The 57,671-nt window shown below is 61.6% G+C and carries 44 protein-coding genes and 1 pseudogene (2 of these 45 running past the window's edge); 19 read left to right on the plus strand and 26 right to left on the minus strand.

What is annotated here, in order from left to right:
- Nucleotides 1-702, plus strand: partial view of a LysR substrate-binding domain-containing protein gene (locus tag BI364_RS03045; RefSeq protein WP_070077501.1) — the 3' portion only. The gene continues 189 nt to the left of window position 1, outside the view; 702 of the gene's 891 nt are visible here — the last part of the coding sequence; its start codon lies off the left edge, out of view; the stop codon is at nt 700-702.
- Between the two features lie 27 nt (nt 703-729).
- Here the strand turns inward: BI364_RS03045 and BI364_RS03050 are convergent, their stop codons facing one another.
- Complete coding sequence (locus BI364_RS03050; protein ID WP_156782603.1) at nt 730-2,157, minus strand: SLC13 family permease; 1,428 nt, start codon at nt 2,155-2,157, stop codon at nt 730-732.
- A 147-nt stretch (nt 2,158-2,304) separates the two neighbouring features.
- Here BI364_RS03050 and BI364_RS03055 point away from each other — a divergent pair, with 147 nt between their 5' ends.
- The gene (locus BI364_RS03055) at nt 2,305-4,128 is read left to right on the plus strand and encodes a putative bifunctional diguanylate cyclase/phosphodiesterase (protein WP_197495819.1); all 1,824 of its coding nucleotides are present in this window, start codon (nt 2,305-2,307) and stop codon (nt 4,126-4,128) included.
- Between the two features lie 51 nt (nt 4,129-4,179).
- Here the strand turns inward: BI364_RS03055 and fghA are convergent, their stop codons facing one another.
- The 4 genes from fghA to BI364_RS03075 all read right to left on the minus strand — a co-directional run bounded on the left by fghA (nt 4,180) and on the right by BI364_RS03075 (nt 7,904).
- Nucleotides 4,180-5,022 (minus strand): S-formylglutathione hydrolase, encoded by an 843-nt coding sequence (gene fghA / locus BI364_RS03060; RefSeq protein ID WP_070077503.1) that lies wholly within the window; start codon nt 5,020-5,022, stop codon nt 4,180-4,182.
- An 8-nt stretch (nt 5,023-5,030) separates the two neighbouring features.
- Nucleotides 5,031-6,140 carry an S-(hydroxymethyl)glutathione dehydrogenase/class III alcohol dehydrogenase gene (locus BI364_RS03065; RefSeq protein WP_070077504.1) on the minus strand — a complete coding sequence of 370 codons (1,110 nt, stop codon included), beginning with the start codon at nt 6,138-6,140 and terminating at the stop codon, nt 5,031-5,033.
- A 351-nt stretch (nt 6,141-6,491) separates the two neighbouring features.
- A complete protein-coding gene (gene mscL / locus BI364_RS03070) occupies nt 6,492-6,962 on the minus strand; it encodes a large-conductance mechanosensitive channel protein MscL (protein WP_211098101.1) in 471 nt (156 codons plus the stop codon).
- Nucleotides 6,963-7,082: 120 nt separating this feature from the next.
- A complete protein-coding gene (locus BI364_RS03075; protein ID WP_070077506.1) occupies nt 7,083-7,904 on the minus strand; it encodes an ATP-grasp domain-containing protein in 822 nt (273 codons plus the stop codon).
- A 178-nt stretch (nt 7,905-8,082) separates the two neighbouring features.
- On the opposite strand from BI364_RS03075, the gene BI364_RS03080 reads away from it, so the two are divergent.
- The 5 genes from BI364_RS03080 (at nt 8,083) to BI364_RS03100 (ending at nt 15,879) form a co-directional block, all read left to right on the plus strand.
- A complete protein-coding gene (locus BI364_RS03080; RefSeq protein ID WP_070077507.1) occupies nt 8,083-9,180 on the plus strand; it encodes a GGDEF domain-containing protein in 1,098 nt (365 codons plus the stop codon).
- Nucleotides 9,181-9,310: 130 nt separating this feature from the next.
- Entirely contained in the window at nt 9,311-10,396 is a 1,086-nt protein-coding gene (locus tag BI364_RS03085) for a GGDEF domain-containing protein (RefSeq protein WP_197495827.1), read from the plus strand.
- 98 nt (nt 10,397-10,494) lie between these two features.
- The gene (locus tag BI364_RS03090) at nt 10,495-13,938 is read left to right on the plus strand and encodes a bifunctional diguanylate cyclase/phosphodiesterase (protein WP_070077509.1); all 3,444 of its coding nucleotides are present in this window, start codon (nt 10,495-10,497) and stop codon (nt 13,936-13,938) included.
- A gap of 71 nt (nt 13,939-14,009) precedes the next feature.
- Nucleotides 14,010-15,209, plus strand: coding sequence for an MFS transporter (locus BI364_RS03095; protein ID WP_197495829.1), 1,200 nt, complete (start codon nt 14,010-14,012; stop codon nt 15,207-15,209).
- 37 nt (nt 15,210-15,246) lie between these two features.
- Nucleotides 15,247-15,879, plus strand: a complete 633-nt coding sequence (locus tag BI364_RS03100) for a LysE family translocator (protein ID WP_070077511.1) — start codon at nt 15,247-15,249, stop codon at nt 15,877-15,879.
- Between the two features lie 37 nt (nt 15,880-15,916).
- Here the strand turns inward: BI364_RS03100 and BI364_RS03105 are convergent, their stop codons facing one another.
- From BI364_RS03105 to BI364_RS03135, 7 genes are all read right to left on the minus strand, one after another.
- A complete protein-coding gene (locus BI364_RS03105) occupies nt 15,917-17,293 on the minus strand; it encodes an NAD-dependent succinate-semialdehyde dehydrogenase (RefSeq protein ID WP_070077512.1) in 1,377 nt (458 codons plus the stop codon).
- Between the two features lie 26 nt (nt 17,294-17,319).
- Nucleotides 17,320-18,981, minus strand: coding sequence for an acetolactate synthase large subunit (locus BI364_RS03110; RefSeq protein WP_070077513.1), 1,662 nt, complete (start codon nt 18,979-18,981; stop codon nt 17,320-17,322).
- Between the two features lie 56 nt (nt 18,982-19,037).
- The gene (locus BI364_RS03115) at nt 19,038-20,540 is read right to left on the minus strand and encodes an FMN-binding glutamate synthase family protein (RefSeq protein ID WP_233279572.1); all 1,503 of its coding nucleotides are present in this window, start codon (nt 20,538-20,540) and stop codon (nt 19,038-19,040) included.
- A gap of 79 nt (nt 20,541-20,619) precedes the next feature.
- Nucleotides 20,620-23,322, minus strand: coding sequence for a putative bifunctional diguanylate cyclase/phosphodiesterase (locus tag BI364_RS03120; RefSeq protein WP_070077514.1), 2,703 nt, complete (start codon nt 23,320-23,322; stop codon nt 20,620-20,622).
- A gap of 107 nt (nt 23,323-23,429) precedes the next feature.
- Nucleotides 23,430-24,272 carry a pirin family protein gene (locus BI364_RS03125; protein WP_070077515.1) on the minus strand — a complete coding sequence of 281 codons (843 nt, stop codon included), beginning with the start codon at nt 24,270-24,272 and terminating at the stop codon, nt 23,430-23,432.
- Nucleotides 24,273-24,331: 59 nt separating this feature from the next.
- Nucleotides 24,332-25,426, minus strand: coding sequence for an alkene reductase (locus tag BI364_RS03130; RefSeq protein WP_070079850.1), 1,095 nt, complete (start codon nt 25,424-25,426; stop codon nt 24,332-24,334).
- 126 nt (nt 25,427-25,552) lie between these two features.
- Complete coding sequence (locus tag BI364_RS03135) at nt 25,553-25,858, minus strand: ArsR/SmtB family transcription factor (RefSeq protein ID WP_070077516.1); 306 nt, start codon at nt 25,856-25,858, stop codon at nt 25,553-25,555.
- A 123-nt stretch (nt 25,859-25,981) separates the two neighbouring features.
- Between BI364_RS03135 and BI364_RS03140 the strand changes: the two genes are divergently transcribed.
- Nucleotides 25,982-26,632, plus strand: a complete 651-nt coding sequence (locus tag BI364_RS03140; protein ID WP_070077517.1) for a hypothetical protein — start codon at nt 25,982-25,984, stop codon at nt 26,630-26,632.
- Between the two features lie 4 nt (nt 26,633-26,636).
- On the opposite strand, the gene BI364_RS03145 is transcribed toward BI364_RS03140, so the two are convergent.
- Complete coding sequence (locus BI364_RS03145) at nt 26,637-27,437, minus strand: 2OG-Fe(II) oxygenase (protein ID WP_070077518.1); 801 nt, start codon at nt 27,435-27,437, stop codon at nt 26,637-26,639.
- A gap of 98 nt (nt 27,438-27,535) precedes the next feature.
- On the opposite strand from BI364_RS03145, the gene BI364_RS03150 reads away from it, so the two are divergent.
- The gene (locus BI364_RS03150) at nt 27,536-28,741 is read left to right on the plus strand and encodes a BaiN/RdsA family NAD(P)/FAD-dependent oxidoreductase (RefSeq protein WP_070077519.1); all 1,206 of its coding nucleotides are present in this window, start codon (nt 27,536-27,538) and stop codon (nt 28,739-28,741) included.
- 104 nt (nt 28,742-28,845) lie between these two features.
- A complete protein-coding gene (locus BI364_RS03155; protein ID WP_070077520.1) occupies nt 28,846-30,795 on the plus strand; it encodes a DEAD/DEAH box helicase in 1,950 nt (649 codons plus the stop codon).
- Nucleotides 30,796-30,935: 140 nt separating this feature from the next.
- Here BI364_RS03155 and cspE read toward each other — a convergent pair whose 3' ends face one another.
- On the minus strand, nt 30,936-31,139 hold the full coding sequence (gene cspE, locus BI364_RS03160; protein ID WP_070077521.1) for a transcription antiterminator/RNA stability regulator CspE: 204 nt from the start codon (nt 31,137-31,139) through the stop codon (nt 30,936-30,938).
- Between the two features lie 324 nt (nt 31,140-31,463).
- Between cspE and BI364_RS03165 the strand changes: the two genes are divergently transcribed.
- The 3 genes from BI364_RS03165 (at nt 31,464) to BI364_RS03175 (ending at nt 34,904) form a co-directional block, all read left to right on the plus strand.
- On the plus strand, nt 31,464-32,111 hold the full coding sequence (locus BI364_RS03165; RefSeq protein ID WP_197495831.1) for a DedA family protein: 648 nt from the start codon (nt 31,464-31,466) through the stop codon (nt 32,109-32,111).
- A complete protein-coding gene (recQ, locus tag BI364_RS03170) occupies nt 32,104-34,245 on the plus strand; it encodes a DNA helicase RecQ (protein WP_070077522.1) in 2,142 nt (713 codons plus the stop codon). Before BI364_RS03165 ends, recQ begins: the two co-directional genes overlap by 8 nt.
- Before the next feature lie 80 nt (nt 34,246-34,325).
- The gene (locus BI364_RS03175; RefSeq protein WP_070077523.1) at nt 34,326-34,904 is read left to right on the plus strand and encodes a cytochrome b/b6 domain-containing protein; all 579 of its coding nucleotides are present in this window, start codon (nt 34,326-34,328) and stop codon (nt 34,902-34,904) included.
- A gap of 9 nt (nt 34,905-34,913) precedes the next feature.
- Here BI364_RS03175 and pelG read toward each other — a convergent pair whose 3' ends face one another.
- The 10 genes and pseudogenes from pelG to BI364_RS03220 form a co-directional block, all read right to left on the minus strand.
- Nucleotides 34,914-36,284, minus strand: coding sequence for an exopolysaccharide Pel transporter PelG (gene pelG, locus BI364_RS03180; protein WP_070077524.1), 1,371 nt, complete (start codon nt 36,282-36,284; stop codon nt 34,914-34,916).
- The gene (gene pelF, locus BI364_RS03185) at nt 36,284-37,780 is read right to left on the minus strand and encodes a GT4 family glycosyltransferase PelF (protein ID WP_070077525.1); all 1,497 of its coding nucleotides are present in this window, start codon (nt 37,778-37,780) and stop codon (nt 36,284-36,286) included. The genes pelG and pelF overlap by 1 nt, the downstream gene beginning before the upstream one ends.
- Entirely contained in the window at nt 37,777-38,748 is a 972-nt protein-coding gene (locus tag BI364_RS03190; protein ID WP_070077526.1) for a tetratricopeptide repeat protein, read from the minus strand. The genes pelF and BI364_RS03190 overlap by 4 nt, the downstream gene beginning before the upstream one ends.
- The gene (locus BI364_RS03195) at nt 38,745-40,064 is read right to left on the minus strand and encodes a PelD GGDEF domain-containing protein (protein ID WP_070077527.1); all 1,320 of its coding nucleotides are present in this window, start codon (nt 40,062-40,064) and stop codon (nt 38,745-38,747) included. Before BI364_RS03195 ends, BI364_RS03190 begins: the two co-directional genes overlap by 4 nt.
- Nucleotides 40,064-40,594 (minus strand): hypothetical protein, encoded by a 531-nt coding sequence (locus BI364_RS03200; protein WP_070077528.1) that lies wholly within the window; start codon nt 40,592-40,594, stop codon nt 40,064-40,066. The genes BI364_RS03195 and BI364_RS03200 overlap by 1 nt, the downstream gene beginning before the upstream one ends.
- Nucleotides 40,595-40,612: 18 nt before the next feature.
- Nucleotides 40,613-41,104: a hypothetical protein gene (locus BI364_RS03205; protein ID WP_456049114.1), complete on the minus strand. Its 492-nt coding sequence runs from the start codon at nt 41,102-41,104 to the stop codon at nt 40,613-40,615.
- Nucleotides 41,038-41,373, minus strand: coding sequence for a hypothetical protein (locus tag BI364_RS19285; protein ID WP_456049115.1), 336 nt, complete (start codon nt 41,371-41,373; stop codon nt 41,038-41,040). Before BI364_RS19285 ends, BI364_RS03205 begins: the two co-directional genes overlap by 67 nt.
- 632 nt (nt 41,374-42,005) lie before the next feature.
- Nucleotides 42,006-43,406 (minus strand): annotated as a pseudogene (locus BI364_RS19290) (tetratricopeptide repeat protein); the annotation flags it as partial.
- The gene (locus BI364_RS18200; protein ID WP_070077531.1) at nt 43,403-44,311 is read right to left on the minus strand and encodes a hypothetical protein; all 909 of its coding nucleotides are present in this window, start codon (nt 44,309-44,311) and stop codon (nt 43,403-43,405) included. The pseudogene BI364_RS19290 and the gene BI364_RS18200, both read right to left, overlap by 4 nt.
- 36 nt (nt 44,312-44,347) lie before the next feature.
- The gene (locus BI364_RS03220; RefSeq protein ID WP_070077532.1) at nt 44,348-47,248 is read right to left on the minus strand and encodes a bifunctional glycoside hydrolase 114/ polysaccharide deacetylase family protein; all 2,901 of its coding nucleotides are present in this window, start codon (nt 47,246-47,248) and stop codon (nt 44,348-44,350) included.
- Between the two features lie 336 nt (nt 47,249-47,584).
- Here BI364_RS03220 and BI364_RS03225 point away from each other — a divergent pair, with 336 nt between their 5' ends.
- Together BI364_RS03225 and BI364_RS03230 are read left to right on the plus strand one after the other, a co-directional pair.
- Nucleotides 47,585-48,895, plus strand: coding sequence for a DEAD/DEAH box helicase (locus tag BI364_RS03225; protein WP_070079852.1), 1,311 nt, complete (start codon nt 47,585-47,587; stop codon nt 48,893-48,895).
- A gap of 136 nt (nt 48,896-49,031) precedes the next feature.
- Nucleotides 49,032-50,105, plus strand: a complete 1,074-nt coding sequence (locus tag BI364_RS03230) for a zinc-binding metallopeptidase family protein (RefSeq protein WP_070077533.1) — start codon at nt 49,032-49,034, stop codon at nt 50,103-50,105.
- Here the strand turns inward: BI364_RS03230 and BI364_RS03235 are convergent.
- Nucleotides 50,094-50,849, minus strand: a complete 756-nt coding sequence (locus BI364_RS03235; protein ID WP_070077534.1) for a peptidase — start codon at nt 50,847-50,849, stop codon at nt 50,094-50,096. The two genes, BI364_RS03230 and BI364_RS03235, sit on opposite strands and share 12 nt — an antisense overlap.
- Nucleotides 50,850-51,068: 219 nt before the next feature.
- On the opposite strand from BI364_RS03235, the gene BI364_RS03240 reads away from it, so the two are divergent.
- Genes BI364_RS03240 through BI364_RS03250 form a run of 3 tightly spaced genes read left to right on the plus strand, consistent with a single transcriptional unit; the run spans nt 51,069 to nt 56,878 of the window.
- Nucleotides 51,069-52,523: a circularly permuted type 2 ATP-grasp protein gene (locus BI364_RS03240; protein ID WP_070077535.1), complete on the plus strand. Its 1,455-nt coding sequence runs from the start codon at nt 51,069-51,071 to the stop codon at nt 52,521-52,523.
- A gap of 2 nt (nt 52,524-52,525) precedes the next feature.
- On the plus strand, nt 52,526-53,524 hold the full coding sequence (locus tag BI364_RS03245; RefSeq protein ID WP_070077536.1) for an alpha-E domain-containing protein: 999 nt from the start codon (nt 52,526-52,528) through the stop codon (nt 53,522-53,524).
- Between the two features lie 51 nt (nt 53,525-53,575).
- Nucleotides 53,576-56,878, plus strand: coding sequence for a transglutaminase family protein (locus tag BI364_RS03250; protein ID WP_070077537.1), 3,303 nt, complete (start codon nt 53,576-53,578; stop codon nt 56,876-56,878).
- A gap of 14 nt (nt 56,879-56,892) precedes the next feature.
- On the opposite strand, the gene BI364_RS03255 is transcribed toward BI364_RS03250, so the two are convergent.
- The gene (locus BI364_RS03255) at nt 56,893-57,321 is read right to left on the minus strand and encodes a hypothetical protein (RefSeq protein ID WP_070077538.1); all 429 of its coding nucleotides are present in this window, start codon (nt 57,319-57,321) and stop codon (nt 56,893-56,895) included.
- A gap of 343 nt (nt 57,322-57,664) precedes the next feature.
- Here BI364_RS03255 and BI364_RS03260 point away from each other — a divergent pair, with 343 nt between their 5' ends.
- A protein-coding gene (locus tag BI364_RS03260; RefSeq protein WP_070077539.1) for a GGDEF domain-containing protein crosses the window boundary here: on the plus strand, nt 57,665-57,671 show its 5' portion. 1,607 nt of this gene lie beyond the right edge of the window; the window shows 7 of its 1,614 coding nt (coding positions 1-7); it begins with the start codon at nt 57,665-57,667; its stop codon lies off the right edge, out of view.

The following is a 57,671-nucleotide window of genomic DNA, read 5'->3' on the forward strand; positions in this document are numbered from 1 at the left end:
GCTGCGCTGGCTGCGCTGCCGTTACTGTCTGAGGGTTTTGATCGCCTGGCGGAAGGTATCGGGCGCCTGCATGGCTCCGATGTCGGCAGGCCTCTGGTGGTGTCCTGCCCACCTGTTTTTGCCGCGCGTTGGTTGGTGCCGCGACTAGACGATTTTCAGGCCAGCCACCCTGAAATTGAGTTGAGGTTGTTACCGACGCGCCGTCGGGTCGATTTCCGGGTTGAGGACGTCGACGCTGCCGTCCGCTTCGGCGCAGGGTCCTTTGCCGGCCTGCAGGCCGAGCGGCTGATGCCCGAATCCATCGTCCCGGTCGCCGCGCCGGCACTCGCCGCCGGCCTGCGCGTGCCGGCTGACTTGTTGCGCGTGACCTTGCTGCAGGACGATCAGCAGGGAATCGAATTCGGCATGCCGGACTGGGAGACCTGGCTCGCCTCGCTGGCGGTGAGCGTGGATGGCGCCCTGCGCACGCGCTACGTCGGTGATCTGAACCTCTCGATACAGGCTGCTGTGTCCGGCATCGGTGTTGCCCTGAGCTGGCACAGCCTGGTGGCGGATGAACTCAAGGCTGGACGTTTGGTGCGCCTGTTCGACGGTGCGGTGCCGACCGATCACGTGTACCACTTCGTGGCACCGCCGGCGCGCCTGGAACGGCCCGAGGTCGTGGCCTTCCGGAACTGGCTGCTGGCACAGGCGGGCGTCTAAGTTACTGCCAATATTTCTGGCGACGGCTCATAACCAGCCGAGCGCGCGCCACCACAGATAATCGAGTGGCAACAGTAGGACCGCGCTCAGAACGGCCAGCGCCAGCAGCAGGCGCAGCGCGGGTAGCAGTGACTCGCCGGCGAGCTGCATGGCGACCACTAGCGGCGCCGACTGGTAGGGAAACAGTGCGGTGGAAAATCCCAGGACTTGGGTCATCAACACGGTTTTTACCGAGAGGCCTGAGGCGGCCGCCATCTTGCCGGCCAGTGGGGTCAGCACCGCCGGTACGCCGGGCAGGGTGGTAAAGATGCCGGTGACCAGCGATACCAGCGTTAGTGAGGCGAAATCGCGGAGTGGGTGTCCCGGTGCGAGCGGGAGTATTTGGGCGAGCAGATGCGCGAAACGTGCACCGAGGCCGGTATAGCTGACGACTGCGCCGAAACCGATGACACCGGCGACGAAGAACAGCGAATTGAAGTTGATGCCCTGGCGGAATTGCTGCGGACTGATGATGCCGAAGCGCGGCAGCATCAGGATGAGTGCTGCGGCCAGCGCGACCCAGGCGGGCGAGAGGTGGTTCATTGAGTCGGTCATCCACAAGGTGAGGGCTACCGCCAGTACAACGGCGAGCAGGCGTTCGTCGCGGCTCAGCACTTGTCTCGCGACTGGTGGGCGAGTGGCGGTCGGTCGCGTGCGGTCGGGGTAAAGCCAGGCGATCAGCAAAACCAGTGCGACGGCCTTGAGCGCACCGAGCACGGGAAAGTGGAGCAGCAGATATTCGCCGTAGCTCGGAGAGACGTGCAGCAGCGTTTCTGCGCTGCCGACCAGCACCATGTTCGGTACGTTGGCGGTGAGGATAGCGAAGGCGGGAATTTGACAGCCGAAGGCGGCGGCGAGTACGACGCCGGTGCGTCCGCGAGATCCTGGTTCGAAGCCAGCATGCCCAGCCACGGATAGGGCAATGGGGATCAACAGTGCAACGCGGCCGAGCGATGAAGGCATCAGAAAGCTCAGTACGATACCCACGCCGACCAGCCCGCCGAGCAGGGCGAAGTAGTGGTGGGTGATGCGCTTGGCCATTTGCCGGGCGATGCGTGCGCCCAGGCCGGTGCGGTCGATCGCGAGCCCGAGTATCAGCCCGGAAAACACCAGCCACAGCGCCGGCGAACTGAAGCCGGAGAAGACCTCGGGAGCCGGGGCGACTGCCAGCAGCATGGCCAGCAACATGAACCACAGGGAGGTGAGATGTTCGGGCAAGATGCCGGTCGCCCAGAATCCGATCGTCAGGACTAACAGGGCTGCGGCGCGTGCTTCGTCGACGTTTAGCCCGAATAGCGGATGGGCGAACAGTGCAGTCGCCAGCAGGACAGTCAGTCCAACCGCGAACCGGCGTAGCTTTTGCGACCAGTGTGACAGGCGAGTATCGATTTGGTGGGTGGCGAGGGATTCAGGCATGAAATTGCTTGGTCTGGTGTAGAGGCGGGCATTTTTGACGGGCGCTTGCCGCGATGCAATCACAATCACGAATCCAATGACGCTTGCGGTATGCTCCTTGATAAGGCGAAGCGATCACCGTCGATGCGGGTAAACAAGGTTAAGGTGATGAAGACGACGGACAGATTGAATTTGGCGGCGGTACTCAAGGCATTGTCGCGTGAGTCGCGCTTTGAGGATTACTTTCGCAAGGCGGCGGGTGCCGCCGCCAGTTGCTGCGGTGCCGACGGCGCGGCGCTGATTATGCGTGATGGCGACTCCATGCAATATCGTTTCTTTCTGGGGGTGCCGCAGGCTTTCCGTCAACGTTTCATGGGCTACCGCTATCCGGCCGATCAAGGTGTATCCGGCGAGGTGCTGCGTACCGGGCGTTATCGCTTCGTGGGTGATTATGCGCACTCGTCAATGGCCATGGAGACCTTCGTTTCTGCCGGATTGCGGGCCAATCTAGCGGTGCCGGTGCATTGGCCGGATGGCGAGATGGCTGCCGTGCTGGCGGTATCCTGGTTCGGTAGCCGAACCAATCTTCCTGACCCCGAGGCCCTTGAAACCGTCGAGGCGTTGGCCGGATTGGTCGGGGCGGCACTGCTGCGCGAGGAGATGGAGACTCGCCTACGCGCGCAGGCCCTGAGCGATTCCCTGACCGGCCTGCCCAATCGCCACGCGTTACCCGAGGTGTTGGAGGGTGCGATGAGCCGGGCGCGGCGCCAAGAGCGCATGCTCAGTGTGATCGTGATCGATCTCGATGGCTTCAAGGCGGTGAACGACCGCCTTGGACACCACTTCGGCGATCTCTTGCTCAAGAGCTGCGCTGACCGACTGCGTGAGATCGTGCGCCGTGGCGATACCGTGGTGCGGATGGGCGGCGATGAGTTTCTGGTTTTGTCCGAAGGCATTCAGCGCGTCTCGGAGGTTGAAGTATTATGCCGCCGCATCGATCTGGTCCTGCGCCTGCGTATGACCGTCGATGGGCGGCGCGTGAGCGTGCGTCCGAGTATCGGGGTGGCCATGCTCATGGATGATGAAGGTGACGTGAATGCATTGATCCACCAAGCCGACATGGCGATGTACAGCGCGAAGAGCGAGGGTGGTGGCTATCGCTTTTACGGCCATGAGATCGACCGTCATCAGCAGGCACGGCGCGCGATCCGTGAGGCGCTGGAGTCGGCACTGCAGGAAAATGGGCTCGCACTTTACCTACAGCCGATTGTCGATTTGGCGGATGGCCGTCCAGTGGGCGCTGAGGCTCTGCTGCGTTGGCCGCAGGCGAGCGGTGAGGTGCTTGCTCCCGACAGTTTTCTATGGGCGGTTCACGACGACCCATTGATGGAGCGTATCGGTCGATGGGTGATTGCGACCGGCGTATCGATATTGCGTGCCTGGCAGAGTGAGTCGGCGCTGGCAGAGATGACGCTTGCGCTGAACGTATCGGACTGGGAGCTGCGCAAAAAAGGTTTTTGCGAATCGCTCGATCAGTTGGCCGGAGGCGAACATCCAGTCAATTATGCCCGGCTGCACTTCGAAATCGTCGAAACCGCATCGCTTAGCGATCGGAAGGAAATCGTCGAGGTACTCACGCAGTGCGCGGCACGCGGGATTTCGGTCTATCTAGACGACTTCGGTACGGGCTATGCCAGTCTGTCGCATTTGAGCGAAATGCCGGTGAATGGCGTCAAGATCGATCGCCGTTTCGTCGATCAGATTGATCGTGCGAGCCAGAGCCGGAGTCTGGTTCAGGCCATCATCGGTATGGCCGAGCCCTTCGGGCATGCGGTGGTAGCCGAGGGCATCGAGCGTCCGGAGCAGACCGCATGGCTGCGCCAGCTGGGCTGCCGATACGGGCAAGGTTACTTATTCGGTCGACCGATGCCGGCGGATGAATTCAGGGCGTGGGTGACCGCCTGGCAAGGTCAGGACGAACTGCCCGCGTGAGGTCGTGTCGAGGGCTCCGTGTATAGAGGCGCCCTCGACACGAAGGCTTTGCTACTTCAGCGCGGCGGCGTGGTAGGCCATGTGTTCGCCGATAAAACTGGCGATGAAGTGGTAGCTGTGGTCGTAGCCCGTTTGCATGCGTAGCGTGAGCGGGAAGCCGCGTGCGCGGCAGGCAGCCTCCAGATCCTGTGGATGGAGCTGGTCGGGCAGGAATTCGTCGTCGGTGCCGTGGTCGATCAGCATCGGGATCGGTTCGGCGCCGGCGGCGACCAGTTCGGTAGCGTCGTAGGCCTTCCAGGCTTCGCGGTCGTCGCCCAGATAAGCGCCGAAGCAGCCCTCGCCCCAGCCGCAAACCGTCGGGTGACAGATCGGCGCGAAGGCAGAGACCGAGCGATAGGCACCCGAATTCTTCAGCGCGCAGATCAGCGCACCGTGCCCGCCCATGGAGTGCCCCGAAATCGACTTCAGGCCGGGCACCAGCGGGAAGTTCGCCTCGACCAGTGCGGGTAGCTCGTGGGTGACGTAGTCGTACATATGGTAGTGCTCGGACCACGGCGTGCGGGTGGCGTCCACGTAAAAACCCGCGCCCTGGCCGAGGTCGTAGCGTTCCGGCACGTCGGCCACACCCTCGCCGCGCGGGCTGGTGTCGGGGATGACCAGCGCGAGGCCGAGCTCGGCCGCGTAGCGCTGGGCGCCAGCCTTGGTGCGGAAGTTGTCGTCCGTGCAGGTCAGGCCGGAAAGCCAGTAGACCGTGGGCACCGGCCCCCGCTCGGCTTGCGGCGGCAGATAGATCGAGAAGGTCATGGGGCAGTGACAGCTCACCGAGTCGTGCCGGTAGCGCTCCAGCCAGCCGCCGCTTTCCTTGATGCGTTCGATGCGTTCGAGTGTGCTCATGACCGTTCCTAGAAGATGATGACGGACCGGATGCTCTTACCCTCGTGCATCAGGTCGAAGGCGCGGTTGATGTCCTCCAGTGGCATGGTGTGGGTGACCATTTCGTCGATTTTGATTTCGCCGCTCATGTAGCGCTCGACGTAGCCGGGCAGCTGGCTGCGGCCCTTGACGCCACCGAAGGCAGTCCCCTTCCAGGTGCGGCCGGTGACGAGCTGGAACGGGCGGGTATGGATTTCCTGGCCGGCGCCGGCGACGCCGATGATGGTGGAGACGCCCCAACCCATGTGGCAACACTCCAGCGCGTCGCGCATGATTTCAACGTTGCCGATGCACTCGAAGGAGTAGTCGACACCGCCGTTGGTCATTTCCTTGATCGCCTCGGTCACGCCGACGCTCAGCTCCTTGGGGTTGACGCAGTCGGTGGCGCCGAGTGCGCGGGCCATCTCGAATTTCTCGGGGTTGATGTCGACGGCGATGATGCGCCCAGCCTTGGCCATCACCGCGCCCTGGATGGCTGATAGGCCGATGCCGCCGAGGCCGAATACGGCCACCGTCGAGCCCGGCTCAACCTTGGCCGTGTTGAGTACGGCGCCGATGCCAGTGGTGATGCCACAACCCAGCAGGCAGACCTTGTCCAGCGGCGCGGCCTTATTGATCTTGGCCAGCGCGATCTCGGGCACCACGGTGTACTCGGAGAATGTCGAGCAACCCATGTAATGGAAGATGTCCTGGCCACGCGCTTTGAAACGACGGGTGTGGTCTGGCATGTAGCCACTCCACAGCGTGCCGGCGATGGTCTGGCACAGGTTGGTCTTGTCCGACCGGCAGTATTCGCAGTGGCCGCATTCGGGGATGTACAGCGGGATTACGTGGTCGCCGACGGACAGGTTCTTCACGCCGGGGCCGACCTCGACCACCTCGCATCCGCCCTCGTGGCCGAGAATGCAGGGGAAGGCCCCTTCCGGGTCGTCGCCGGACAGGGTGAAGGCGTCGGTGTGACAGACGCCGCTGGCGTGGACCTTGAGGAGCACTTCGCCCTCTCGGGGACCTTCGACTTCGACTTCCTCGATGACGAGGGGTTTGCGGGCTTCCCAGGCGACGGCGGCTTTGGCTTTCATGACGTATCGGTTCCTTGTCGATATGCGGGGCGTCGGCAGCGGCGATCGCGATCTGCTGGCTCGGCTTCAAATCTGCCGACGGAGCGGGTGATGGGTGTATGGCGAGAATCCCCGTGACGGGGCGGGGTTGGTGCTCGGTCCCCGGTTTTTAATGGCCGGGTAGATGCAATCAAGTGCCGTATTTTAAGCGGGTTTGTTGAAAATCACCATGTTGGGTATACAGGCGAGGCCTGGTGTCCGTACATGGGGGTGCCGCTAACAATTTGTAATTTATAGCGTTATCTTGTTAGCGGCATTGCCAATATCGTTATCGTCAAAAGTGATAATCAAATGTATACGAAAAATTCGATATCACGATATTTCAGACGTGCAGTGTGGACAGCGGCTGGCCTTGAGGGGAATGTCTGACAGACAGTAGGGGCAGGTTTTGGTGTTGGGCGTCGGTGCGGCCACCTCTTCTTGTCGCTTGAGCCGGTTGATCGAGCGCACTAGCAGAAAGACGGCAAAGGCGACGATCAGAAAATTGATCACGGTGTTGGCGAACAGGCCAAGATTCAGGGTAACAGCGCCAGCCTTTTGCGCCTCTACCAGGGATGCATAGGGCCCGACGGTTACACCTTCCTTGAGTACCAGGAACAGATTCGAGAAATCCACATTGCCGAGCATAAGCCCGATCGGCGGCATCACAACATCGGTCACCAACGACTTGACGATGGCGCCGAAGGCGGCGCCGATGATGATGCCGACGGCCATGTCGACGACATTGCCGCGCATGGCAAATTCCTTGAAGGCCTTGAGCATGATGTTCCCCCTTATGTCCATTTGAATATCGCGTTTGTGTCGGGCGAATGACCCTTCGCCCAAGCCGACGTCTCCGCTTGAGCGGGTGTGCCCTGGGTAGGTATAGCAGCCGGTGATGGCTGCGGTGAGCAGGATTTCGGGTTAGATCGCGATGGGCAAAATCGGATTGGGGCGGATGGGGTCGTGAGGTTCGTGATGGTCGGAATATTTGCGCAGATAAGCGAGCATGGCCTCGGCCAGCTGGTCATGCTGTCCGCCGAGTCCTTGATGACCGAACAGGCGGTTGAATTCAAGCACGTAGGGATGGCCACCGACCATTGCGATATCGAAACCGGCGTGGTCGATACCGAGGGTGTTGGCTAGGAATAAGGCCAATTCCGTAGCGGCAGCCGGTATTGCAGCATCGCCAATACGCCCGCCGCGGGCGAGATTGTTGTGAAATCCATCGTGCGACTGGAGGCGCCAGAAGGCGCTGACGATTTGCTCGCCAACGATCACGATGCGTAGATCTCGGTCTATGGGCAGGTATTCCTGCGCATAAATGGTTGGTGTTTTGGCGAGATACGTTTCCCAGTCGCTGTGTGTTTCGATGAGGAATACGCCCTCGCCCATGCTGCTACGCGGGATCTTGGCGACGAAGGGTGCAACCAGGGAATCCCAGACGCGCGCAGCGCATTCCGGGGTATTGGCCTCGATTAGGGTTTCGGGGACGTGATGGGGAGCGATGGCCTGAAAGGCTCGCGTCATTTCGATTTTGTCATGGCCGAGCAGATAGCTTGGCAGGCTGGGGAATATCCGTTTGTGCAGACCGAAAACCAGCGCGCCGATTTGCCAGTATTCCGGGAACAATATCCAGTCGGCAGCCTCAACCGTCGCGCGCTGCTGCAGAAAATTTTCAGGCTTGACGTAACGTACGCCGGGGAGTCTGAGGGTTCGGAAGGCATCGAAGGAGACGAGCCGCATAAGTCGCCTGCCTGAAGGACCATAGGTCCGGTCGATTATACTTGGCGCCGGATTTATAGTGGAATAGGCTCCGATAGCCGTGTTTCGGCATGCGTCACGCGGATGTGATGAATTGAGCGGTCATGGGTGGGGGCTGCCTGCGCCTGGGCTATACGATGAGCGATCCCTCGAGGTCAGAATGACCCAGAATACAAGCCGCGATGTCGCGCGGGACTTGAGTCAGAGCGACGAATTCGTCCGGGTCAAGATCAGGTTCATGGACATCGCTGCGTCGATCGGCGTCGTGGTGGCCGTGCTGATGAGCTATGTTGAATTGCGTCAGGGGCCCTGGTTCCGCGTGGTACCGGCCATGTTGTTCCCGCTGTTCGCGCCCCTGCTTTTGTACCGCCTGCATCGCGGCTATAGAGGATACGAGCAGGCGGTTACCGGATTTGCCGTGTTGATCAGCGCCCAGCAGATTCTGGGGGCACTGTTCACGCTCAACGATGTGGTTGCGCTTATCTGGTTTCCCGTCTTCCCGTTGACCTATGTGTTTCTGCTTGGATATGAGCGCGCGCTGCGTTGGAATGCCGCGGTGCTGATCGGTCTGGTCGTGGGCTATCTATTATTCCCTGTGGTGAACGAGGGGCTACAGCCGCTTCCACCGATAGCGTTTTGTACCGGTCTGCTGGCCTATGCATTCGCGGCCTTGCTGTCGTGGCAGGATCACAAGGATGTGAGTGTTTATCAGCGGCGACTTTACGAACAGGCGAGTTACGACGGGCTGACCGGCGCGATGATGCGCGAGCCGGGCATGGAGATATTGGCGCGGTTCATGTCGCAGGCTGACCGTCAGCCTGCGCAGGCGGTCAGCGTAGCGCTGCTCGACCTTGACGACTTCAAGCGGATCAACGACGAGGAAGGGCACCTGGCGGGCGACCGCGTGCTGCAGGGGGTGACGGCCGAGGTGCGTGCGCACATCCGTGGGGGCGATTATCTAATCCGTCTAGGCGGCGAGGAATTTCTGATCATATTTCCGGGGATGCAGGCGGAGGAGGCCTATGCGCTGTCGGAGACGCTGCGACAGCGCATCCCGGCGGTGACGGACGGTCTGAGCCGTCGGCCGGTGACTACGAGTATTGGTTTGGCGCAGTACCGTCCGGGGGAGGCACTGGGCCAGTTGCTTGGCCGCGCGGATCATCTGATGTATGCCGCGAAAACAACTGGCAAAAACAAAGTCTGTGTCGACGAGGGGGCAAACGGCAGCCCGCGTATGGTTTTCGACCCGGTTGCGTGAGGGAGGACGGCAAGGTCCGTTGGCATGATGACGGCTCGTCGGATGGCCGATCGTGAGGTTCCCTGTATCGGTGCCTGATGAGAGACAATAACAATACAGATGATGTCGGGGGGGTATGGAAGAGGAGGGCTTGGAACGCGACATCGCAGGTGAACAGGATCAAAGTCCTACGCTTTTCGGAGAGCGCCTCCCCTTTCTCTACATCGGGGCTCCGCTGGGCGTGCTTGCCTCTCTGGTGATGTTTTATATCGAATCGCGCCAAGCTTCCTGGCTGCGAGCATCGTCTGCATTGATGTTTCCTGTGTTCGCGCCGTTGCTGCTGTACTGGATGCATCGTGATCGCAGTACCTACGAGCATGGTCTGCGCGGCATGGCCTTGCTGATCGTATTGTCGCTGATCAGTGGGGCGTTACTCAATTTCAGCTCTCCGATCCTGCTGATCTGGATTCCGGTTATACCGCTGAGTTATGTGCTGCTGCTCGGGCATGCGCGTGCGGTCCGTTGGAATGTGGCGACCCTCCTCGGTTTGATCGTGGCCTATATCCTATTTCCGGTGATGAATGATGGTGCCCGGCCGGTATCGGTGCTGATTTTCGGCGTCTCACTGCTTGCGGCCAGTGTGTCGATGTTGTTGTCCTGGCATCACTACCGTGAGCTGAGTGTTTATCAGCGGCGACTTTACGAGCAGGCGAGTTACGACGGGCTGACCGGCGCGATGATGCGCGAGCCGGGCATGGAGATACTGGCGCGGTTCATGTCGCAGGCTGACCGTCAACCTGCGCAGGCGGTCAGCGTAGCGCTGCTCGACCTTGACGACTTCAAGCGGATCAACGACGAGGAAGGGCACCTGGCGGGCGACCGCGTGCTGCAGGGGGTGACGGCCGAGGTGCGTGCGCACATCCGTGGGGGCGATTATCTGATCCGTCTGGGCGGCGAGGAATTTCTGATCATATTTCCGGGGATGCAGGCGGAGGAGGCCTATGCGCTGTCGGAGACGCTGCGACAGCGCATCCCGGCGGTGACGGACGGTCTGAGCCGTCGGCCGGTGACCACGAGTATTGGTTTGGCGCAGTACCGTCCGGGGGAGGCACTGGGCCAGTTGCTTGGCCGCGCGGATCATCTGATGTATGCCGCGAAAACAACTGGCAAAAACAAAGTCTGTACCGACATGGCGTCCTCGGGTCAGCCGACGGGCGCGACGGAATCCGCGGGCTGATGCGAGGTATACTCCAAGATAAATAGTGCGTGATTCGACCTCGGGGGGGACCGCCGTCGATCAGGCAGAGTGGTTTATGGGGGGCGTAGTTGGAGCTGATGAACGGGCCACCAGGTGAATTGGCGCAGCTGATCCAGGGGCTGGAGCCGATGTTGATGACCGCGAACGACGAGGCGTCTTTGCTCCGCGGCGTGCTGGAGGCGATGTCAATGCATCCGGGCATTGACGGTGGCTGGATTGGCCACCCTGGCCACGACGGCCAATTTCGCATTGACTGTGCCGTGGGCGCGATGGTTTCCGATTTCCTGGCGCTGGCCGCGCTGCGCATGGATGACGGTCCGATGGGTTCTGGACCGGCAGGGCTTGCCTGGCGCAGCGGGCAGACGAGCATTGTGACGGATTGGGCCACGGACGCGCGCGCTGAGCCGTGGCGAGCCTTGCCGCCGGGTTGGGGATCGTCCGTCACCCTGCCGCTACAGGGGGAGATGGGTACGCAGGGGGTTCTCGTACTCTACAGCCGTCGGGCCGACACATTCACACCTACTCAGGAGATGTTCCTGACGCATTTCGGACAAATGCTGGGGCTCGCGCTGAGCCGTTGTCGCACCCAAGCTTCGGCACAGGCTTATGCCTGCCTCCTCGATGCCATCGTCCGTACCCATGAAGGCATTGATCCGGACGCCGACGAAGCGGCTATAGCCGATCGGTTTGTCGGTATTCTTTACGATTCCGGTCTGTTTCCGATCCTCTGGGTGGCCCAAGTCGCCGGCGATGGCGACTTGGGCGTGATTGCGGGCAGGGGCGTTACCGATACGATGTCGTCGGTGTATCTGGAAGCCAAGCGTGTGGCGGCGGCCAAGGGCGCCACGATGATGATTGATCGCGTCATCGAGAGTGGCCAATCCATGTGGACGGACGACTATCTGCACGATCCAGTATTGCAATGGCCAGGGATGCAGGCATGGCGCGAGCATGTCACTGCGATTGGCATGACGCAGATTGCGATGAGTCCGATTTACGTGTCCGGACGCCTCTGGGGCGTACTGGTCGCGAACGGTCTGGTTCCGAACGGTACCGGGCAGACGCTGGATTTCAAGCGCCTCCTGCCCCTGCTGGAGCGTGGAGCAGGTACGTTGGGGACCGCCATCGAGCGTTATGCGCGCGAGCATATCCTGCATGAAACCTTGTCTCGGTTGGATCTTGAATCGCGCGCGATCGCCGCTGCGCAGCAGGGGATTTCGATCGCCGACATGCGTCAGCCAGGGCAGCCGCTCATTTTCGTCAATCCAGCCTTTACGCAGATCACGGGTTATACCGCGGCGGAAGTCCTCGGAAACAACGGTCGCTTGCTGCAGAGTAAGGGTACGGATGCGGCCGCGAGACGACGGTTACGGGAGGCGATAACGTCCCGCGAGCCGGTGACAGTGGTGCTGGAAAATCGTCGCAAGGACGGCACGATTTTCTGGAATGAGGTTTCCCTGTCGCCGGTGATCTCAGAAGGTGGGGAGTTGACGCATTACATTGGTCTGCAGAGTGACGTCACCGACCGCGTACGGGAGGAAAGTTACCGTCGGCAGATGACGAGTGTGGTCGAGTGCATGCAGGAAGGCATCGTGCTGACCGACGCGGATCTGCATATTCTGAACGTCAACCCGGCCTTCACGCAGATAACCGGATATGGCCGAGAGGAGGTGCTGGGCCAGACACCCGCGCTACTGCGCTCGGACCGCCACGGGCAAGATTTCTATGATGCGATGGCGCTCGAACTGAGCGAGTCGGGATGTTGGCAGGGCGAGATATGGAATCGCCGCCGCAACGGCGAGGTCTATCCCGAAATACTGAGCATCAGCGCCGTACGCGATAGTCAGGGCGTGATTCGCCATTACGCCGGTGTGTTTACTGACATCACGGGACTCAAGGAGCGCGAGCAGGCTCTGCAGCAGGCCGCCACGTGCGATTTTCTCACCGGGCTGCCGAATCGCTTTGCCCTTGACCAGCACCTGGAGGCCTGTTTGCCACGGGCATTACGCCAGCAGACGCTGCTGGCGATTGGTTTGCTGGATCTGGATGGCTTCAAGGCGATCAACGATACCTACGGCCACGACATCGGTGACATGTTGTTGCGTCAGCTTGCTGCGCGCCTGCGTCAGATATTGCGTAGTTCGGATTTCCTGGCACGCCTGGGCGGCGACGAGTTCGTGCTGCTGATGGAGGACATTCGCCGCTGGTCGGATGTCGAATTGCTGCTTGAACGTGTGGGCGCCGTATTTGACGCCCCATTTCGCGTGGGTGAGCACGAGGTCGATATCGGCGCGAGTTTGGGCCTGACGCTGTATCCGTTGGATGAATCCAGGCCCCGCGATTTGTTGAGGCATGCGGATCATGCCTTATATGCGGCCAAGGGGCGTGATCGCATCCGTAGTCTGTTTTATGCCCTGTACGCCTACAACCCAGAGGCCCACGAAACCGCCGAGCACACGAGCGACCCGACCTCCTTGCCGTCGCCTGCCAAGCGTTTGGCCCCACAGGATCTGGAGGTTTACTACCAACCCGTATTCGATTTGCCGTCGCAAACGATGAACGGCGTTGAGGCGCTGGCAAGGCTACACCACCGAGAGGGCACTTGGGGGCCTGACGATTTTCTGTCCCATTTGACGCCGGTGGACGTCCGACGCACCAGCTTCGTGGTGCTCGATCAGGCGCTTGCCCAGTTGCGGCGCTGGGATGATGAAGGGCTTTCGCTCGACGTTTCGGTCAATTTCGAGCCACTGGATTTACTGTCGCCAAGTACGGCGCTGGCACTGCAGTCGCGCCTGGAGGCCCACGATGTCGATCCGGCGCGGTTGACCATCGAAATTATCGACAGTGGCAAAATTTTTGCCGACCGCGCCATGAAGGAGCGCCTGGAAGCCATAAAGGCCCTGGGTGTCGGGCTCGCGCTCGATGATCTCGGCGGTGTCTACGCCAGTCTCGAGCAACTGCGAGGGCTCCCTTTCGACAGCCTGAAGCTCGATCGTACCTTCGGGATCGGCCTTGACCGGCGCCCCAGCGATCTGCGCTTCCTGCTGAGCCTGATCGATCTGGCGCAAAGCCTTGGGGTTTCGCTCGTGGTGGAGGGTATCGACTCGGCCGAGTCGTTGGCCGCGGTTCAGGCCCTAGGCGTGACCCGTGTGCAAGGCTATTTCCTCGCCCCGCCGATGGCCGGCGAAGGGGTGCCGCGTCTGCGTACAGAAGCTTCCGCTGTGCAGGCTTCCGATCCGCTGATCCCGGCCTATGCGGGACACCTGATCTGGGTGCGAGGCTTGCGTAGCCGGTTGCAGGGGGCCGTCGACGGATGGATGGCGAGCGATGAATCGCCAATGCGATCCGTCGCCGCGCGCTTGCCGGGTTTATGCGGTTTGCTGGATCGTTATCCCCCGTTACTCGCCGATACCGCGGCCTCGACGTTGCCTCCGGAGGCCGCGGTATTGCTGATCGATACCGTCGAGCGCGAGATCATGCACACACTGGACAAGTTGTACGAGCCCGTGGCAGCAGGGTGATCTCGGCGGGATTCCGGCGTGCGCTCAGGTGGCGTATCCTGCCTGCCCCAATCGAACGATCACAACACCTTGTGAACAAGCCCCTTGCTCCAGATGCCACCTCTTCTCCCAATAGCCAGGGGATCAGTCCCGCACTGGTATTGGCCATGGCCATCGCCACCGGCGTTACCGTTGCCAATATCTATTACGCACAGCCGCTGCTCGATACCTTGGCCAAGGCCTTCGATGTACCGATTCACACCGCCGGACTCATCGTCACCGTCACCCAACTGGGTTATGCCGCTGGACTGATGTTCCTTGTGCCTCTCGGAGATATGATCGAGCGCCGCCGCCTGGTGGTGACGGTCACACTGCTGACCAGCGTGGCGCTCGTCGGCGCGGCGCTGGCTCCTAGCATTGAGCTGTTTTTCGCCGCCTCGCTGGCGATCGGCGTCACTTCCGTGGTGGTACAGATCCTCGTGCCCTTTGCCGCGCATCTCGCCGCCGACCATGCGCGCGGACGCGTGGTGGGCCGAGTGATGAGTGGTTTGTTGCTCGGCATCCTGCTGGCGCGCACGGTGTCCGGTCTGATGTCGGATGCCTTCGGTTGGCGCAGCATGTTTTGGCTTGCGGCTGGCGTGATGTTGATTCAGGCCGCAGTGCTCGCGCGCGTGCTGCCCCGCGATCCTGGCAAGGCACAGGTTTCCTATCCGGCCTTGCTGCGCTCGGTGCTACATCTGTTGCGCGACGAGCCGGTGTTGCGCCGACGCATCGTGTACGGTTTTTGCGTATTCGCCAGCTTCAGCGCCTTATGGACCGCCTTGCCCTTTTTGCTTGCGGCACCGCCCTTCGGGTACAGCCTCGCGCGCATTGGCGCCTTCGGCCTGCTTGGTGTGGCCGGTGCGATGGCGGCCTCGTTCGCTGGGCATTTGCATGATCGCGGCTATGCCCGTGTCGCGACCGGTGGTTTCATCGCGCTGGTCATGCTGGCCTTCGCGCTAATGGGGCTGTTTCCGCACGCACTGGCGGCGCTGGTGGTCGGTATCGTGGTGCTGGATCTTGGCGTGCAGGGCACCCAGATTCTGAACCAGAGCGCGATCTATCAGCTCAGCCCAGAGGCGCGCAGCCGCCTGACTACGGCCTACATGACCTGCTATTTCGCGGGTGGCGCAGCCGGTTCCGCGGGCGCGGCCTATGCTTATAGTCTCGCGGGTTGGGTCGGCGTATCTTGGATCGGCGCCACGCCGCCATTGCTGGCGTTACTCTACTGGCTGACGGAACGTCGCCAGTGAGATGTCTATTCAAATAGCAGTTTAACCGGAGTGACCCATGAGCCTGCAACTCTGGCTGATCTATGCCACGACGGTGTTCGTCCTGAGCATGATTCCCGGCCCGTGCATGCTGCTCGCGGCGACCCATGGTATGCATCATGGCGTGCGCCGTACCCTAGCCACGACCTTCGGCGCGATATCCGCGCTGATCCTGATGATGCTGGCCTCGGCCGTTGGCTTGGGTGCGTTGCTCGCGACCTCTGAGCCGGCCTTCGTGGCCATCAAGTGGGCGGGCGCCGCCTATCTGGTCTACCTTGGCATCAAGACTTGGAGAACGGTCGGTGAGTCTGTCGGGCTGAAACAGCCTGGGATGGGCGCGCCGCATCGGTCGCTCTGGCAGCTCTACCGGCAAGGTTTTTGGGTGGCCGCGAGCAATCCCAAAGCCATTGTCTTCTTCGGCGCGTTGTTTCCCCAGTTCATCGATCCTGCACGCCCGCAATTCATGCAGTACGCGATCCTCTGTGGCACCTTCGTAACCTTCGAGAGCGCCTGGCAAATGGCCTATGCCTTCGGCGGCACGCATTTGGCCGCGTGGTTCGGCAAGGCGGGCCGTGGCACACTCTTCAATCGGCTGAGCGGTGGCCTGTTCGTGGGGCTCGGGGTATTGCTCTCGACGGTACATCGAACCTGAATATTTCGGGCGATGTCCTGAGCGGTGTGCCCGGTATTCAACTCGGGGCTTCGACCCAGACCGCGTGGATGTTGACGAATTCGCGGATGCCGTAGATCGACAGCTCACGCCCATAGCCAGAATGGCGAATGCCGCCGAAGGGCATGCGCGGGTCCGACTTCGACATACTGTTGACGAAGGCGGCGCCGGACTCGATTTCGTGCGCTGCGATGCGCTCGCCACGTGCGAGGTCTCGCGTCCACACCGAGCCGGAGAGCCCGAATTCGGTGGCGTTGGCCACGCGGATCGCCTCAGCTTCGTCGGGTACCCGGATCAGCGTGGCGACCGGGCCGAACAATTCTTCCGACCATGCGGCCATGCCGGCTTCAACGCCCGCCAGCACGGTGGGCGGGTAAAATGCGCCGGGCCCTGTGGGCACCTCGCCACCAGCCAGGATGCGCGCGCCGGCGCGCGCGGTGCGTTGCACCTGATCGGCCAACTCATCACGCAGATCGACGCGCGCCTGCGGGCCGACCTGGGTTGCCGCGTCCATCGGATCGCCCATGCGCAGCCGGTGAACCGCTTCGACGAAACGTCGCTCGAAGTCGTCGTAGACCGCGTCGACCACGATGAAGCGCTTGGCTGCGATGCAGCTTTGGCCGCTGTTCTGGAAGCGCGCCGTGATGCCGGCCTCCACCGCGCGGTCCAGATCAGCGTCCTCGAGCACGATGAAGGGATCGGAGCCGCCGAGTTCCAGCACGCATTTTTTCAGCGCGCGACCAGCTTCCGCTGCCACCGCGCGTCCGGCACGCACACTGGAGGTGATGCTGACCGCGGCGATGCGCGGGTCGTGAATCGCTGCGGTGGTCTCGGGGATGTCGATCAACAAGCTGCGGAATAGGTGTTCAGGGAAGCCGGCCTCGCGGAACAGCGTCTCGATCGCCAGGCTGGAGCCGAACACATTGGGTGCGTGCTTGAGTACTGCGCCGTTGCCCGCCATCAGCGTCGGTGCGGCGAAGCGCAGGACCTGCCAAAACGGATAGTTCCACGGCATGATGGCCAGCACCACGCCCATCGGACGGAAATTGACGAAGCTGCGATGAGCCTCGGTCTCGACCGTTTCGGGTGTCAGGAAGGCCTCGGCATGGTCGGCGTAGAAGCGGCAGACCCAGGCGCATTTTTCGATCTCGGCGATGCCTTGCGCATGGAGCTTGCCCATCTCGTGGCTCATCAATGCGGCGTATTCGGCCTTGCCGGCGAGTAGCTGGTCGGACAGCGCATGCATTCGCTGTGCGCGTGCCGCGAAGGACATCTTGGCCCAGGTGCGCTGGGCTTCGACGCAGCGGTTGAGGGCATCGTCGACCTGCACCCCGGTCATGGCCGCGTAGGTCGCGACCGTTTCTCCGGTCGCGGGGTTAATGCTGGGAAATGACATGGAAACTCCTCGGTTTGCGGTCCGCCTCAGATGAGGCAGGTCTTCGCAGTCAGTTCATCGGTCAGCACGCGCGCGTTTTCGCTGTAGTCCACGGGCACCTCGATTAGCTGTACGCCGCCGAGCGCGAAGCAGCGTTCGATCAGCGGTGCCAATGCGTTGCCATCGGTGACGCGATGGCCGCCAGCGCCGTAGCTCTCGGCGTAACGCACGAAGTCCGGGTTGCCGAATTGCAGCCCCCAGTCGGCATGCCCGGAGACGGCTTGTTTCCAGCGGATCATGCCGAATGCATCGTCACGCAGCACTAGTATCACGAGATCGATGCCGAGTCTAACGGCGGTTTCGAGTTCCTGGCTGTTCATCATGAAGCCGCCGTCGCCGCAGACCGAGAGCACGCGCGTGTCCGGGTTAAGCAAGGCCGCCAGGATGGCGGAGGGCAGCCCGGCACCCATGGTGGCCAGCGCATTGTCCAGCAGTAGTCCATTGGGGTGATCGGTCAGGTAATTCCGTGCGAACCAGATTTTGTACATGCCATTGTCGAGCGTGACGATGCCGTCCTCGGGGATGGCGCGGCGTACGTCGGCGACGATGCGCTGTGGCGCGAGCGGGAAGCGCGAGTCGTCGTTGAGATCGCTGATATGCGCGAGGACCTCTTCGCGCATGCGCATAAAATAGTTGAAGTCGTGATGGGGAGAGGGTTCGATACGCTCGGCCAAATGCTCGAAGGTGGCGGCGATGTCGCCGATCAGTTCAAGCTGGGGAAAGTACACCTCGTCGACGACCGCGCTGCTGAAGTTGACGTGGATTGCGCGGGCGCCGTTGGGGATCATCAGGAACGGCGGTTTCTCCACCACATCATGCCCGACGTTGATCACCAGGTCGGCGCGGTCGATGGCGCAGTGGACGTAGTCGCCGGCGGAGAGTGCGGCGGTTCCGATATAGCGTGGGTGGGATTCGCCGATGATGCCTTTGCCGAGCTGCGTGTTGAAGTATGGAATGCCGGTTTTGTCGACGAAGCTGCGCAAGGGCTCGATGATGCGCTTGCGGTTGGCGCCCGCACCGATCAGCAATAGCGGGCGGCATGCCGTCGCGATCATCTCCACGGCCCAGTCCAGCGCCTGCGGATCGGGCGCTGGCCGACGCGGGATAGCGATATCGAAGAGGTGGGCTTCGGGCACGATCTCGCCCGCAACATCCTCCGGCAGCTCTAGGAGGACCGCGCCGGGGCGTTCCTCCTGCGCTACGCGGAAGGCCTCGCGCACCAGTGCGGGAATGGTGTGTGCGGACACGATCTGGCGTGCCGATTTGGTGATCGGCCGCATCATCTCCACCACATCGATAATTTGAAACCGCCCCTGCTTGCTCTTCTTGATGGGTTTTTGGCCGGTGATCATCAACATCGGCATCGCGCCGAGCTGACCGTAGGCAGCGGCGGTGACCAGATTAGTCGCACCGGGGCCAAGCGTTGCCAGGCAGACGCCCGGTCGTCCGGTCAGCCGGCCATAAGTGGCGGCCATGAAGCCGGCTGCCTGCTCGTGGCGGGTGAGTATTAAGCGAATGGATGATTGTCTAAGGGCTTCCAGCAGGTCCAGGTTTTCTTCTCCGGGAACACCGAATACGTATTCGACGCCTTCATGTTCGAGCGCGCGGACGAGCAGTTCGGCGGCCTTGATTTCATGATATTGCTGCATCGTGTACCCCGTGGTCTGGCAGGTTATGAAGGTTTGCCTGTGAGTCGTGCGTATGCCTAGGCTTGGTTTTGTTGAGGCGGGGGGTGACGCTCGGCCAAGGATACGGGCATAAGTGCGCCGCCAACGAGCAAGCAGTGGCGTCGCTCCAGCGCGAGTGGATGGGCCACGCCGCAACTGTGGGCGATCATCTCCAGTCCGTGGCGCATCTCGGCGACGTAATTGGCTACGCGCACGGCCTTTTCCCGCGGATTGAGGCCGCGTTGCAGGCGTTCGTTGTGGGTTGTGATGCCGGTGGGGCAGGTGTTGCGGTTGCAACGCAGCGCTTGGATGCAGCCGAGGGCGAACATGAAGCCGCGTGCGCTGACGACGAAATCGGCTCCGGCACAGAAGGCCCATGCCATTTCGACCGGCGTGACGAGCTTGCCCGAGGCGATGACCCGTACGCGTTCGCGCAAGCCATGCCGCGCAAGTGCGTCGACTACGGCTGGCAGGGCGAGGCGGATGGGCAGGCCCATAGCGTCGATCAAGGCGAGAGGGGCCGCTCCGGAACCACCCTCGGCCCCGTCCACCGTGATGAAATCGGGGGCTGCGTCCGGGCCGCGCGCACGGATCTCAATACAGAGCTCGTTCAGCCAGGCCGGGTCGCCGACGACGCACTTGACGCCGGTTGGTTTGCCGGTGATCCCGCGCACGCGGCCAATGAAATCGAGCAATTCACCCGTCGTGCCGACTTCGGGGTGTCGATTGGGGGAAATCGAGTCGGTATCCGGCGAAATACCGCGGATGCGCGCAATTTCCTCGGTCACCTTGGCTGCTGGCAGAATGCCGCCCTTGCCCGGTTTGGCGCCCTGGCTGAGTTTGATTTCGATCATGCGTACTTGTTCGTGGGCCGCGACCTCGCGCAGGCGTGCTTCGTTCAGTGTGCCGTCTGGTTCACGCACGCCGTATTTGGCCGTGCCGATCTGGAACACGATGTCGCAGCCGCCTTCCAGGTGGTACGGCGACAGGCCGCCTTCACCCGTGTTCAGCCAACAACCCGCTAGCGCTGCGCCGCGCGAAAGGGCGCGTACCGCGGGGGTGGAGATAGCGCCATAGCTCATGCCGGAGATGTTGATCAGCGAAACGGCTGTGTAGGGTTGTGGACAGTTCGGGCCGATGACCCTCGGTGGTGCGGGGTGGGCGTCGTGTTCCTGCACCGGAAAGGGGGCATTGACGAACAATAGGGTGCCGTTCTGCAGCAATGGCTGTGTCGAGCCGAAGGCGACGGTGTTGTTGCCGCCCTGGGCGGAGCGATAGACCCATTCGCGTTCGGTGCGGTTGAAGGGCAGTTCCTCGCGATCCAGGGCGAAGAAGTACTGCCGGAAAAATTCGCCGAGCTTGGTGAAGATCGTGCGAAAGCGGCCGAGAACGGGGAAGTTGTGGCGAACCGCATTGGTCGTCTGCGAGAGGTCGATTACGAATAACGCGACGATGACGAGGGCGGCGAGGCCGACGACCAGGATGAAGGTGGTGGCTAGAATGTCGGGCGTGCGCCGAATGATGTCGATAAGTGGATCCAAGGCGCCGGTCCTCGCTGTGGGGGCGGGGATGCCGATCGGCCAGGAGGCCGGATCACCATCCAATCGACTGATGCATGAATCAGTCTTGTCGATTAGAGGGTGGGGTCTGCTTTTGGTTCGTTCGCATCGTCTCGGTTTTGCGCGAACATGAGTTCGTGGGGGGCAGTGGGCGGCTGAAATAGTAGCCCTGGTACTGATCGCAGTGCTGTTCACGGAGAAAGTCGAGCTGCTGTCGAGTTTCGACACCCTCCGCCACCACGCGGATTTTGAGGCTGTGTGCCATGGCAATAATCGCCTTGACCAGTGCTTCGTCATCGTGGTCGTTGACCAGATCGCGCACGAAGGATTGGTCGATTTTGAGCTTGTCCACCGGGAACCGTTTGAGATAGCTGAGGCTGGAATAGCCGGTGCCGAAATCGTCCAGCGAGAACTCGACGCCCATGTCTTTGAGGCTTTGCAGCATGCGGATGGATGAGTCCAGGTTTTCCATGATCACGCTTTCGGTGATCTCCATGCCGAGGCGTTGCGGGTCGATGCCGGTGCGCTCGATGATGTGTGTGAAACGCTTGACCAGATCACCCTGCCGGAACTGCCGCGGCGAGAGGTTGACGACGACACGGCCGGAGAACTGCTTGGTCTTGTCCCATTCGCGGATCTGGCGGCAGGCGGTTTCGAGCACCCATTCGCCGATCGGCAGGATCAGGGACGAGTCTTCGGCGACCGGGATGAAGCGTGCCGGCGAGACCACACCCATGACCGGGTGGGTCCAGCGCAGCAGCGCCTCGACGGCCATGATTTCCCCGCTGGCCAGCGATACGATGGGTTGATAGTGCAGCGATAGTTCGTTGCGTTCGAGCGCTCGCCGCAGATTGTTTTCCAGCATCAGTCGGTCGGCGGCCTTGGCGTCCATTTCCGGCGAGTAAAAGCGGTAGTTGTTCCGTCCGGAGGCCTTGGCCTGATACATCGCGGTGTCGCTATTCTTGAGCAGGGCGGTGACGTTGTGTCCGTCCTCCGGGTAGATCGCGATGCCGAGGCTGGCGCCGCTGTGTAATTCGTGGCCTTCGATGGTGTAGGGCTCGGTCAAGGTGTTGATGATCTTTTGTACCGCCGTGGCGGCATCGTCCGGATGCTCGATGCGCGAGAGGATCACGATGAATTCATCGCCGCCCTGACGCGCGACCGTATCTTCTTCGCGCAGACAACCTTTTAGACGGATGGCCACGGAGCGCAGCAGGGTGTCGCCGAGGGTGTGACCCAGCGAGTCGTTGATGGTTTTGAAGTCGTTGAGATCAATGTAGATCACCGCGAAGCGCTCGCGGCGTCGATGATTGGCGTGTATCGCGTGTTTGATACGATCTTCGAGCAGGGTGCGGTTTGGCAGATCGGTCAGCGGATCGTGCGAGGCGATGTGCAGGATGCGTGCCTCGGTTTCCTTTCGCCGGGTGATGTCTTGCAGGGCGAGGATGAATTTGTGACGCCCGGCGAGCACCATGTCGCTGATACGGGCCTCGACGGGCAGTTCCTGTCCATTGCGGCGGATGGCTGTGAGTTCGAAGCTGCTGGGTGGCGTGCCCAGGTCGCGACGGGCGACGTGGTGCTCGATGCGTTCACGGTACTCGGGATGGTTGCCCGGGTTGATGAGATCGAGCATGTTGCCGCCGAGCAGTCCGCCGGGCGGGTAACCAAACAATCGCTCGGCTACCGGGTTGAGGGATTCGATGGTGCCATCCTCGGCGAGGGTGATGAGGCCTTCGTCGATGTTGTCGAGTATGGTGCGCGTCCTCGTTTCGCTATCGCGCAACCGTTCGCTGGCATGGCGCGCTTCACGCTCCGAAATGGCCAGCTTGCGAACCAGCGGATTGACCAGCCAGTAAAGCATCAATAGTCCGGCGGCGAGGAAGAACAGCAGCATGTAGCTGACCTCGCGCACCTGTTCGTAGATGGGGGCATACAGCTCGTCGGTGTCGACCTTGAGGACCATGCCCAGGCCTAGTTGGCCTAGCGGAGCATAGGCCGCGACGACCTCGCGGCCGCGGTAGTCTCGGGTCGTGGTGAGCCCGGTTTCACCCTCGAAGGCATAGGCCATGGGGAGTCTGCGACCATTTTGCACGAGAGGGACGTCGAGATAGACCCGGCGACTCAGTGCCGCAGGGAAGCATTGCATACCGCTATTGGCATTGCCGCAGACGACCAGTTCGCCGGTCTTGCCGAGGGTTTGGGTGTCGCGCAACATCCGGGTCAGTTCGGGCAGCCTCGATTCGGTCAGCACGTAGCCGACCAGCCGATGTCGGGCATCCAGCATGGGGCGTTCCTGGGAGAGGACGAAGCCGGAATCGCTCCACATCAGGTGTACTGCGGTATCCAGTCGTAGCGGCACGGTCAGTTCCGGGTGCACGGCGGCAATGCCGGCGGCGGCGGCCGTGTGCCGGTCGGGCATGCTGAACCGTATCAGCGAGAAGCCGGTGGGCAGCAGAGTGTCGGCGGCGAGCTGCAGTGACTTGATGGCCTTGAAGTCATCGGGGTTTGCGTCCAGTTGCTTGAGCTGCGCGATGATGAAAGGCCGCGTGGCAACCAATTGATTGGCATCGAGCCTTTGCTGAATTTTGGCGTCGAACAGGTGGGTGCGGCTTTCAAGAGACAGTAGCAGGCTGCGATTGACGATGCGTTCCGCTTGGTGCTCCATGACCAGGAAAATGGAGAGGCTGGCCACCAGCGTCAGGGTGACGAGAATCAGGCCTGCAATAATACTGATGCGACGTTCACGCCGTTTACGGGTGTGCATCCAGGGGGCGCGCCTCTTGTGGTCGGTCAGCCTACAATTCTGATTGCTCTTATGAATTGACTATAGCACGCGCTGGAAAATCCCCTCGTTAGGCACGATGGTCGTTTTTAGGTATTCGCGAAGCGCCCACTTTGATAGTCCTCGAAGGCTTGGCGGATTTCATCCATGGTGTTCATCACGAAGGGCCCGCGCCGCGCAATGGGTTCGTTGAGAGGGGCACCGGCAATATAGAGAAAGCGCGCCTCTTCACCATCGGCTTTGAGCTCGAGCGTACCATCGCCCTCGATGATCACCAGTTGTCCGCGTTTTGCGTATCCCCCCTGGCCGTCCTGCAGTTCACCGTCGAGTACGAGCAGAAAGCTGGCTTGGCCCGCAGCTTCATGACGCGAAAATCCCCCGTTCGCTGCGAGTTCGACATCAAGATAGGTGACCTCGGTCAGCGTCTCGGCTGCGCCAGCCGTGCCCGCATGCGAGCCCGCGATGACGCGTACGCGAGCGTCACCGTCTTGCAGCACGGGAATGCGTTCCGGGGCGATGTCCTGGTAGCGTGGTGCGTGCAGCTTGAGCTTGGCTGGTAGATTGACCCAAAGTTGGTAACCCCACATCAGACCGGATTCCATTTCCGGCATTTCGCTGTGAATAATGCCGCGTCCGGCAGTCATCCACTGGACGGCACCGGGCGTCAACAGACCTTCCATGCCAGTGGAATCGCGGTGGCGCATGCGTCCGTGCACCATGTAGGTCACGGTTTCGAAGCCTCGGTGGGGATGCGGTGGGAAGCCGGCAATGTAGTCGTCTGCCTGCTCGGTGCGGAATTCGTCGAGCAGCAGGAAGGGGTCGATTTCCTCAAGCCCCGGACGCGCAATATAGCGCTTGAGACGGACGCCGGCGCCGTCGCTGGCGTCCATGCCTTCGAGAATTCGTGCGAATTTGCGATGTTTGTCTGACATGGGGAATCTCCTGAGGGCAGGGCGGGTTTTCACCCGCGCCGCCCGATCACGTTGTACGGTTACGCGGCCACGTACGCAGGGTAATCGATGTAACCTTTTTCGCCGCCGACATAGAAAGTGTCTTGGTCGGGTTCGGCCAGGGGGGCCCCGGTCGCAAAGCGCGCAGGCAGGTCCGGGTTGCTGATGAACAGTCGGCCGTAGGCGACCAGATCGGCGTGCCCCTGCGCGATCACTTCATTGCCGCGTGCCTGGTCGAAACCATTGTTGATCATCAGGGTGCCGTGGTAGCGCGGACGATAGTGCTGGGCCACGTGTGGGACCATATTGGGCATTTCGTCCACCGGGGCGAAGGGCTCCATCAAGTGGAGGTAGGCGAGCGCATAGTCGTTGAGACGTTCGATGACGTAATCGAATTGCGCACGGTTGTCACTCCCGGCGCCGATGTTGAACAGCCCGCTGGGAGATAGCCGGATGCCGACACGGTCGGCGCCCCAGATTGCGGTCACGGCATCCAGCACCTCGAATACGATGCGTGCGCGATTTTCGATGTTGCCGCCGTACTCGTCGGTACGTTGGTTGCTCGAATCGATGAGGAATTGATTGAGCAGATAGCCATTCGCGGCGTGTACTTCGATGCCGTCGAACCCTGCTTCCAGGGCGCAGCGTGCGGCGCGCACGTAGTCCTCGATGATGCCCTTGATCTCGCTATGATCCAGTGCTCGCGGCGTGACTGTCGGCTTCTGGCTGAAATCGGGCGCGTACAGCGTGGTTTCCGGGTTGACGGCCGAGGGCGCCACCGGTAGTTCGCCAGCATGGAAGTCTGGTAGGGAGATGCGCCCGACGTGCCAGAGTTGGCAGAAGATGTGCCCGCCTGCTGCGTGTACGGCATCGGTGACGTGGCGCCAGCCGGCCACTTGCGCATCCGAATAAATGCCGGGTGTGTTCGGGTAACCCACGCCCTGGGGCGAGATCTGGCTGGCTTCGGTGATGATCAGGCCGGCACCTGCGCGCTGGGTGTAGTAGGTGGTGTGTAGTTCGGTCGGCGCGTGTTCGGGATTGGTCGCGCGATTGCGCGTCAGCGGCGACATGGCGACGCGGTTGGGTAAATTGTAGCGGCCGAGTTTGACCGGGTTGAGCAGGGCTTGATCGGACATGTGCGACTCCTTGGAGCGTGTGAAGGCATCGGGTCGTGTTCCCGTGCCGGGCATGATGTCGGGTTAAATCGTAATATCTAGGAACATAGATGTATGCGTTCGGTTCCAGGCCAGCCCCGTCAGGGCTCAAATTTGGCCGGTGAAGAAATCTCCGAGTGCGCGCAGCGTCGCTTCGTTGCGGCGGTAGTAGGTCCATGGGCCTATACGTCGTGCCTCCACGAGTCCCGCGCGCTGCAGCAGGCTGAGGTAGCTGGAGACGGTGGATTGCGAAAGTCCGAGTTTTTCCTGGATCGCACCTACGCAGACCCCGTGTTCGTGCACGCGGCTGAGTGTTTCGTGGCCAGCGAAGTGGCGTTCCGGCTCCTTGAGCAGATCGAGTATCTGCAGGCGGGAGGCGTTTGAGAGCGCCTTGAATACGGTGACGTGATCCATGGGGGGCCAGTATACGCCAAGGTGGCGTAATATCGAAATATCTAGATATTTGTTTTTATGGTCTCGTTGATTGAGCCGGCTGGCTGAAGGATGATGCGCTTGCGGTTCGATGGCGAGGTTTAGATGACCGAGGCGGTTTTGATACTGGCGATAGTGCTCTGCTTTGGGGGCATGTTTTCGCTCTGGCGTGGTTGGCGTCACCTCGTTGCTAGGCGTCCATTGCGTGCGGGTGGGAGAGGGAGTATCGGATTGATACTGCTCGCCGTCGCGACCCTGGCGAGTCTTGCGGCATTGGATTTGGCGGGTTATCAGCGGTTGACGGCCGAGCGGCCGGTCGCGGTGATCCGCTTCGCTGCAGCCGGCCCGGCCACATACACCGCCCGCCTGACTACGGCATTCGGGGAAACAGCGAGCTACCGGCTGCTTGGGCAGGACTGGCGTCTGGACGCACGCGTGCTCAAATGGCGGGCCTGGGCCACGTTGCTTGGTTTCGAGCCTTTGTATCAGCTGCGCCGTCTGTCTGGGCGTTATGCATCGGTGGCAGATGCGCAAAGCCGGCCGCATACGGTCTATGCCATTGGACATGACCGTGGCCTCGACGTATGGATGTGGGCGCGCCGGCTGCACTTGTCCTTCGTCGATGCGGTGTATGGCAGTTCGGTCTACCTGCCGATGGCTGCCGGCGCCGAGTATCGCGTCAGTCTCGGCCCTACGGGGCTGATTGCCCGGCCGGAGAACGAGGCCGCGCGCCAGGCGGTAGCCGGCTGGCGCTGAGTTGTCAGATCCACAGCGCGCGTGGACCGAAATACGCCATGTCCTTGGTTCGCCGTGCAAGATCGGAAAACAGACTCGCGGAAGGATCGGTGCAATAAGTCATGCTGATGAGTACGCGGCGTTCGTCTGCCGCCAGCGGCGTGACGCGATGTAATACCCGGCAACCTTCAAAGATCACCAAGGTGTTGGGGGGCGTGGGAACGGCCACCGTTTCGCCGGCTTGTCGTGCGTGGAGGGTGGCCGAGGAGAGTCCACCGGGTGCCCGACCTTGATTTTCCACGGACAGGAGCACGGTGAAGTGGCGGCCCTGATAGAAGTCGTAGTCGTAGTGCCAGCCGATATGGTCGCCGGGGCGTTCGTAAAGGAGCACCGAACAGGCGCTTTGGTCGCCGACAGGGACCGGTACCAGAAGCTCGCCGACGATGCGTGAGCACAATGCCTGCAGGTCCGCTGACAGATAAAATCCGATGACCTCTGGCGCAACCGCAAGCAAGGTATCGTAGGACAGAGTGCCGCCGCGCTTGTGCCCAGGAATCAGACTGCGGTCGGCGGTGTGGCCCGCGAGGCCTGCCTCGCGCAGGGCGACAAAATTCGCCGGCGGCAGGCAGTTCGGGATGCTGGCGAGGTGTTCGGCAAAATCAGGGGGATCGCTCGCGAGGTTCGGGGCGGGATGGCTGTCCTGCCAGGCTTGAATTGCCGGCATGGCCTTGGAGACACGGCTGAGCCGGGTTTGCTGCCGGGAAAAGCGAAGCCAGGCGTAGGCCAGACCGAGTGTGGACAGGGTAAAGCCGAGGGCGAGAAACATGGCATACTCCGGGCGCTGATGAACAAGGCAGAGCCGATTTTCAGGATGACCAAATTACCGGATGCGTTTTACAGAAATGTAACCACGCGGGCGAATAGATGCGTTTCGATGTCATCGTAATCGGTGCCGGTGCGGCCGGTATGATGTGCGCCGCCGAGGCCGGTATCCGCGGAAGGCGTGTTCTGCTTGTCGATCATGCCGAGCGCATCGGCGAGCGCATCCGCGTCTCCGGTGGCGGGCGTTGCAATTTCACCAACCGAGAGGTTGGTCCGGAGAATTACCTTTCCCGCAACCCTCATTTTTGTCGCTCGGCACTCGCGCGCTTCACCCCCTGGGATTTTATCGCCCGTGTCGAACGGCGTGGCATCGCTTACCACGAACGCGATCACGGGCAGCTGTTTTGCGACGATACGGCCCAGGCGATCATTGATCTGTTGCGCGGCGACTGTGACGAAGCTGGCGTGCAGTGGGCGCAGCCTTGTGCAGTGCAACGTGTGCGACATTTGGGTGTTGTGGGAGAAGAGCGCTTCGAGGTCGAAACCGATGAGGGTATCTTCAGAACGACTTCGTTGGTGATCGCGACCGGGGGGCTGGCGGTGCCCAAAATGGGGGCGACACCCTTCGGTTATCGCCTGGCTGAGCAGTTCGGTTTGCCTGTGGTGCCGCCGATGGCGGCGCTGGTGCCGCTCGCGTTGCCGCCCGAGATGTTGGCGCAGCTCAAGCCGCTTTCCGGGGTGTCCGTGGCAGCGGCAGCGCAGGCGCCACCCGCCTCGCCAGAATTTCGGGAGGCCGTGTTGTTAACCCATCGGGGCGTATCGGGTCCCGCCATCCTGCAAGTATCGAGTTATTGGCAGTTCCAGGCCGCCACGGGGGCTCAAGGGCCGGTGCATGTCGATCTGCTGCCGGGCGAGGATGCCGCTGGTTGGCTGGCGGGACGGCAGCGTTCGCGAGCGTTGTTGTCCACCTTGCTGGGAGAACGTCTGCCGAGGCGTTTCGCCCAAGCATGGTGCGCGCTTGCCGGCGGCGATCGGCCACTCGATACCTATGCATTGCGCGATCTCGAAGCGCTGGGTGACAGGCTCAACGCCTGGTCGCTTACACCCTCGGGCACGCTTGGTTATGCCAAAGCGGAGGTGACGCTGGGTGGTGTCGATACCGATGCGCTTTCATCCAAGACGATGGAGGCTCGCGAGATACCGGGCCTTTACTTCGTCGGCGAGGTAATCGATGTCACGGGTTGGTTGGGCGGCTATAATTTCCAGTGGGCGTGGTCTTCCGGCTGGGTAGCCGGACAATTCGCCTGAGTCCCCCCGGTCTTCCGGGGTGCAATCGATTTGAAATAAACCGCGAATTGACCGGCCTGTTCGGATACAATGCGCGCCCTTGTTCTTATTGGCCCGCGTTTTTTATGACCCGGGCCCTCGCCAGTAGGCCCGCCGATGTCCGCAGTTCCCCCCAGCGCTTTGCCGATCTGGCGCTCGCGCCCGCCATCCTTAAGGCCGTTGAAGAAATCGGCTACGAGGCGCCTTCGCCAATTCAGGCGCAGAGCATACCGCCGTTGCTGGAAGGCCGCGATTTGATCGGTATGGCGCAGACCGGCACAGGCAAGACCGCGGCCTTCGCGCTGCCGCTGCTCAGCCGACTTGACCTCTCCCGAGCAGAGCCACAGATTCTGGTGCTGACACCCACCCGCGAGCTGGCGATTCAGGTCGCTGAGGCGATGCAGACCTATGCACGCCATCTCAAGGGATTCCACATCCTGCCCGTGTACGGTGGCCAGGGTATGGATACGCAGTTGCGACAGCTGCGTCGCGGCGCACATGTCATCGTCGGTACGCCGGGGCGAGTCCAGGATCATCTACGTCGGCGCACGCTTTCGCTCGCAGGTCTATCGGCGTTGGTATTGGATGAGGCCGACGAGATGTTGCGCATGGGTTTCATCGACGACGTCGAGGCGATCCTGACGCATACGCCGGCCAAACGTCAGGTGGCATTGTTCTCGGCTACGATGCCCGATGCCATCCGACGGGTGGCACGCACCCATCTGCGCGACCCGGTAGAAATTCGTATCCAGTCGAAAACGACCACAGTGGCGACCATCAATCAGCGTTATTGGCTGGTCAGTGGTGCGCATAAACTCGACGCGTTGACGCGCATGCTTGAGGTCGAGGATACCGACGCGCTAATCATTTTCGTGCGCACCAAGACCGCTACGGCAGAGCTGGCAGAGAAGCTTGAAGCACGCGGTTATGCTTGTTCGGCACTCAACGGTGACATGAACCAGCAGCAGCGCGAGAAGACCGTTGAGCGTCTTAAGTCGGGTGGCTTGGACATCGTGGTGGCAACCGACGTCGCCGCACGCGGTCTGGATGTGCCACGTATTAGTCATGTGATCAATTACGACATTCCAAACGATACCGAGGCTTATGTGCATCGTATCGGCCGGACCGGCCGGGCGGGGCGCAAGGGTGAGGCGATCTTGTTCGTGGCGCCAAGGGAAAGGCGTATGTTGCGCTCGATCGAAATCGCCACAAGTCAGCCGATTTCGCAAATGCAGCTGCCGAGTCAGGAGGCTATTGCCGACCGTCGCGTGGCGCAGTTCAAGCAGCAAATCAGCGAGGCGCTCGAATCACAGGAATTAGCGCCTTTCGAGACGTTGGTCGAGTCCTATCAGGCCGAGCACGACGTCGGCCCGGCCGAGATTGCCGCGGCGCTGGTCTATTTGCTGCAGCGAGAGCGGCCGCTGTTCGCGCCGGTAAGACCCGCGAACTCGCCATCGGCTGCGCCCCGGCCCGAACCTAGGGTAAGTGAATCGTCGGCAGGTGATGCCTCGGCCAAGAAGCGTTCCGCCAAGCGCGACGTCCCGAGCATGATGCGTTACCGTCTGGATGTCGGTCGCGAACATGGTGTGCAGCCCAAGCACATCGTTGGCGCGATCGCCAATGAGGCCGGCGTGGAGAGTCGCCATATCGGTCAGATCAAACTGTTCGACGATTACAGCACCGTGGAATTACCCGAGGGCATGCCGAAGGACATCTTCAGGCACTTGCAGAAGGTGTGGGTATGCGGCCGGCCGCTGCAGATCAGCGAATTTGGCGGCGGCGATACGACAGGGGAGGCCCCTGCGCGCAAGCGTTCGGCTGCGGCGTCGCCGCGGCCGAAGGCAGGTAAGGGGGCTGGGGCGAAGTCGGGTGCTAAGCCTGCTTCGAGGACCCCTACCCGACCCAGTGATCGAGCGGCTGCCAAGCGCGGTAAGCCCGGCGCCGCCAAGGGTCGAACAGCCACTGCTTCGGGTGCTCCGCGAACCACGCCACGGCCGCAACTGGGCGTGAAGAAGCAGACGAAGGATGAGGGATAACGCAGTCCAGCCCGTATCGGGCGCACGGCGTGGTAAATAGACAAGGGAGTGCCGAACGCGGCGACTGCCGGCTCGGGATGTAAAACTACGGAACCCTGCTAGCCGCAGGGTCCCGTCATAATCCGGGTGAAGACCCTGAATTACTGCGCGGTGACGTTCGCCGCTTGAGGACCCTTGGGACCCTGCTGAAGGTCAAAATTAACCTTCTGACCTTCCGCCAGGGTTTTGAAGCCCTGAGACTGAATCGCGCTGAAATGCACGAATACGTCATCACCACCGTTGTCCTGGGCAATGAAACCAAAGCCCTTGGACTCGTTGAACCACTTCACAGTACCTGTAGCCATTTGATATTTACCTGGTGTTGCCAAATAAAGGATGTTGTTGACTGCAGCCGTGCAAAGGGGGTTAAGGGTGATGCCGAAGGGACAACCAAAACAACCTTAGCGTGAGCTGCAGCGATTACAGTCTAGCCCATGGTTCTGGCGAATGCTAATGGTTTGTTTAGGGTTTGTACGCCCGCCGCGGCCAGCGCTGACGCGGGCTGCAGCCCTATGTATGATACCCGTTTGCCCACCTCCCGCAGGCCTTTCCGGGCACACCTTGAGCGATGCTCTGTCACACGTGTGACGTTGTTGCCGAGGCGCTGCCACCACCCGCCGAGTCGATCCGTGACAGCCCAGTACATCCAGCAATACATCGCGACACATCAGGCGTTTTTTCATACTTACGGTTATGCCGCCGCCTTCTTTCTGGTCTTGCTCGAGGACTTCGCCATGCCGTCGCCGGGCGAATTGGTCCTCATCGGCACTTCGCTGATTGCCTCTCAGGGTGGGCTGCATATCACGCCGCTGCTGCTGCTGGCTTGGTTGGGTGCTGTGATCGGCGACAATATTGGTTTCGCGATCGGACACTTCGGAGGGGCGCGACTGCTCGTGCGCTATGGTCGGCGGCTGGGCTTGACGCACGAGCGGCTTGATCGCGTGCATCGATTCTTTGAGCGTTATGGCGGCGAAGTGGTGCTGGTCGCGCGCTTCGTGCAGGGGGCACGTCAGCTCAACGGCATCGTAGCCGGTAGTGCAGGCATGCCCTGGCGCAGGTTTCTGATCTATAACGCCATCGGTGCTGCCCTGTGGGTAGGAGCTTGGGGTTATGGTGTTTACCTGCTGGGTAAACGCTTTTTCGATTATTTGCCATTGATCGAGCGGTTTTCCTTCTATCTGGGTGTGATGATCGTCGTACTGCTGTTGGGTGGATTGCTGTGGTGGGCCTGGCGTCGCCGATCGCGTCGCAAGGTCGTTATCGAATCCGATGATTGAGGCGCAGGGCACTCGCGCGGAGCAGATTCTGCGCACGGTATTCGGCTATGAAAGCTTCCGCGGCGAGCAGGCGGATATCGTTGATCATATGGGGGCAGGTGGCGACGCGTTGGTGTTGATGCCGACCGGTGGCGGCAAGTCATTGTGTTACCAGATTCCTGCATTGCTTCGCGAGGGTGTGGGCGTGGTGGTTTCGCCGCTGATCGCGCTGATGCAGGATCAGGTAGCGGCGTTGAAGCAGAACGGTGTGCGTGCCGCCTTCCTCAACTCCAGCCTGAGCGCAGAGGCGGCACGCGAGGTCGAATCTCGGTTGATGGCGGGCGAGCTGGATCTGCTCTACGTGGCGCCCGAACGCCTGCTACTACCGCGCACGCTGGAGCGTCTCGCGAGTATCCGTTTGGCATTGTTCGCTATCGATGAGGCCCACTGCGTTTCTCAGTGGGGGCACGATTTCCGCCCGGAATACATTCGTCTGTCGACGTTGCACGAACGCTTCCCCGAGATTCCGCGGATCGCGCTGACCGCGACGGCGGATGAGGAAACGCGCCGAGAGATCATCGAGCGCCTGGGCCTCGACCGTGCGCGCGTGTTCGTCAGCGGCTTCGATCGCCCGAATATTCGCTATCGCATTTCCGAGGAAACGGGTGATGCGCGCGTGCGGTTACTCGACTTCATCCGTGAGGAGCACGCGGGCGAGGCGGGTATTGTGTACTGCTTGTCGCGCAAGCGTGTAGAAGCAGTGGCTGAGTGGCTGTGTGCGAAGGGACTGAATGCGCTGCCGTATCACGCGGGTCTGCCGACTGAGCAGCGACAGGTACATCAGTCGCGGTTTTTGCGCGAGGAAGGGGTGATCATGGTCGCGACCATTGCCTTCGGCATGGGCATCGACAAGCCAGATGTCCGCTTCGTCGCACACCTCAACCTGCCGCGCAGTCTTGAGGCTTACTATCAGGAAACGGGTCGTGCAGGCCGCGATGGGCAGCCTGCGGATGCCTGGATGAGCTATGGCCTGCAGGACGTCATCACGCTGCGCCAGATGCAGGCCGGTTCCGAGGCTGACGAGGCGCGCAAGCGGCTGGAACGGCATAAGCTCGACGCGATGCTCGGTCTGTGCGAGCTGACCGGCTGCCGCCGTGAGGCATTGTTGCGCTACTTCGGCGATGTCCTCGAGGCACCTTGCGGCAATTGCGACAACTGTCTCGCGCCGCCAGAGACCTGGGATGCCACGGTAGCTGCGCAGAAGGCGCTGTCCTGTGTGCACCGGACCGGCCAGCGCTTCGGCGTCACCCATGTGGTCGACGTGCTGCTCGGGCGAAGTGACTCCCGTGTGCAGGCGCTGGGGCACGACCGGCTGAGTACCTACGGTATCGGTACTGAGCTGGATGTCTCAGGCTGGCGAGGTCTGTTCCGCCAGCTCATCGCGCGCGGCCTGCTGACGGTGGATCTGCAGGGACACGGCAGTCTGCTACTGACCGAGGCTAGCCGGCCGGTGTTACGTGGCGAGTCGCGCCTTTATCTGCGCGTACAACGGCCGGTGGTCAAGCGACAGCCGCGTGCCCGGCGCGTGGAGGCGGGTGGTTTCGATGGGGTGGGTGACGAGCGCCTGTGGGCCGCCCTGCGCCAGTTGCGCCAGCGCCTAGCTGAATCCCAGGGTGTGCCGGCCTATGTGATTTTCCACGACGCCACTTTGCGCGAAATGGTCGAGGCGCGGCCCGACACCCTGGTACGGTTAGGCGAGCTGGGCGGTGTCGGCGCGCGCAAGCTCGAGGCTTACGGCAACGACTTTCTTGATGTGATCCGTGCTCATGCGGCGGATGAAGAGCGGCCGCCGGCCAGTGCCGGCGAGTCGCTGGCACTGTTTCGTGCGGGTATGACCGCATCCGCCATCGCCGAGCACCGGAACCTGAGTTTATCCACGGTTTATGCTCATCTGGCCGAGGCGGTGGCGCGAGGGGAGATTGAGGTGAGCGAGGCCGTCGGCCTGGATGCGGTGAGCGTCGGGCGGATTCGCGAGGCTATCCAGGCGCATGGCAGTGATCGGATGAAGCCGGTGTATGAAGCTCTGGACGGCCGTTATGACTACGGCGTGTTGCGCTGCGTACGCGCCGACATGACTTCGATCAAGCGTGATTGATCCTCATTGGGAACGAGACTGTCGCGAACCCGTCTGAATGGTATCCCTATCGAGGATAGGGCTTTGGTTCGGAGGTGGCGATGGGTTCGAGCGTGGAATGGGATGGTTTTACTCGGGTTTTGCACTGGGGGCTGACCCTATTCGTGACCTTTCAGTTATTCAGCGGTCTGTGGATTTCGACGCCGGGGACGCTGGTGTACTTCCATTGGCACGAATATGTCGGGTTGGCTGCCGCCGCAGTCATTTTGTTGCATTGGATGTGGAGCTTTACCTGCCGCGACCTGGGCATTCTGTTTCCCTGGAATGGGGCCGGCTTCGCGCGTATCGGCAAGGAAACGCGGGGGATGCTGCATGGGCAGGTCCCGGCAGCAGGTCACCAAGTAGGATTGTCGAGCTTCGTGCACGGCCTGGGTTTATTGGCGATGACCGGCATGGCGGTCACCGGGGTGTTGTTGTTCCTCGTCATCCCCGTGCGTCTTGGTGGCATGGCAACAGGCGCGCACAGCGGCGCGATCACCTCGCTGTCGCTGATCCACCGCTATCTCTCGTACTTGGCCTGGATCTACTGGGGGGGCCACGTTGGTTTTGCCTTGCTTCACCAACTGCGGGGAGGGCGTATCCTCGGCGCGATCTTTCTTGGTCGTCCAGAGCATCCTTGAACAGCGGGGTCAGCGTAGCATGAAGGTTTCGTAGTCTAGGCGTTCCAGGGTGCGGTCGGTCAGGGTGAGTGCGACCAGTGCGGTGAGCAGCATGGCGGCCGCGAAGCCGTAGCCATAGAAATATGGGCCGAGCAGCAGGCTGATGAGGGTAAACAAGGCATTGGAGGCGAACATCAGGAGTGCGATCAGAGCGGCATCGCGCGTTCTATCGAGATAAAACAGGATATTCAACCCGGCCATCACCAGTAGCTGCAACATGACGCCAAGCGAATCGAGGATCAGCAGTGGCTCGAACAGGGGCGAGATACCGAGCAGGTGTAAGGCATGACCGCCAAAGACAATCAGGAACAGCAGGGTCATGCCTTGCACCTTGAGGATGCCGAATAACCCCTCGCGCGCGGCGATGACCATGCGCGCACGATGATCGCGGATGGCGGAAAGTGCGCCGCCGTCGCGCACCGCGTTGTAATAACGATCGTAGGCGTAGACGAAATCGACTTCCATGCGCAGCAAAAAAACCGCCATGCCCGGGATAATCGTGAAATAGGCGAGGAATACTGGTGTGTCGTAGATCACGGAGGCATGTAGCGTGCCGATCACGGTGCTCCCCGTGCCCGGCCACAGCCAGAACATGAGCTTGTCGATCCACACGCCTAAATTGAAAAATAGCCCGGCGAAAAACAGCCAGCCGTGCAGGCGCCCGGGCACGAAGAAATCGAATTCGACGAAACGTGTAGGGGGATATTCGCGCCAGATCAGCGCGAACATACCTACCGCGAGCACGATCTGTCCGAGGACGAAGCCTGCGAGCAGGCCTTCCAGGCCCCACGGGCGGAGCCACAGGCCACTGGCCACCGCGCTGCCGTAACCCAGTGCGTAGAGCGTGAGTACCGCGCCGTACTGCTTGAGCCCGGAGAGCAGCACGGTCAGTACCCAGATGACGCACAGTAGGAGTCCACCGAGGATCATCAGGAGGCGGTAGGCGGCGGAGGTTCCCGGTAGTAGCCACAGGCTGGCGGCCACCGCGAGCAAAAACGCAGGGGTGAGGGCAATGAACAACATGCCGATCAGATTGGGAATTACGCGCTTGGGCTCCTGCGCGAACAGGCGATCGGCGACGTAGCGCGTGAAAATGAGCTGTAGCCCGCCGGTATAGATCAGACTCAAGGCGATCAGCCAGGTGACGCTGACCTGAAATTGGGTAATCAGTCCGGGAGGGATGACGATTCCAAGGCTCATGAAGCCGAGGATCAGGATGGCGAGAATGGACAACACCCAGGGCCCAGAGCCGATTACGCCGGCATAGGTATAGGCGCGTAGCAGTCCAAGATAGGTTTCGCTGTCCGCCAGACGGCGCAGCTCGAAGCCGATACCCGCCATCAGTCGGTCTCCATGTGCTCGCGGAACAAGGCGTCGAAGGTTTCGATCATTCGATCCTTGTCGTAGTAGCGTTCCGCGCGGGCAATGGCGGCCCGCGAGGCCTGCGCGTAAGCTTCCGGGTCGTTCAACAAGGATAGGCAGGCGTCGGCCATGGCCTCTGGATCGGCCAATCCCACGATGCGGCCGGCTGCCCCGAGCGCCGGCACTTCATCCGGGCGTCCGTGGATGAGCTCGGGGCAGGCGCCCACCTCGGTTGCCACCATCGGCAGCCCGGCTGCGAAGCCCTCGATGGCAGCCAGTGGTAGACCCTCGCTGATCGAACTCAGTACTAGGAGTCCGACCTTGGGCAGAATGTCTTCAAGGTAACGGAAGCCCAGAAAGCGGACGTGTCGTCCAAGGTCGAGAATTTCCACCAGTTCGTGGCATTCGGCGCTGTATTCGGGATCTTCGTCTTCCGGTCCGACGATCCAGGCTTCGATGTCTGGGCGCTGGTCGCAGAGTATGCGGGCCGTGCGAATGTAGGTCTTGATGTCCTTGATCGGCACGACGCGCCCCAGGAGGCAGATCACGGGTGGCGGTGGCCCGGGTGGACGGCGTAGGCGGGCCAAGCGTTCGATATCGATCCCGTTGGGAATGATACGCGTGCGCTCGTCTGCCGTACCATCTTGGATTTGCTGGCGGCGGGCGGCTTCGAACAGGCTGATGATCGGGTCGGCGCCTTGGTAGGCTTGCCGTCCGAGCACCTCGAAGAAGCGGACCCACAGCTCGCGCAGGTAGCTGACTTCGGTCTGATCGCGCTGGAGGATGTTGCGGCTATCGCGTATCCAATCCGCCTTCATGAGATCGATACGGCGTTCTTTGGTGTAGATGCCGTGCTCCATCAGCACGAAGGGGCGTGATTGCTCTCGTGCGGCGAGTGTGGCGAGGAAGCCTGCATAGCCGGTGGAGGGGCTGAAGAACAGACGTGTACGCGGGAGCGCGGCTGCGGTTCTGGCGAGAATCCACAGTGGCGTATGCAGGTTGCGCACGTTCCAGAAGTAGTCGACGAAGGAGGGTTCGGCGGCAACGGTTTCGTATTGCTCGGTGATGTAGTCCCAGGCGGTTTCGCTGTAGAGGAATGCGCGTTCGCCAAAGGGGCCTGTCTCGTCCAGATAAGCCTCCAGCGGCAGAGGGTCGTCGTGCCCCGCCCGCAGGTTGGTGTGCAGCTCTGCCATGCGTTCGCCTGCCTGCGCAGGCAGGCGTGGCGGTTTGATCGACGGTGGTTGATCGGCGGGATTGAAGAGGTAGTGGGCTTCCAGATGGACGAAGTTGGTCGGCAGCTCATAGAGAATGTCGCCGTAATCCTCGCGGCGGGAACCGAGGAAGATGCCGGCGAAACGCAGATGGGGCAGGCCACTGATCAGCTCATGCACCCAGCTCGACACGCCGCCCTTGATATACGGGTAGGTGCCTTCGAGCAATAGGGTTACATCGATGTCCGGGTCTGTGTGGGTCATGAGAGCGGTGCCCAGCGTTTGACGACGCGTCCGACGACCGGCAGTTCGGTGAACAATGCGCTGCGCGCGAGTAGTGCACGTATGGCGGGATAGTCGCGTCTGCGCCATGCGATTTCGGCCAAATAAGGCAACACGCGTGCTGGCGGCGCACCCGCTTCAAGTGCACGAGCATAGGTGTCTGCGGCCTGGACTGGATGACCTGATTGTTGCATCAGGCGCGCCTCGATGCGTAGTAGTCGCGGTGTTTCGCCTATCACCTCGCGTGCGGCATCGAGATGGCGCCGACTGGCTTGCAGGTGCAACCGCGACATGCCCTCGCGCACAAGGCCCATGTACAACAGTTCCTGATGGAGCTCAGCGAGTTCGAGGCGCAGTGTTCCCTGCGTACGCTCCACCGTGTGCGGTACCGCGCCTTCGAGGCGTTTGATCATGCGTGTGATGCCGGCCTCGCGCCGGTCGATCAGGGCGTGTGCGAGGAGACGCAGGTGCTCGTCGGGGTGGCGCAGGGTTTCGCGCAGCAGCTCGGTGGTATTGGCGCTGCGTTGGCTTTCGATGGCCATCAATGCGCGTGAACCTTGAGCGGAGCCTGGGTCGAGATTGCGCAGTCGGGCGATGGCGCCGCCGACGCCGAAGTGACCTGGCTCGCTCGGGATCTCCGGCGCGAATGTCGGTGCGCTCAGATGTCTGGGTAGCTGTGGGACGCGCGCCTTTTCCAGCCGCGGGAGCACGAGCAGCATCGCGAGCAGAAGCAGGGGGCCTAGGATCGGGATCAATGCCCCCATCGCGGTCAGGGTGGCGTAATCGATGACCGGCAGCCCTCTGAGTTTCGCCGGAATGAGGCGTCTGGCCGGCAGGGCGATCAGCAGGCTAAGCAGTGTGTTGATGAGTAGCAAGGTGAGAACGAGCTGCTCGGGCGCGGTGGTTTGCGGTGAGAGCCAGGCGCCCAGCGAAAACAGGGACGCATTCATGCCACACGCTCCTGGCTTAGTATCGTTTGCAGCGTGATGTCAGGGTCGGCATTGTCGATGGCGCGTATTTCGGCAGTCCAACCGGTCTCGTTCAACGGTGTGCCTAGCTGTTCGCGTGATAGAGCGTCGACTCGGGTGACGAAGCCGCTGGCGGCCGTTGGGCCGCTCAGTGGCAGCAGCGCGAGCAGTCCCGGTGCAGCCTCGTCCAGTGGGTTCTGCCAGTATTGATCGAGGCCCCGACGTACCGAGTGAATCAGCGGTAGTACGTTGAGATTGGCATGCGGGTCGATCGGTCGGAACAGTACCAGCGTTGAATGTGCGCCAACCCGAGACCATAGGTGGCAGATTTTGTACAGTTCGTGCGCGAAGGCGGCGGGACAACGTGGGTGGTGACGCAACAGGCCACCGATGTCGCGCTGAGCGGCGGCCTCGTCGGCGAAATACTCCAGGATGGCGGTGGCGGTCAGCAGGTTTTCCTCGTCCAGCGCGAGCAGGGGCATATCGCTGACCGCGAGCAGGCCGATACGCACGCCGTCGGCCGCGATGATCGGAATGGCGAGCCGGTATTCTCCCGCGAGGCCATCAATGATTTGGTCGACGCTGAAATAGGCGGCATCCTCGCGTTCCAGGGCGAGGGACACCAACGGGTCATCCGGGTTGAAGCGGATGTCCTGGCCCAGGCGGGCGACCGGCGTGGGGTCGAGGCGCGCGCCTTCGAAGACATAGAGTGCGGCGGCTTCCAGGCGGCAGTAGTGTGCGAGTAATTGGAGCAGCGCCTGACCTGCCGTCTGGTTCAGGCGTGCGCCATTGAGCTGCAGCTCGGCGCGCACGGCCTCGAGAGCGCCGCGCAGGCTGACGGGACGCGTGATCAGCGTTTCCTCCAGTCGGTCGTGCGAAATGCGGGTGACGTAGAACGCGCGAGTCAACGACTCGAGGCGGTTCTCGCTGTAAATCAGCCGCGCCTCGGCTTGGCCGAGACGGCCGTGCCATAAATTGGCGTATTGCCCGCCGATCAGGCTGATGATCATGCCGCCAACGATCTGAGGCATGGGCATGGCCTCATCGCCGAGTCCCAGTTCAGGTAGCCACAGGCCGCCGACGGCCATAATGCCGCTGGAGACCAATGCCGGGCCTATCCCGTAGCGCAGGCCAATCAGCAATGGCACCAGCCATAGCCAAGGAAATCCGCCGGTGGTGAAGGGATTGGCCGGCGAGAGCAGATGACCCAGCCAGAGGGTCACTAGCGGTAGCAACAGGATTTCTGCGATGGGACCGGGGCCAAGTGTGCCCAGACGGATGGGACGGCGCTCGATCATCAGGGTAGTAAACGGTCGAGCAGGCGGTTGAGCGTCTGCTGTGCGAGTACGGCGATGCCTTCACGACTGCCGCCCGTGGCGGCGGCCGTGCCACTCCAGAGCGTGTGCCCATTGTCGAGATCGACGAGGCGCAGGGTGAAGCCAACCGCCGGCTGGCCGTCAAGACCGATCTTGTACCGCCACTCATCGACGCTGCCGAGTAGCGCGTAGCGCAAGTGTTGCGCGCGCGCCCAGGCCAGTGCCGCTGCTTGATCTGCCTCACCGTTGTGGACCGGCAGTGCGGCGTTGTCGGCGGGTGATGGCGGTTGTTGCACTCGGTCTATGCGATGGCTGATGAGCAGTGCGGCGAGCATTTGCTGAGCTCTGGCGCCGGCATAGGGCGTCGCGGTGTTGTTGACCAGGACGGGTACGGCCCAGCCAGCGCTATCGCTCATGGCGGGTCTCGGGCTGGTATACAGGCTGCGCGTCGCGCAACCGGAGAGAACGAGCAGGCCGCAGAGGGCAAGCAGGCCGAGGATCCGTGATTTCATGGGCAGGCGTCCTTATTTTCAGTTGACTGGTTTGAAATAGTAGCGATAGGCCAGGGTGAATGTTTGGGTGACACCTCCGGCAGCGCCCAGATTGGTGCCCAGCTGCAGGCCGATCGAGAAGTGATCTGGGCCGAGCAGCGGTAGGGCGATGCCGGCGGTTGTCGAGTAGCCAGGGCCATAATCGGTGTTGGCGCATACGCTGGCGTTGAGAAACGGGCGCAGTTGCGACGTGTAGTCGACCTGATAGCGATCGTTGAATCCGCCACCGGCACAGGCCTGGACGTAGCTGCGCGGGACGAAGAACCCGATGGCGGGTGTTTGTCCTGGCGGCACGAGCGTCGTCAACTGCGCCGGCAGGTGCGCTGCGTGGCCATATTGGGCGCCGCTGATGCTTGCGCTAATCCGATAGTTCGGAGGTGACAGCCAGAATTGGTGATCGAAAGCTAGGCTGAAGGCGGCGGTACTACCCAGATATCCACCGCCCTGAGCTCGGTATTCGCCCAGATGCAGGCTCCCCCAAGGCTGTCACGCGCCGTGAGGGCATAGCTGCCGTCGAGGCCGATTCGGTCTTCTAGTCCACCGAGTTGCAGGGGGATGCTGGCCGTGGGTATGGCGCCGTAATCCACAAGCACGGAGGTGGACAGGCGGCGGCTCCAGCGATGATCCCAGCGCGCGCCGGCCTGAAGATAAGTGTCCAGATTGCGTCCCCCCCGAGGCTCAGCGAGGCGCTGCCGCGTGGCAGCGTTCGAGTGAGGTTCAGCGAGCCTTGTCGGCTCCAGCCAGGGATTGTACCGAGCTGCGTGTGGTCATAGATGGACTGCATGCCCGCGTCGATATTTCCAGTCAGCGACAGGCCTGAGCTCAACCAGTGCCGGGCGCTGAGGCGCGTGCCGACCACGCTCAGTCCGCTGGCACGCATCAGCGAGCCGGTCGCGCCGAGCGTATCGCTGCCCCCGAGCGCAAGTGGGCGGAAGCTTTGCTGCCAGCGGTCTGTATTCGGGGTGCCGCGCATGCCGTCGAAGACAAGCTGAGTGGCCAGTGGCGTCCAGCCGAGGCCTTCGGCCGCGCTGGCGGCATCCTGTCGAGGCAAGGCATTCAGGTCTCGCGACAGCAGCTGCGCCTGGGTCGATGCATCGTCTGTTTTGAGTGCCAAAGACAGGCGTGCCCAAGCGGGTATAGGTGTGTCGGCATAGGCTTGTCGCTGCCAGGACTGTGCGGCGCCGATGTCGTCATTTTGTAGCGTCCAGCCGAGCACTTGCTCGCGTGCACGAGCATCCTGCGGGTGGCGCGCGAGCCTGGCAACCCAGCGATAGGCCGGGTCGCCAGGCAGCAGGTGAGTGGCCAGTGATGCGAGCAGGCGTTGTCGATGTCCGATGTTGGCGGGTTCGGTGGGGTTTACGGCCAATGTTTGTAGAGCGGCGCGGCGCAGACGCTGGGCGAGTTGCGGGTAACCGGCCAGCGCGATTGTGTCGGCGTAGTCGCTCAACCAAGCCGGGTCGCGTGAATGTTTGGCCCATATCCGGTTCAGAAAGGGTAAGGCGTCGTCGGGTTGCCCGATCAGCCCGAAACCCGCCGCCAGTGGTGCCCACAAGGCTGGCCGGCTGATCGCATGCGCCGCCAGGCGGGGGAGTAGGGCGCGCAGGCGTGTCTGATCGCTGGCGTCGATCAACATCCATAAATCGTCTGCCCACAGTCGGTCGTCATCCGGGCGTAGGGCCATGGCCTGCGCGTAGGCGCGTTGCGCGAGCGCCATCCGACCTTGACTGGCGTGCAGCATCGCGAGACTGGTCCAGTACAGCGGATGCTGGCCGAGGTTCTGCGTGTCGATCTTGTTGAGGTGAGTAAAGGCCTGTCGCAGCCAAGCCGGTTTATTGGCTGCGTTGGCGACTGAAAGGGCAGCGAAGAACAGCGAGGATTCATGTGTGTGCCGCCAACCCGCCAGCGCGATCTCGAAGGCGCGATGCGGTTCACTCGCGAGATGGATCAGATAAAGCCGCCGATAGTCGTCCGGGTCGGCGGTGTTGGCCTTGTAAAGGACTTCGCTGGCTTGCCTCGCAACCGGATAATCCTCAAGCAACCAGGCCAACCCGCTCAGCGTTCTCCAGTAGGCCGTGTCCTGTGGCGTTGCCTGCACGCGTGCAGCTTTTAGACTGGTGTAGGCCTTCTGATAATCGCCCTGCAGGTACTGCAGCGTCGCGATTTGGAGCATGACCTTGGGTTCCGGCCCATATCGGCGTCGGTAGATATCCAGTGTCTGTAGTTCGTGTCCGGGTTCGCCCATCTGCTGGTACAGGACGACTTGCTCCCAGAGGAAAAAACGTCTGGGGTGCTGGCGATCGGCCACCTGCAGTAGTCGTAACGCCCGTGGGTACTCGCCGAGTTTGAGCAGTTCGCCAAGCGTGGCTATCCAGCGCTCTTCGCTGTATGGACGCAAACGCAGCGCCAGTAACATCAGCGGTACCGCCCTGCTGGCGTCGTTGAGTCCTGAGGCCAGGTTCAGTGCCTTGTCGAGATATTCGGTTTGTCCGGCGTGCATGATCAGCCAGTCATAAGCGCCCAAAGCGGTGCCTGGATGCCCACTCTGCTCAGCGGCCAGCGCGAGCCGATGGCGCCACTGCACACTGCGCGGCTGGGCCGCGACCGCTGCGCGGGCCAATGCGTAGGCGGCTTGAATATCGCCGCCGCCGAGAAATGCCCGCCACGCGAGATTCCAGTCGCTCGATTCATAGGGCCGTGTAGGCATGATCTGGGACTGCGCGAGCACCGGGATCAGGATAAACAGCAGGCCGGCTCCTAGACGGGCGTGCCTCATGGCCCGGACTCGGGCAAGCCGACGAGAAGGCGAGCGTAATGCGCGGCGAGCCGAGGTTGATTGGCGGACAGCGCGAGTCGGGTCATGCGGCGCCACAACGAGCGGTCTTGGTGCATTCCGGGTAGCAAGGTCCTGGCCGTTTGCAACGCGATATCTGGCCGCCCAGCGGACAAATATGCCTCGACAACGGCATCGAAGGCCTTGCGTCGCTGAGCCGGCGAATCGGCAAGTTGGTACCAGCTTTGGGCATAGCGCGCGGCCGATCCGGGCTTGCCTGCCTGGATGCTCAGATGGAATAGCGTGCGCCATAGCATGGCCGATGGGGGCATCATGCGCTGTGTTTCGCGTATGGCAAAGCGAAGCGCTGCTTCAGGGTCGCCCGATGCGAGAAGGCTGTCGATACCGAGCCGAAAGGCGGATGTTCTGTCGCGCGTCGTCGTGGCGCGGCGCAACACCTCGCTGCTGAGCGCGACGGCGGTATCGTACAGCCCTAGCCCAAGGCCGATCCGTGCCTGGGCGAGGAGGTCTGGTAGCGGCAGCAGTGGTGCGGCGCGCATGACGCTGCGTCGATAGCGCGCGATGGCGTCCCGGCGAGCCGCGGAATCGGGTGCGGTGGCGAGCAAGGCGACCTTGTGTATCGTCAGGCGTAGGGAGACGATGGCCGTGGAGGCACCGATCGCCCCATCAGGCCAGGGGGCGAGCGCCCGCTCGGCCAAGGTCAGGTTCCCCGCCTGTAAGGCCTTGCGCGCGAGCAATATATGCAGTGCTTGATCGCCGGGGCTGGCATGGGTCATAAGCGTCAGGTAGGCCAGCGTGGCGGCGGTCACGGGCGCATCCTGGGCGAGCTGGCGGTCCAGACTGGCCTTGGGAAAGAGGAACACGAAGGCGGCCAGCGTTCCCGTCAATAGGGCCGCTGAAAACCAGGCGAAGCCAGCCGCTCCCTAGCGGCGAGGGCAGGCGAAGGCGATCTTGGCACGGGACTGTTTGATGCGGTAGTGAGTGAGGTGCTGCTGCGTTTGCCCGTGAATCGGGCGTCCGTCGGCGGTGACCTTGCATCGGGCGGCATTCGCTAGCGTGAAGGAAAGCGGGGTCGCTGTGGCGGCCAGCATGATCCGCATGCCGTCGGGGTTGCTGCCGAGGCTCTGGATCAAGCCATTGGCGCTCTGCAGGTATGTCATTGCAGCTGGGTGCTGCGTTAGGACGAGTCGGGCATTGTCGCCAGGGCCGAGATGGATGTAGCGGATATCGCCGTGATCGTCGAAGCCGGCGATATTGCGGCTGGTCGCTATGTCGGGGTAACCCATCGCGCTCGGAATGCGCAATGTCTGGTCCTGACCGTAGCCGCGGATCAGGAAGCCATTGCCGTCGCGGGCGATCGCAGCTTGTTCGAAGCCGAGCGCGATATGGGAATAGGTGGAGGGAAATACGGGTGTGGTTTTCTGCGCAAGTGCCCAGCGATAAACCGTCTGCAGAGAGTTGAGGGCGCAGGTGCGAGCACCGGAATAGAAGTGGTAGTAAATATCGATGGGCGCTAGTCGGCGTGGCCGGTCCGTCATTTCGAAGGTCTGGATAACCTTGCGATAACCGCAATAGGGAGGCTGCCAGCCATTGGTATAGGTATCTTCGTTGGCGTCCGGGGCGAATACCTGGAAGTGCGCGCCCTTCCAAACGCCCAGTGGGGCGACGTTGGTGAGTGACGGGCGGGCGTGATCGATATTGCTGTTGAGCCCATTGATGTTCATTACGCCGGCCTTGTATGCCAGCGCTAGCACCTCCGCGTTGGGATCGGTGTCGCCAGACCATTGGATGATGCGGACATGCTTGCCGGGAGGCGCGAGCAGTCGATTGATGATGTCGATCGCGCCAGATATTTCCATATGCGGGTCGAAGCGATAACCCGGTACCGGCAGGTTATATCCGTATTTGAGGCCGAGGGTGCGTACATAGCCGCGTTCGTCACGCACGTCCTTACCCAGATGCAGGCCGGCCGAGAGGCCGGGATCGCGCTCCAGTGCGGGCCAGTCGAAGGGGTGTGAATAGGTATGTGAACCGATTTCGATCCAAGGGAGTTTGAATGTCTTTCGGGCCACGGGGCGCAAGCGTGCCACCTCTTTGGGGGGGTATAGCCCATCGTCGCTGAACTCGGAGGCAATCACCGAGGCGGAGGTTGGCACCCGGAAGCGCTTGAGTATCTGATCGAGGATCACCTGGCCCGCTAATTGATCCCGATAGCGATAATCCCAGGACTTGGAGCCGAAGCCGTCGCCATCGATCTGGGCGAACAGCAGCCGACGCCCGCTTGCCGTGGTGGTGTCAGGGACCGGCATTGATGGCAGGTGCAGGGCGGCGGCCAGGAAGCGGAAGGGATTGAGGACCCAACTGCTTTGGCGCATGTTGTCAGGCAGATTGCCTTGCGGCAGCGTACGTACTACGTAGGGCGTCAGGGCATAGCCACCCCAGGGAGTCAGGGCGACGGCGGTTTCGTTGTGCCCACCGACCGAGATGTCGAGCAACGAGCGTCCGTGTTGGAGTGATAGCGGCAGGAAGTTCGGCGCGCTTGGCAACACGGACCCCTCGAAGCCGACGAAGGCGTCATCCGCATGCACAATGTGTGCTTTGAGCAGGCCGGCCGGCGATGCCGAGACATCCAGACCCAAAGGGGCGAGATGCGCCGCGTCCATGGGGAAACCGAACTGTCCAAGCAGCGCGACGGGTACGCCTGCGGCCATCTGCCGGCGCAGCCAGGCATAGACCTTGCCCGCATTGGCCAGGTCGTCGGTATTGAACCATGTGACGATGCCAGCGACTTGGCCGGTGAGCAAGCCATCCGGCAGCGGTGTTTTCGACACATCGATTGATCGTGTGGCATAACCCATATGATTGAGCGGCATGGCCGCATACCAGTTGGCATTGTTATGCATGGCGTCTTCGTCGCCGGAGTACAGCAGTAGGACGCGGCGTGGCAATACCCGCACGGTGCTGGTGCCGACGATATCGAGTGACGCATTGGTTACGTAGGGCACGATGCCGTCGGCTTCGATGCGCTTGGCGTCCAATTCGGCCGCTTGTTGCCGATTTGGTGGGAGATAGTCGATGGCGATGGATACTAGGCCGGACTTACGCACCGCCCGGAGCTGACCGAGCAGCCATTTCGTATCGTCCGGCTTGACGGTGACATAGCGTTGCCGCGCCTGATCCCAGCCTTGGTACAGCGATTCTGCAGCCACGCCGACCACGCCCACGTCTTGCAGAGCGGGCAGTAGTTCGAATCCGCGGTTGAGGATAAAGGTCGCGCGGGGGTCGAGACGTCGTATGTCACGGATCAGCGCGACGAGGCCACTGCGGTATGCTGCCTGGGCGTCTGATTGCTTGAGCGTTAGTCGATAGCTGTCGAGCGTGTCCAGGAAGAACCCGTTGAAACCGCGTGCGAGCAAAGGCTTGATGACCCGGTCCAAATAGAACTGCCGGCATATAGTGCTGGCCTGATCGACAACCCAGCTATTCCAAGGGGCATCGGTCCCCAGGTGACAACTGGCCGGTAGTGATGCCGCTAGGGGCGATGCTTTGCCCATTTCACCGAGCGAGACGTAGGCGAAATAGCGTGTATGGGCGGTGTCTGCCTGGCGTGGATCGACATCAGAATAGGGCTGAACCACGACCCAGTCGAAAGATTGCAGGACATCAACTGGCGGGTGGGGGCCATAGAAGAATGCCACGCTTGGTTGTTGCCCTGCCGCTGCCCAGGCCGGCAAGCCGCAAAACAGCCATGCCAGTAGTATGATGATCGATGTGATTTTGACGGGCGTCGGCATCGCTTTTTTGTGTCGGCTCGATTGCGGCATTATTTATTCCAATCAACCACGAACTGCTGATGGTTGATTGGAATAGTAGGTTGAATTATGCGTCAAATCAGCTGCTTTTGGGAGTTTGCGATCCGGCCTGATTGAAAACGGCGGCCTGCTGGCTTTCATGTTACAATTACGATGTTTGTCGAGATGCGGGGCTGTATCCGTATCGCGAGTACCAGCAATCACGCCCGTATGGTGACTTAGGCCGGTACCGTCAAACCGGTCGCGGTCTGCCTTCTGCCAGGGCCATTCCCCGATTATTCGTAATTCAGTGCCGGCGTTTCGTACGCGGCCATGCCTTGGCGATTTTGTCCCTTCAAGGAGTTCTTCATGTCATTTTCAGACCTCGGCCTGTCGGCCGCCGTTTTGCGTGCCGTCACCGAGCAGGGTTATGAAACACCCACCCCGATTCAGGCCCAAGCCATCCCAGCCGTGCTTCGCGGCAAGGATTTGATGGCAGGAGCCCAGACCGGCACCGGTAAGACGGCTGCCTTTACGCTGCCGTTGCTCGACCGTTTGATTGAGGGCGCCCAGGGCGGCCCGCGTCGTGTACGTGCCTTGATTCTGACCCCGACGCGCGAACTGGCGGCTCAGGTGCAGGACAGCGTGCGCGTCTATGGTAGCCAGTTGCCGCTGCGTAGTGCGGCGGTGTTCGGCGGTGTCGGTATCCAGCCGCAGATTTCCGCGTTACGTCGCGGTGTTGACATCCTGGTTGCTACGCCAGGCCGCTTGCAGGATCACTTGGATCGCGGCACCGTCGATCTGTCCAAGGTCGAGATTATGGTGTTGGACGAGGCGGATCGCATGCTCGACATGGGATTCCTGCCAGCCATCGAGCGCATTCTGCGCAGTGTTCCCGAGCGTCGTCAGACGCTGCTGTTCTCCGCGACTTTCGCCGGCCCGATTCGGCAACTTGCCGGGCGCTTCCTGCGTGAGCCGGAGATGATTGAGGTTGCGCGTGCCAACGCAACGACCGAGGCCGTGACGCAGGCGGTATATCTCGTGGACCATGCGCGTAAGCGCGAGCTGCTGTCCTACCTGATCGGTTCACGCAATTGGCGCCAGGTACTGGTGTTTACGCGGACCAAGCGCGGCGCCGACCGATTGGCCATGAGCCTAGCCAAGGACGGCCTGTCGGCTGCAGCGATTCACGGCGATAAGAGCCAGGGCGCGCGTACGCGCGCGCTAAAGGACTTCAAACAACAGTCCGTTCGGGTGTTGGTTGCCACCGATGTGGCGGCGCGAGGGCTGGACATCGATCGCCTGCCGTATGTGGTCAACTATGAATTGCCGGATACCCCAGAGGATTATGTGCACCGTATCGGACGCACCGGCCGTGCCGGTGAGCGGGGCGAAGCGCTGTCGCTGGTTTGTGCCGACGAGTCGGAGCAGTTCCGTGCGATACAGCGGCTGATCAGCATCCCACTGCCTGTTTCAACCGTTGATGGCTTCGAGCCGGAATCGTCCTTCGACCCGAATCGGGCCCCGGGCAAGCCGGCCGCCAAGCGTGGCGCAGGTAACAATAAGGTGGTTGCACGACGTCGCCCATCGCAGGATAGCCAGCATCCCCGTGGTGAGCGTAGTCGCCCGCAAACCACTGGAAAACCCGGTTCGCCGCGAGCACGACAACGCCGAGCATGAGGTGTACGACTGCACCGGCACTGGCCGGCGCAGTCGGTCTGGGGCAGGATGGACATTTCCCCGGTACGGGCGCGCCTTCGTACAATGGCTGGCCGTTCCGGTTATGTCGTGACTGGCTTTCCTGGGCGGATCGGCGATGAAAACCTTTACCTGCAGTTGCGGCAACCGCCTGTATTTCGAGAACACTCGTTGTCTGAGTTGTGGCAAGACGCTCGGCTATCTGCCTGATCTCGGTTTGATCGCACCTCTGATCGCCGCCGGCGGCAGCGCTTGGCGACCCGATATTGAGGCGCATCGTGGCCGACGTTATCGCAAGTGTCGGCATTACGCGGTCGAAAACGTCTGTAACTGGATGATCGCAGAAGGAGATGCCGGAGTTTTTTGCCGCGCATGCCGGTTGAACGAGGCGATTCCCAACCTGGGCAAACCGGGCAACCGCCAAGCGTGGTTACGCATTGAAAAATCGAAGCGGCGCCTGATTTACACGCTGGATCGGCTCGGCCTGCCCGTGGCAGGCAAGACGGTAGATTCGGCGCGGGGCCTCGCCTTCGCCTTTCTTGAAGATGCCGACGACAGCCTGGAATTCAATGACGATGGCGGTAGCGGCCGTATCTTCACCGGGCATCTCAACGGTACGATCACGATCAACCTTGCGGAGGCCGACCCGAGTACACGCGAGCGCGTTCGTGAAGCGATGAACGAGCAATACCGTACCCTCTTGGGGCACTTCCGGCACGAAAGCGGCCACTATTATTGGTACCGCCTGGTCGAAAGCGGTCCCTGGCTGGGGACCTTCCGTGAGGTCTTTGGGGATGAGCGTGCGGACTATGCCACTTCCCTTGCCCGGTATTACAGCTCAGGCCCGCCCGCAAACTGGTCGCGGCGGCATGTTAGTGCCTATGCGGCGGCGCATCCCTGGGAAGACTGGGCGGAGACGTGGGCGCATTACCTACATCTGGTCGACACTCTGGAGATGGCTCGTGATTACGAGCTGGCGGTCCACGGCAGCCGGATACGCGCGCTGGAGTCAACGCGCGACGGGACGGCCGATATGGACGATCTGCTGGCCGATTGGCACCAGCTGACTCAGGCGCTTAATGCACTGAATCGCAGCATGGGGCAACCAGATGCCTATCCCTTCACGCTCACAGGTCTGGCGGTGGAGAAAATGCGCCTAGTCCACCGTGTGATCGCTGATTCAGCCAGCTGACGGCGGTCGCAGTGCGGCTTCCCAATCGAATTGCGGCAAGGCATTGATGCCGTCGATGAGGGCCTTGTTCCAGATTTGCTGTATATCGACGTACAGTGGGTCGTCGATATCGAGCAGCATCCGGTGCTCCAGATGCAGGCGACCGGCTTCGTAGATTGCCAATTCGTAGGGGGCGCCCACGGAGACATTGCTACGCATGGTCGAATCGAGTGAGACCAAGGCGCAGCGTGCGGCGTCGCCCAAGCTAGTCTCCGGGCGCACTACGCGGTCGAGAATCGGCTTGCCGTACTTGATCTCGCCAATCTGCAGATAAGGTTTGGAGGGCGGTGCGGCGATGTAATTGCCTTCTGGGTAAATCAGCAGGAGTTCCTGCGGCTGCTCACCGATCTGCCCGCCCAGGATGAAGGTGGTTTCCAGGTTGACGCCGCTGCGCAGCGTCCCGCCAGAGTGCTGGCGCTGTACCTCGCAACTGAGGTTGCCGATGTAGTCGGCGGCCTCGAACAGATGTGCTACGGTGTTTAGGCTGGTAGGCGCATTTTGTTCGAGATCGCGCTCGACGAGATTGATCACCGCCTGTGTGGTGGCCAAATTACCAGCGCTGAGCATCACGAAGCACCGCTCGCCTGGCATGTCGAATGCATACATTTTGGAGTAGGTGTTGATATGGTCCATGCCGGCATTGGTACGGCTGTCGGAGGCGAGGACTAACCCGGAATTGACCTTGATCGCGAGGCAGTACGTCATGGCAGGTGCTCTGTTGACAATGGAGGTCGGCGATGCTGCAGAATCTCGCTCGGCAGCACATTTAGTGCACCGCAATGGTGCGCATGATGCCTGATCGGATCATTTTGACCGTCATACAAGCTTGGCCAGACCCAAAACAGGTGCCGAATACGGCGAAATATTGCGGAAGGATACGCCCGATTCAAGTCGCTGGCGCATCATCTCACAGGGAGCTTGTGCATGGCGATTGACTGGCAGCGTTACATGGCCGAGGGGTTTTACGACGAGCTGATCGAGGCGCCGGGTAACCCACGTGATGCGGCCGCTGCGCTTTGCCGGTTTCTTGAGGGGCTTGACGATCGAGAGCTGGTCGAACATCGCACTGCGGCCGAGTTGGCGATACGTACGATGGGCATCACCTTTACCGTGTATTCGGAGGAGGATGGGTCGATCGACCGTGCCTGGCCGTTCGATGTCGTCCCGCGTGTCATCGCGCGCTCCGAATGGGAGCCGGTCGAACGGGGTCTCAAACAGCGGGTGCAGGCCCTGAACCTGTTTATAGATGATCTTTATCACCGCCAGCGCATCCTCAAGGACGGGATTGTGCCGCGGGAGCTGATTGCCAACTCGCGTGACTTCCGCCCCCAGTGCGTCGGTATTAATCCGCCGCACGGCGTCTGGGCACATGTCTGCGGTTCGGATCTCGTGCGTGACAAGGACGGTACGGTTTACGTGTTGGAGGACAATCTGCGCGTACCTTCCGGCGTTTCCTACATGCTGGAGAACCGGCAGGTGATGAAGCGCGTCTTCCCGGAGTTGTTCGAGGACTACAGCATTCTACCGGTGGACGACTATCCCGCCCAGCTATACGACTGTCTCGCGGCGCTTTCGCGCCGCCGCGCCAAACGGCCGGAGGTGGTGGTGCTCACCCCAGGGATATTCAACTCTGCCTATTTTGAGCATGCCTATCTGGCGCAGCAGATGGGGGCCGAACTGGTCGAAGGTTCGGATCTGCTGGTGGGAGAGGACGACTGCGTTTACATGCGTACCATTGAGGGTTTGTCGCGGGTGGATGTGATCTACCGCCGCATCGACGATCAATTTCTCGATCCCGAGGTGTTTCGCGCGGATTCACAGCTCGGCGTGCCGGGCCTGATGCGTGCCTGGCGCAAGGGTAAGGTGGCGCTTGCCAACGCCCCGGGCTCCGGCGTGGCCGATGACAAGGTGATTTACACCTATGTGCCGGAAATCATTCGTTACTATTTGGATGAGGATCCGATTCTGCCCAACGTGCCCTCTTACCTGTGCGTGAACAAGACCGAGCGCGATTATGTGCTCGATAATCTCGACAAGCTGGTGGTCAAGCCAGCCAACGAATCCGGGGGCTACGGGATGTTGGTGGGCCCGGCCGCCAGCCGTAAGGAGCGCGAGGCCTTCGCCGATTTGATCCGCCGGCATCCGCGCAACTACATGGCTCAACCGATGTTGACGTTGTCGACCGCTCCGACCCTGATCGACAACCATGTCGAGCCGCGACATCTCGACCTGAGGCCGTTTATCCTCTCTGGCAAGAAGACCTACGTGACGACCGGTGGCCTCACACGAGTGGCCTTGCGTAAGGGATCGATCGTGGTGAATTCCTCCCAGGGCGGTGGTAGCAAAGACACCTGGATCGTCGACACGGAGGGAAGCTGAGCATGCTGTCGCGGGTTGCCGAACGGATTTACTGGTTGGGGCGTTATCTGGAGCGCGGCGAGAATACCGCGCGGTTGGTCAACGTCAATACGCTGTTGTTGCTGGATCTGCCAAGACGGGTACCGCTGGGATGGCAGCCGTTGATCGACATCACCGGTAATGCCGAGCTGTTTGCCGAACATTTGAGCGAAACATCGGAACGCAACGTGGTGCGTTTTCTGGTCGCGGACGAAAAAAATCCGGGGTCGCTGCTGAGTTCGCTGCATTCCGCGCGCGAAAATGCCCGTACCATCCGCGATGCCCTGCCACGTGAAGGTTGGGAGCGGATCAACGACTTGTATCTGCAAGCCAAGGCAGAGCTGCCTTCAGGGCTTGCACGTAGCCGCCGCTACGACAAACTGGTGGGGGTGATTGCGGCCTGCCAACAGGTTACTGGCCTGCTGGCAGGCGCCATGCTGCACGACGAGGGTTACGACTTCCTGCGCATCGGCCGTAACCTGGAGCGTGCAGACATGACTACGCGCATCGTCGACGTGCGTACCGCGCCGGCGCACCCGGATATACAGGGTGTGGAACTTGAGCCCTTTCGACATGCCCAGTGGCTCTCTCTGTTGCGCTCGATTTCGGCATATCAGGCCTATTGGCTGAAGGTACAGGCGCCGGTACGCCGGCGCGAAGTGCTTGAGTTTCTGTTCAAGGAGCGGCAGTTTCCGCGCTCGATCCTGCATGGGATCGGCGAGGTTGCGACGGCGATCGGGCATCTGCCGCGTAGTGAGGCGCTGACCGCCGAGGTTAATGCGCTGGCGTTGCGGATCGAGAAACGTCGGGTTGGGCGCATGGATGACGACGCGGTGCATGCCTTTGTTGATCGCTTGCAGCTCAACCTCGCGCGTCTTCACAAGGCCATCGCCACCAATTATTTCCAGATCGGTGCCGTCGAGCAACGTCCGCGTCGCCCTCGTAGTCGCAAGAAGCCTGTGGAGACCGTTGCGCAGAACTGAACCGCCATCCGGCGCTACCATACGCATCAGCGATTGAAGGAGTGTCAACCGATGGCCATACGCGTCGCGATTCATCACCATACCGAATACCATTACGATCGCCTGGTTGCCCTCACGCCGCAGTTGATTCGGTTACGGCCTGCGCCACATACGCGCACCCCGGTTTTGAGCTATTCGCTCAAGCTCGATCCGGCGGAACACTTCATCAATTGGCAGCAGGATCCCTTCGGTAATTTCCAGGCAAGACTGGTTTTTCCGCAGAAAACCCGGCGTCTCGCAATCACGGTAGAGCTGGTCGCCGAGATGACGGTGATCAATCCCTTCGATTTCTTTCTCGAGGCCTATGCTGAACACTGGCCGTTCGAGTATGCCCCCGATCTTGCCAAGGCGTTGATTCCTTATCGGGAATTGTCCGAGTCCGGTCCCTTGCTGCACGAATGGCTGTTGGGCGTGTCCCGCGAGGCGGTTCCCACGGCGGATTTTCTCGTCGCCATTAACCAGCGGTTGCAGCGCGATATCGGCTATCTCGTACGCATGGAACCGGGCGTGCAATCCTGCGAAGAGACGTTGGATCTGCGCAGTGGTTCCTGCCGGGATTCGGCGTGGCTGCTGGTGCAGATATTGCGACATCTTGGCTTGGCTGCGCGCTTCGTGTCGGGTTATCTCGTGCAGCTCACGGCCGACGTCAAGGCATTGGATGGCCCTGCGGGCCCTGCACAGGATTTCACCGATCTGCACGCCTGGGCCGAGGTCTATGTTCCTGGCGCTGGCTGGATAGGCCTGGACCCGACCTCCGGGTTATTCGCGGGCGAGGGGCATATCCCGCTTGCCTGCACCCCGTCACCCGAGGACGCGGCACCATTGACGGGGTCGACCGAGCCCTGCAAGACCGAATTCACCTATCGCAACGAAGTCACTCGAATTCATGAAGATTCTCGGGTGACGCGTCCGTATACCGAAGCGCAGTGGGCGGAGGTGATGAACCTAGGGCGGGCAGTGGACGCCGACCTCGAGCGCGGCGATGTGCGCTTGACCATGGGCGGCGAGCCCACCTTCGTGTCGGTGGACGACATGGACGATCCGCAGTGGAATACCGCAGCCTTGGGCGATGACAAGCGCCGCTTGGCCGACGACTTGTTCAGGCGTTTGCAGGCGCGTTTCGCCCCCGGCGCCTTGCTGCACCGCGGGCAGGGCAAATGGTATCCGGGCGAACCCCTGCCGCGTTGGGCGCTGACCTGCGTTTGGCGCCGCGATGGTGAACCGGTATGGCGTGAGCCGCGTTGGTTGGCTGATGAAGGGGAAGCCGGAACGGCAGATCTCGCGCAGGCGGAGCGTTTCGCCATCCACTTGGCAGAGCGTCTTGATCTTGACGGGAGCTATGTGAGTGCCGGCTATGAGGATGCCTATCACTATTTGCATGCCGAGCAGTGCCTTCCAGACAACATCGACCCGCTTAACGTCGAGCTGGATGATCCACTTGCGCGCCAGCGTCTTGCTCGGGTGCTCTCGCGCGGCCTGCACCAACCTGTGGGATATGTTCTGCCGGTGCGTTGGGATGAACCTGAGGGGCGCTGGCGTTCCTCGCACTGGCGCTTCCGCGCCGGGGCGATGTATCTACTGCCGGGCGACTCGCCGATGGGTTTCCGGCTGCCGCTGGATGCGTTGCCCTGGGTTGAACCCACACGCCGTGCGCTGCCGACCACGCGCGATCCCTTTGAGCCGCGCACGGCATTGAAGGTATCGATAGGTGAGGTGGCGCGGCGCTATGCCCGCGTGGAGAGTGAGGGCGAAGCACCGGCGGCCGAACCTGTGGATGCCGATGAGTGGGCGGCAGGTGAGATGCCGGTGGCGCATACGGCGCTGTGCGTCGAGGTCCGCGAATCGAGATTGTGCGTGTTCCTACCACCGGTCAGTCATGCCGAGCACTTCCTCGCGCTGGTGACGGCGGTCGAGGACGTGGCGGCAAAGCTCGGCCAGGCAGTCATCGTGGAGGGGTATGAGCCCCCGGAGGACCCGCGTCTGACGCGCTTCAAGCTGACTCCGGACCCCGGCGTGATTGAGGTCAATGTGCAACCGACCGCAAGCTGGGATGCGTTGGTGGAATTGACCACCACGCTTTACGAGGAGGCATTCCAGACGCGCCTAGGCACGGAGAAATTCATGCTCGACGGCCGTCATACCGGGACGGGCGGTGGCAACCACGTGACCCTCGGTGGATTGACGCCGGCGGATAGTCCGATCCTCCGCCGGCCGCAGCTGCTACGCAGCCTGCTCGTGTATTGGCAGCATCATCCGGCTCTGTCGTATCTGTTTTCGGGATTGTTCATCGGCCCAACCAGTCAGGCGCCACGCATTGATGAGGCGCGCGACGACAGCCTGTACGAGCTGGAGATTGCTCTGCAGCAGCTGCCGCCCGGCGAAACCCCCGCACCTTGGCTGGTGGACCGCTTGCTGCGCAATCTGTTGACCGATATCACGGGCAACACCCACCGCGCGGAATTTTGTATCGATAAACTGTTTTCCCCGCAAGGCCCCGCTGGGCGCTTGGGCCTACTGGAATTTCGCGGCTTCGAGATGCCGCCGCACCCACGCATGAGCGCGGTGCAGATGCTGCTGCTCAGGGTCTTGGTAGCACGTTTCTGGAATCAGCCCTATCTGCATCGTCCGGTGCGCTGGGGCACCGGACTGCACGACCGTTTCATGCTCCCACACTTCGTATGGGCCGACTTGCAGTCGGTGGTCGAGGATCTGCAGCGCTGGGGTTATGCCTTTGACCTGCAGTGGTTTGCGCCATTCCTCGAATTTCGCTTCCCGCATTACGGCACGGTGCACTGGAATGGCATCGGCATGGAGTTGCGCGCCGCCCTGGAGCCTTGGCATGTGCTGGGCGAGGAGGTCACGGCTATGGGTACCGCGCGTTACGTGGATTCGTCAGTCGAGCGCGTGCAGCTACGCGTCAGCGGACTGCCGGAAGGACGTTACCGGGTGGTCTGTAACGGTCGCCACGTGCCCTTGACGCCGACCGGCACCGCCGGCGAATACGTCGCCGGCGTGCGCTTCAAGGCCTGGCAGCCGCCTTCAGGGTTACACCCGACAATCCCGCGTCAGGGGCCGCTGGTGTTCGACCTAATCGATTGCTTCAACGCACATGCCGTGGCTGGTTGTACCTACCACGTAGCCCATCCTGGCGGGCGCAACTACGAGGGGTATCCGGTGAATGCCAACGAGGCGGAGGCACGCCGCATCGCACGCTTCCGGGCCGAGGGTCATACGCCGGGGGTCGGCGTGCCACCGCCCGAGGAACCCAACCCCTATCTGCCGACCACGCTGGATCTGCGCTACCGCCCCGCCTGAAGCTGGGGTTTGGCTCAGTCGTCGTCTTCGTCCCAATCGTCGTCTTCGTCTTCGTCCTCGTCTTCCTCTGCATCTGAGTCAGGGTCGTCGACGACGGTGACGAATTCGTCCACCAGCGAATCTTCCGATGGCTCGTCAGGCGCGGTTTTGACCGCTGTCGTACTGCGTTCAGCGATGGTCTGCGCGCGACTGGTGCGGGGGCGGAACTCCTTGCGCGCCTCATTGAATGCGGCCTTCAGCGCGCCTACGTTGGTTTCGCCCTCTTCGAGCTCGCGCAGCTTGGCGTCGACGATCTCACGCTTGTATTCGAGGAAGGTATTACGCGTTTGGTTGAAGAGGTAGATGGTGTCCGGCTTGCCCGTGTTCAGGCGCTGATCGAGCACCACGGGCGTGCTTTTGCTACCTGCCTCCAAGTAACCGCACCATATAGGATTTTCGCTCATAGATTTGACAGCCTACCGGTTGACCGCTGGGAAAGTAGCGACCGTCGGGTGGGTCTGGCGGCGGAGATATCCGCATGCCGGCGATGCGCGATGGTGGGTTTCCCGGCATCCGCTGATCAGCGACGGAAACGCCTTCCATTGCGCCCGTGACCTGCCGGACGTGTCTCGCGCCGCATAATAATCATTGCAGCGCCGGTGTCCATATTTTTGTGCGAGATATTTTCGTCAAATAGGCCACCGCGAAGGCGATCGCAAGCGAACCGGGCAGGTGTGTCATATGCTCTAGTCATGGTTTCGGGCTTCTTGCCCGACGCACCTCAGTAAAAAGGAATGCCAGCCAGTCATGACGC

This window comes from Acidihalobacter yilgarnensis, assembly GCF_001753245.1.
GTDB lineage: Bacteria > Pseudomonadota > Gammaproteobacteria > DSM-5130 > Acidihalobacteraceae > Acidihalobacter > Acidihalobacter yilgarnensis.

Coding starts and splice junctions, on each gene's coding strand:
- pelF (WP_070077525.1), bottom strand. CDS start 37,780: ATGACCCACACAGACCCGGACATCGATGTAACCCTATTGCTCGAAGGC.
- BI364_RS03155 (WP_070077520.1), top strand. CDS start 28,846: ATGACCCGGGCCCTCGCCAGTAGGCCCGCCGATGTCCGCAGTTCCCCC.
- BI364_RS03220 (WP_070077532.1), bottom strand. CDS start 47,248: ATGCCGCAATCGAGCCGACACAAAAAAGCGATGCCGACGCCCGTCAAA.
- BI364_RS03240 (WP_070077535.1), top strand. CDS start 51,069: ATGGCGATTGACTGGCAGCGTTACATGGCCGAGGGGTTTTACGACGAG.
- BI364_RS03100 (WP_070077511.1), top strand. CDS start 15,247: ATGAGCCTGCAACTCTGGCTGATCTATGCCACGACGGTGTTCGTCCTG.
- recQ (WP_070077522.1), top strand. CDS start 32,104: ATGATTGAGGCGCAGGGCACTCGCGCGGAGCAGATTCTGCGCACGGTA.
- BI364_RS03135 (WP_070077516.1), bottom strand. CDS start 25,858: ATGGATCACGTCACCGTATTCAAGGCGCTCTCAAACGCCTCCCGCCTG.
- BI364_RS03200 (WP_070077528.1), bottom strand. CDS start 40,594: ATGAAATCACGGATCCTCGGCCTGCTTGCCCTCTGCGGCCTGCTCGTT.
- BI364_RS03255 (WP_070077538.1), bottom strand. CDS start 57,321: ATGAGCGAAAATCCTATATGGTGCGGTTACTTGGAGGCAGGTAGCAAA.
- BI364_RS03090 (WP_070077509.1), top strand. CDS start 10,495: ATGAACGGGCCACCAGGTGAATTGGCGCAGCTGATCCAGGGGCTGGAG.
- BI364_RS03075 (WP_070077506.1), bottom strand. CDS start 7,904: ATGCGGCTCGTCTCCTTCGATGCCTTCCGAACCCTCAGACTCCCCGGC.
- BI364_RS03175 (WP_070077523.1), top strand. CDS start 34,326: ATGGGTTCGAGCGTGGAATGGGATGGTTTTACTCGGGTTTTGCACTGG.
- BI364_RS03110 (WP_070077513.1), bottom strand. CDS start 18,981: ATGCAGCAATATCATGAAATCAAGGCCGCCGAACTGCTCGTCCGCGCG.
- BI364_RS03065 (WP_070077504.1), bottom strand. CDS start 6,140: ATGAAAGCCAAAGCCGCCGTCGCCTGGGAAGCCCGCAAACCCCTCGTC.
- pelG (WP_070077524.1), bottom strand. CDS start 36,284: ATGGCGGGTATCGGCTTCGAGCTGCGCCGTCTGGCGGACAGCGAAACC.
- BI364_RS03235 (WP_070077534.1), bottom strand. CDS start 50,849: ATGACGTACTGCCTCGCGATCAAGGTCAATTCCGGGTTAGTCCTCGCC.
- BI364_RS03080 (WP_070077507.1), top strand. CDS start 8,083: ATGACCCAGAATACAAGCCGCGATGTCGCGCGGGACTTGAGTCAGAGC.
- BI364_RS03195 (WP_070077527.1), bottom strand. CDS start 40,064: ATGATCGAGCGCCGTCCCATCCGTCTGGGCACACTTGGCCCCGGTCCC.
- BI364_RS03190 (WP_070077526.1), bottom strand. CDS start 38,748: ATGAATGCGTCCCTGTTTTCGCTGGGCGCCTGGCTCTCACCGCAAACC.
- BI364_RS03230 (WP_070077533.1), top strand. CDS start 49,032: ATGAAAACCTTTACCTGCAGTTGCGGCAACCGCCTGTATTTCGAGAAC.
- mscL (WP_211098101.1), bottom strand. CDS start 6,962: ATGGACATAAGGGGGAACATCATGCTCAAGGCCTTCAAGGAATTTGCC.
- BI364_RS03245 (WP_070077536.1), top strand. CDS start 52,526: ATGCTGTCGCGGGTTGCCGAACGGATTTACTGGTTGGGGCGTTATCTG.
- BI364_RS03250 (WP_070077537.1), top strand. CDS start 53,576: ATGGCCATACGCGTCGCGATTCATCACCATACCGAATACCATTACGAT.
- BI364_RS03050 (WP_156782603.1), bottom strand. CDS start 2,157: ATGCCTGAATCCCTCGCCACCCACCAAATCGATACTCGCCTGTCACAC.
- BI364_RS03120 (WP_070077514.1), bottom strand. CDS start 23,322: ATGCACACCCGTAAACGGCGTGAACGTCGCATCAGTATTATTGCAGGC.
- BI364_RS03145 (WP_070077518.1), bottom strand. CDS start 27,437: ATGTTTCTCGCCCTCGGCTTTACCCTGTCCACACTCGGTCTGGCCTAC.
- BI364_RS03130 (WP_070079850.1), bottom strand. CDS start 25,426: ATGTCCGATCAAGCCCTGCTCAACCCGGTCAAACTCGGCCGCTACAAT.
- BI364_RS03105 (WP_070077512.1), bottom strand. CDS start 17,293: ATGTCATTTCCCAGCATTAACCCCGCGACCGGAGAAACGGTCGCGACC.
- cspE (WP_070077521.1), bottom strand. CDS start 31,139: ATGGCTACAGGTACTGTGAAGTGGTTCAACGAGTCCAAGGGCTTTGGT.
- BI364_RS03225 (WP_070079852.1), top strand. CDS start 47,585: ATGTCATTTTCAGACCTCGGCCTGTCGGCCGCCGTTTTGCGTGCCGTC.
- BI364_RS03125 (WP_070077515.1), bottom strand. CDS start 24,272: ATGTCAGACAAACATCGCAAATTCGCACGAATTCTCGAAGGCATGGAC.
- BI364_RS03055 (WP_197495819.1), top strand. CDS start 2,305: ATGAAGACGACGGACAGATTGAATTTGGCGGCGGTACTCAAGGCATTG.
- BI364_RS03150 (WP_070077519.1), top strand. CDS start 27,536: ATGCGTTTCGATGTCATCGTAATCGGTGCCGGTGCGGCCGGTATGATG.
- fghA (WP_070077503.1), bottom strand. CDS start 5,022: ATGAGCACACTCGAACGCATCGAACGCATCAAGGAAAGCGGCGGCTGG.
- BI364_RS03140 (WP_070077517.1), top strand. CDS start 25,982: ATGACCGAGGCGGTTTTGATACTGGCGATAGTGCTCTGCTTTGGGGGC.